A 47489-nucleotide genomic window follows, 5' to 3' on the forward strand; every position below is an offset into this window, starting at 1 on the left:
GGGGTGGACGGGGCGCGTGGGGCGCGACTTCTGCGCGGGAGGCGCGGGTTCCCTGTGGCCGGGACGCACCCATGTGAATGGCTCAGATGCGTGCGAACGCCTGCTCGATGATGTCGAGCCCCTCGCTCAGCAGGTCCTCCCCGATGACCAGCGGGGGCAGGAAGCGGAGCACGTTGCCGTAGGTGCCACAGGTCAGGACCAGCAGCCCTTCCTGGTGGCAGGCCTTGGCGAGCGCGGCGGTCGCCTCCGGGTTCGGCTCCTTGGTCGTACGGTCCTTGACGAGCTCGATGGCGATCATCGCGCCGCGCCCGCGGACATCGCCGATGATGTCGAACTTCTCCGCCATGGCACCGAGCCGGGCCTTCATGACCCCCTCGATGGCCTTGGCCCTGGCGTTGAGGTCCAGCTCCTTCATGGTCTCGATGGAGCCGAGCGCACCGGCGCAGGCGACCGGGTTGCCGCCGTACGTGCCACCCAGCCCACCGGCGTGCGCGGCGTCCATGATCTCGGCGCGGCCGGTCACGGCGGCGAGCGGCAGCCCGCCCGCGATGCCCTTCGCGGTGGTGATCAGGTCCGGGACGACGCCCTCGTCCTCGCACGCGAACCACTGGCCCGTACGGCAGAACCCGGACTGGATCTCGTCCGCGACGAACACGATCCCGTTGTCGGCGGCGAACTTGCTGAGCGCCGGCAGGAAGCCCTTCGCCGGCTCGATGAAACCGCCCTCGCCGAGGACCGGCTCGATGATGATCGCGGCGACGTTGTCGGCCCCGATCTGCTTGTTGATCATGTCGATGGCCTGTGCGGAGGCCTCGGCACCGGCGTTGTCCGGGCCGGTCGGCCAGCGGTAGCCGTAGGCGACGGGCACGCGGTACACCTCGGGCGCGAACGGCCCGAAGCCGTTCTTGTACGGCATGTTCTTCGAGGTCAGCGCCATGGTGAGGTTGGTCCGGCCGTGGTAGCCGTGGTCGAAGACGACGACGGCCTGCCGCTTGGTGTAGGCCCGCGCGATCTTCACGGCGTTCTCGACGGCCTCGGCGCCGGAGTTGAACAGCGCCGACTTCTTGGCGTGGTCGCCCGGGGTCAGCTCGGCGAGCGCCTCGGCGACCTCGACGTAACCCTCGTACGGCGTGACCATGAAACAGGTGTGGGTGAAGTCGGCGAGCTGCGCGGTGGCACGGCGTACGACGGCCTCGGCGGAGGCGCCGACGCTCGTCACGGCGATGCCTGAACCGAAGTCGATGAACCGGTTCCCGTCGACGTCCTCCAGGATCCCGCCGCCCGCGCGCGCGGTGAACACGGGCAGCACGGAGCCCACACCGGCCGCGACCGCGGCGGTACGGCGGGCCTGCAGCTCCTGCGACTTCGGGCCGGGGATGGCGGTGAGGACGCGGCGCTCCTGCGGAAGTGCGGTCATGAGGGGCTCCTGGGGTGGTGCGGACGCTTTTCTTCTGTCTTCCTTTCTCGCAGGCTAGGGCGGGTGACCGGGGGTGGGCATGCTCCATGTGGGCGGTGTCGGCGACGCGGGTTGTCCGTGATGGACAGTGCCGGGTTCGCGGAGCTTGGCGTGGGCCCGGGCGCGTAAACGGTGAACTCCCCTTCTGGGCGCGTTAGATTGACTCGCTGACGGTGTACGGAACGGCTGGTCAAGGGGCGAGGGCGAGACGATGGACAGCGACGGGACGCGGGACGCGCGGGGTACGCATGCGAATCCTGTGCCGCGTCCGGCGGGGCCGGCGGACGTACCGGCCATGCCGCCTCGGCCGCCGCGCACACCGGGTGCGGCACCCGCGCCCGAACAGCCGCCGCGGTTCGCCCCCGCCGTCGCCGACTGGCTGAACGAGCCCCGGCCGGCCGCCGCGCCCGGCATCTGGCGCTACGGGTATCGCCCGCCCAAGGCCGACCGCGCGGCGACGCGGCTCTCCAAGGTCGCGATCCTGGGTCTGCTGATCCCGCTCGTGGTGGCGCTGATCGTGTGGTCCTTCTGGCGCCATGGAGCTGTCCCGTACCAATGGGCCCTGCTCAAGCTGTTCACCCCGAGCGACTGGTGGTGGGCCGGCACGGTGTCTCCCAAGGGGACCGAGGGCGCGGACGCGATCAGCGTCTACGACGGTGCCTTCTTCGCCCTGCTCGTCTATGCCGTCGTCAAGCTCGGCGGTTGGCTGGAGGTGGCTCGCCATGTCGTCGGCGGTCGTCCCCAGCCCGCTCGCGCCCTGCTGGCGCTCGTCGGTGGCCTCATCGCTCTCAGCTTCGTGTTCCCCTCCGCGTTCCCCGGTGTCGGCTGGGCACCCCTCCCGGTCCAGGACCCGCTGTTCTCCCTTGTCGTCCTGATCGACGGTGGCCCCGATCTCTTCCAGTCGGTGCTCTTCACCGACACGCTGTACGCGCTCATCACGGCCGCGGTCCTGTGGCCCTTCGCCCGCCTCGGCGGCTGGTGGGCGCTCGCGAAGGAACGACTCGTCGCGCGCAGCCGTACGGGAGAGGGCGAGACCCGCCCGGCGCCCGCTGTTCTGGTGCCCGCCCAGTGGCCCGAGCTGCGCGAGGCGGGCCAGAACGAAGCGGCCGAGCTCCTCACCGCCGAAGTGCTCACCGGCCGTATGAACGACGTGGACTGCGCCCGGATCGGGTACGCGTGGCAAACCGCCCGCAGGGAGGCGCAGTTGGCGGTCTTCACCGACACGGTGCTGCGCAAGGGGGCGGCGGCCTGGGTCCACCCGTCCGGCGCCCGGGACCTGCCCGGCCGTGCCGCACCGCACGACCTGCTCGAAGGGCAGGTCCGCATCGGGCAGTGGACGGCCGGGGACCGCACTCCATCGGCCTATCGAGGCGCGGGCACGGCCCTCGGCCCCGACACGCTCGGCACCTCGCTCCTCGTCGTGGGGCCGTCCGGCTCCGGCAAGACCAGGCACGTGGTCGCCCCGGTCGTCGAGTCCCTCGCTCTGCGGGCGCTGACCGGACAGTGTGCCGTCGTGGCGGTCTGCGCGGCCGGTACCCCGCTCGGCCCGGACTCCGCGTTCGACGTCGTGGTGCGGATCGGGGACCCCACCTCCGTCTACGACCTGGATCCCTACGCCGACACCACCGACCCCGACGCGGCCGCCGCGTTCCTCGCCGAGGCACTGGCCGGAGACCTCGACACCGTCGGTGCCCAACGGGCCGCGACCGCACTCGCCCAGCTGCTCGGGCCGTACCGTGCGGTGCACGGCACCTTCCCGCCCCTGCCCGTGCTGCGGGAACTCCTGGACGGCGAACCCTCGGCGCTCGACGCCCTGCGCCAGGCGCTGCCGGCGCCGGAGCACGCGGGCCTGCGCCGCGATCTCGACGCCCGTGCCCGGCAGACCGGAAGCGCCGCCGATCCGGGGCCCGTACTCGCCGACCGGCTCGCGCTGCTGGACCGGCCCGTGTTCGCCGAGTTCTTCGGCACCGGCGACGCGGCCGTCCGGCCGTTCTCGCTGCGCGCCGTCGCGCACCACCCCCTGCGGGTCCGCATCGACGTGCCGGCCCACGGGCACGAGGAGGCCTCCCGGCTCATTACCCGGCTGGTCCTGGCCCAGTTCGACCATGTCGTGCACGACACAGGCCGTCGGCACTTCGCGTGTCTCGTCCTCGACGACGCCACCGGGACGGTGACCACCGAGTCGGTACGGCACATGCAGCGGCTGCGCTCGCAGAACGCGGGCGTGCTGCTCGCCCTGCGCACGCTCGGCGATGTCCCCGAGGCGCTGCACGGACCCCTGCACGGGGCGGTCGGCTGCCGGATGGCCTTCTCGGGAGTCACCACCTGGGACGGCAGCCGCTTCGCGCACGCCTGGGGCACGGAGTGGGTGGAGACCCGGGACGTGGCCCAGCACACCGTCTTCGCGGACCAGCCGATGACCCGCGCCATCCACGCCCTGCGCAAGCTGGTGACGGGCCGGGCGGTGACGACGGAGGCGGTGACCGTACGGCAGGTCGAGCGGGAGCGGTGGTCAGCGTCCCAGCTCGCGCACGAGGTCCCGCCGGGGCACGCGGTGCTGTCGCTCACGACGGTCGAGGGCAAGCACACCCCGCCCTCGCTGGTGGACCTACGCCCCCCAACCCCCTGAACCGGACATACAAGGCCCTGACGACCATACGGTGAGGCAGAATCGGAGTGGGCCGTTCATACGTGACGGCCAAAAGCTCGACCCGATCCCCGGTCTCCTCCCCTCTGATCCCGTCTGAAGGCCCCATGCCCCCCACCCTCGCCTCCCTCGCCCACCACTCCGCGCTCAAGCTCACCGTGCGCGCCGGCGAGGACCGGCTGGACGTGCCTGTCCGCTGGGCGCATGTCAGTGAGCTGGCGGATCCGGTGCCGTACATGGAGGGCGGGGAACTGCTGCTGACCACCGCGTTGAAGCTGGACGCGGAGGACGCGAAGGCCATGCGGCGGTATGTGAAGCGGCTGGTGGGGGCCGGAGTCGTGGGGCTGGGGTTCGCCGTCGGGGTCAACTACGACGAGATTCCGAAGGTGCTCGTCGACACGGCCGGGGAAGAGGGGCTGCCGCTGCTGGAGGTGCCCCGGCGCACCCCCTTCATCGCGATCAGCAAAGCCGTCTCCGCCGCGATCGCCGCCGATCAGTACCGGGCCGTGACCGCCGGGTTCGCCGCTCAGCGCGAGCTCACTCGGCAGGCCCTCAGCGACGGCCCGGAGGGGCTGCTCGCCGCACTCGCCGCCCAGGTCGACGGATGGGCCGCGCTCTACGACGCGTCCGGCGCCCTCGTCGCCACCGCACCGGAGTGGGCGGGCCGCCGTGCCGCCCGCCTCACCGCGGACGTGGAACGGCTGCGGGACCGGCCGGCTCCCGCCTCCTCCGTGGTCGGCGGCCCCGACAACGAGGACCGGGTCGAACTGCACACCCTCGGCACCGGCCGCCGCCCGCGCGCCGCGCTCGCCGTAGGAACGGCATCGGCGCTCGGGACGGCGGAGCGGTACGCCGTGCACTCCGCGATCGCGCTCCTCACCCTCACCACGGAACGCTCCCGCTCCCTCCAGGCCGCCCAGGACCGGATCGGCGCCGCGGTGCTGCGGCTGCTGCTCGCCGGGCACCCGGACCATGCGCGGGCGGTCGCCGGGGAACTGTACGGCGGGCTCCTCGACGCGCCGTTCCGGGTCGTCGTGGGCGAGGGCGCGACAGCGGACAGCGATCACCTGGGAGGGCTCGCCGAGGTCGTCGAGTCGGCGGCGGCACGGTCGGGCGAGGCCGTGCTCGTCGTGGTGGAAGGGCCGCGGCGGCTGGTGGTGCTGGCCGTGGACGGCGGTGCGGCGGTCGAGGCGTGCGGGGAGTACGCGGCGACGCTGGAGGCCGAGCGGGCCGCCTCGGACGTACGCGAACAGGGCGGCGAGGACGACGAGTTGGTGGTCGGGCTCTCCGCGCCGTCCGGCCCCATCGCCGCGGCAGGCGCGTACAAGCAGGCCGAGCAGGCGCTGTCCGTGGCCCGGCGGCGCGGCCGGGTGCTCGTCGAGCACGAGCAACTGGCCGCCGGATCCGTGCTGCCGCTGCTCGCCGACGACGCGGTGCGCGCCTTCGCGGACGGGTTGCTACGGCCGCTGTCCGAGCACGACGCGACCGGGCGGGGCGATCTGGTCGCCTCGTTGCGGGCGTGGCTGTCCCGGCACGGTCAGTGGGACGCGGCGGCGGCCGACCTCGGGGTGCATCGGCACACCCTGCGGTACCGGATGCGGCGGGTCGAGGAGATCCTCGGACGGTCGCTCGACGATCCGGACGTCCGGATGGAGCTGTGGCTGGCGCTGAAGGCGACGGCCGCGGCCGAGTGACGGGACCTGCCGATCTGTAGTGTTCCCGTCCGGTACCACTACGACTCGGCTAAACGCACCGCGCTCTCCCCGCACCTACGGTGGACCGAGAAGCCCCAAGACCACCCCCAACGCGGAAGGGCCGGGACATGACCTCCACCCACGCCTTCTGGCTCGCCGGCCGCCAGGCCACCGGCCAGGACACCTTCGACGTCACCTCGCCGTGGGACGGACGCCTCGTCGGCAAGGTCAGCCTGCCGACCGATGCCCAGGTCGAGGAGGCGGTGGCCGCCGCGTACGCCGTACGGGACGAGTTCGCCGCCACCCCCGCCCACGTCCGCGCCGCCGCCCTCGACCACGTCAGCCGGCGTCTCGCCGAGCGGGTCGAGGAGATCGCGCAGCTCATCTCCGCCGAGAACGGCAAGCCGATCAAGTGGGCGCGCGGTGAAGTCGGCCGGGCCGTGTCCGTGTTCCGGTTCGCCGCGGAGGAAGCCCGGCGGTTCAACGGCGGCGAGGCCCAGCGCCTCGACACCGACGCCGGCGGCCAGGGCCGGCTCGCCCTCACCCGGCGCTTCCCGAAGGGCGTCGTCCTCGGCATCGCGCCCTTCAACTTCCCGCTGAACCTCTGCGCCCACAAGATCGCCCCCGCGATCGCGGCCGGCGCCCCGATCATCCTCAAGCCGGCCCCGGCCACCCCGCTCTCCGGCCTGATCATCGGCGACCTCCTCGCCGAGACCGACCTGCCCGCCGGCGCGTGGAGCATCCTGCCGGTCGCCAACGACCACATGCCCGCCCTCGTCCAGGACGAGCGGCTGCCGGTGATCTCCTTCACCGGTTCGGAGAAGGTCGGCTACGCGATCATGGACTCGGTGCCGCGCAAGCACTGCACCCTGGAGCTGGGCGGCAACGGCGCGGCCGTGGTCCTCGGGGACTACGCCTCCGACGCCGACCTCGACTGGGCCGCGACCCGGATCGCCACCTTCTCCAACTACCAGGGCGGCCAGTCCTGCATCTCCGTGCAGCGGGTCATCGCGGACGCCGCCGTCCACGACCGGCTGCTCCCGCGCATCGTCGCGGCAGTGGAGGCCCAGGTCACCGGTGACCCGAGCGACGACAAGACCGACGTCGGGCCGCTGGTCAGCGAGGCCGCCGCGCAGCGCGTCGAGTCCTGGGTCCAGGAGGCCGTGGCGGCGGGCGCCACCCTCCTCACCGGCGGCAAGCGCGACGGCGCCTCGTACGCGCCGACCGTCCTCACCGACGTACCGGCCGACACGACGATCTCCTGCGAGGAGGTCTTCGGACCGGTGCTCACCGTGACGAAGGTGGACGGCGAGGCCGCCGCCTTCGCCGCCGCCAACGACTCCAAGTACGGCCTCCAGGCAGGGGTGTTCACCCATGACGTGCAGGTCGCCTTCCGCGCCCACCGCGCGCTGGAGGTCGGCGGCGTGATCATCGGCGACGTCCCGTCCTACCGCGCCGACCAGATGCCGTACGGCGGTGCCAAGCAGTCCGGTGTCGGCCGCGAGGGCGTGAAGTTCGCGATGGACGACTACACCTACGAGCGGGTGCTGGTGCTGACGGGGCTCGCGCTCTGACCGTCCTCTCACCCAACAGCTCTAGCTAATGGGATCCATTTTCATATAGCCTCTCCGAAGGGGCCCGGCACCGATGCCTTCCGGTGCCGGGCCCCTTCTCTGTCGCCGGTCCCCCGGACCGGCGTCGGCCTTCCCCGGACCCTCAGCCGGAGAAGCCGACGTGCGCGAGCCGCAGCGCCCCGCGCAGCCTGAGGTGTACGTCGTGCACGCCCTCGGCGACGATCCCGGCGCCGAGCGTGGTGTAGTCGTACGGGCCCGATGTCGGTGCGGGCAGGGCGAGTTCGGCGAGTGCCGGGCCACCGTCCAGAGACAGTTCCACGACCCCCTCGCCCGCCACCTCCACGGTCACCTCCGTGACACCGGCGCCGAAGTCGCAGTGCCGGTAGACCAGTTCGGCCGTGCCGCCGCCCGCCGGGGTCACCGCGTCGCCCGTCACCTTCGTCCGGTCGACGATCTCGCCGCCCGACTGCTCGTCGAAGTCGGCCGCGGCCAGGCCCTGTCGGAGGACCGGGCGGGGCGCGGCGGGCTCACCGGCCAGCGTCACCGTCGTCCGCACGCGGATGTCCTCGCTGGAGGCGCCGACGAGGAGGTCGTAGGGACCCGGTTCGAGGCGCCGGCCACCCCGGGCCACGTCCCAGAACTCGAAGGTGGAGAGGGGGAGTTCGAAGGAGAGGTCCGCCGTCTCGCCCGGGGCGAGGGTCACGCGCCGGTGCGCGGCCAGCTCGCGGCGCGGGCGCGGGACCGACGGGTCGACGGCGCGCGTGTACACCTGCGCGACCTCGTCGGCCGTCACGTCCCCGGTGTTGGCGACCGTGAACTCCACCCGCACCGCCCGGAGTTCGACCCAGGCGCTCAGGTCGCCGTAGGAGAAGGACGCGTACGACAGGCCGTGGCCGAACGGGAACAGGGGCGTGCCCTCGAAGTAGAGGTACGTCTGTCGGCCGCCGATCACGTCGTAGTCGAGGAGGCCGGGCAGGTCGGAGTCGGCCGCGTACCAGGTCTGGGGGAGACGGCCGGCGGGGGAGACGTCGCCCGCGAGGACGCGGGCCAGGGCGGTGCCCGCCGCCTGGCCGCCGTGGGCGGTCCACAGGATCGCCGGGAGGTCGGCGGCGTCGACCGTGTACGGGTACGCGGAGACCAGGGCCAGCACCGTGTTCGGGTTCGCGGCGCGGGCCGCGCGCAGCAAGCGCCGCTGGTGGGCGGGGAGTCGGAGCGTCGTACGGTCCTCGGTCTCGCGGCCGTTGATGTGCGGGTCGTTGCCCGCGACCACGAGCACCACGTCCGCCGCCTCCGCGACCCGGGCCACCGCGTCCTCGCCGCGCTCGACGACCAGCAACTCGAAGACCTCCGCGGCCTCCTCGGAAACCTCCCCGCCGTCCTCGGCAACCTTCACGCCGTCGGCGGCGACAGAGACGTGGCGACCCGTACCGATGTGCAGCAGGAGGTGACCGTTCTCATGGGGTTCCAGGCGGAATGTCTCCTGGACGACCCAGCCGCCGGGCTGGTCGGCGGAGGCACGGACGTAGCCGTCCTCGGCGACCGAGAGATAACGGCCGTCCGGGGCACGGAGGGTGAGGACGCCCTCGCCCCAGTCGACGAGGGCGAGTTCGGTGCCGGTGGGGTCGGTGGTGAGCGGCGGGAGGTCGGTGCGGCCCGCGAGGAGGGCGGGGTCCAACGCGCCTTCGGCGCCGCGTACTTCGTCGGCCACGTCCGCCAACGGGACGTGCAGGAAGGCGCCTTGGGAGGTCTTCAGCCGGACCCGGTCCACGCCCTCCGCGAACTCGACGCGCTCCGCGCCGAACCGCTCGTACAGGCCCTCCAGCGGAGTGGAGCGGTGGATCAACGTGCCGCTGTACCAGTCGAGTTTGCACTCGTCGGCGAGCAGTCCGACCACGGCGAGCCGGGTGTCATGGGCGAGGGGCAGCAGGTCGCCGTCGTTCTTGAGGAGGACGATCGCCTGCTCGGCGGCCTCCTGGGCCAGGGCCCGGTGCGCCGGGGTGTCGAAGTCCTCGATGCCGGCGTACGGGTCATGTGCCGGGTCGAACTCGCCGAGCCGGAACCGCACCGAGAGCTGCCGGCGGACCGCCGAATCGAGATCGACCTCCGTCAACAGGCCCTGGTCCAGGGCACCTTGGACCCGCGCCACGATCGTCGAACCGTCCGTGCCGTGATCGGTGAAACTGTCCACGCCGGCCAGCAGAGAGGCCGCCGTCGCCTCCTCGTGGGTGTCGAAGTAGTGCTCGGAGTCCACCAGGTTGGAGGGCGCGCCCGCGTCCGAGCAGACCAGCAGGTCCTCGTCGGTCCAAGTGCGCAACTGCTCGCGCAGATACGGCGAGACGTGGTTGGGGCGGCCGTTGACCAGGTTGTACGCGGGCATCACCCCGGCCACCGCGCCCGCCTCGACCGTCTCGCGGAACGCGCGCAGGTCGTACTCGTGCAGCACGCGCGGGCGGACGGAGGACGACGAGACGTCGCGGCCCGTCTCGTTGTTGTGCGCGAGCCAGTGCTTGAGGACGGGCGCCGTGCGCCAGTACGTCGGGTGGTCGCCGCGCAGGCCGCGCGTGTACGCGGTGGCGATCGCCGAGGTCAGCCTCGGGTCCTCCGAGTAACCCTCCTCGTTACGGCCCCACAGCGGGTGGCGCAGCAGGTTCACCGTGGGGGACCACACGTTGAGCCCGACGCGGTCGTCGCGGGCCCGCATCGCGCGGACCTCCTTGGACACCGCGTCGCCGACCCGTCGTACGAGTTCCTCGTTCCAGCTCGCGCCCAGGCCCACCGCCTGCGGGAAGACCGTCGCTTGGCCCATCCACGCCACCCCGTGCAGGGCCTCCTGGCCGGTGCGGAACGCGGCGACGCCCAGGCACTCCACGGCGGGCGCGTACTGGTGCAGAAATCCGATCTTCTCGTCGAGGGTGAGCCGTGCCAGCAGATCGTCGATGCGCTTCGCGAACGGCAGGTGCGGATCGCGGAAAGGAGGCGTAGGCGGCGTTTGTGCGGTCACGTGGGGTTCCCCTTGCGATGGAGCGGCGCGGCGCTTTCGAAGCGCTTCGATGCTGATTCGACGAGCGGCAGGTGTCAAGAGACCTTCACCGTTATTTCAAGCAGCACATACGGACAGGTCACCCCGCACACCTCGGAGGAATCTTGGGAGCGACCCTTGTGCACCCTCGGGCGTTCACTTAACCTCGCAGCAACATCGAAGCGCTTCGACTAAGTGCTCTGTTCCACTCAAGACACCGCAGCCGACGGCTCCACCGCCGGGTGTCCTGGTGCGCCATGAAGGGTTGACGCAATGACGCCGAACGCCTCCGCCGCCTCCGCTCCCAGCCGGAGAAGTTTCCTCGCCTCCACGGCGGTCGTCGCCGCAGCGGTGGCGGGAGGGGTACCGCTGCTCTCCGCCTGCGGCGCCTCGGACAGCGGTTCGGGCGGGGGCAGTTCGGAGGGCAAGGGCGTCAAGAAGCTGCTGCCCGCGTTCGTGGCCGGCAACGTGGTGACCCCGGACCTCCCCTCCAAGAACGGCTCCGCGATCGGCTTCTCCAGCAAGCTGGACCTCGCCACGCTGAAGACCTCGGTGCCGAAGAAGCTCGGCAAGGGCGGCAAGGTCTCCATCATGTCGCCGTTCTGGGGCTCCCCGCCGAAGAGCGACAACGCCTACTACAAGGCGATGAACAGCCTCATCGGCGTCGACGTGGCCTGGCAGAACCAGGACGGCAACACCTACGACCAGAAGCTCGGCGCGGTCCTAGCCTCCAGCGACATCCCGGACATCGTGGTCGTCCCCGGCTGGAACATGGGCGGCAAGATACCCAGCGCGATCATCGGCAAGTTCGCCGACCTCGGCCCGTACCTCACCGGCGACAAGGTCAAGGAGTACCCGAACCTCGCGGCGATCCCGTCCGACGCCTGGCAACGCTGCGTCTTCGGCGGCAAGTTGCGCGGACTGCCGATGCCGTCCTCGTACGTGCCCAACATCGTGCCGCTCTACCGCAAGGACATCTTCGACAAGGAGGGGTACCAAGTCCCCACCTCCGCCGACGAGTTCATGGCTCTGGCCAAGGAGATCACCAACGCCAAGGCCAAGCGCTGGGCCTGCCTGGACATGAAGTGGACCGCGTTCAACGCCTGGGGCGTGCTCTCCGGCAGCGAGAAGTCGCTCGGCTGGAACCTCGTCGACGGCAAGCTGATCAACCGCATCGAGACCCAGGAGTACCTCGAGGCGCTGGAGTGGACCCGCAAGCTGTTCGCCGCCGGATACGTGCACCCCGACGCCAAGTTGGGCAAGAGCGCGGCCACCGACCCGGGCCCCAAGTTCGCGGCGGGCGAGTTCCTCATCTACGCCCAGGACATCTCGCAGTGGTGGAGCCGCACCGCCGAACAGGCCACCCAGAACCCGGACTACAAGATCTGGGGCATGGACATCTTCGGCCACGACGGCGGCGCCCCGACCCTGTGGGCCGGCGAACCGGCGGGCATCTTCGCCTTCATCAGCAAGAAGGCCTCCGAGTCCGTGATCCGTGACGCGCTCGCCGTCGCCAACGTCACCGCCGCGCCGTACGGCACCAAGGAGTACATGCTCACCAACTACGGAGTGGAGGGCACCCATTACACCGTCAAGAACGGTGTGCCCACCAAGACCGACCAGGGCAACAACGAGGTCATCAACGCCTACGTGATGGTCGCCAGCCCGGCCGCGACGATCGCCCACCCCGACTTCCCCGACGTCGCCAAGGCGCAGGTCGAGTGGCAGCAGCGGATGGGCGCCTTCACAAAGAAGTCGACGTTCTACGGCCAGCAGATCACCGAACCGAGCCGCTACACCAACCTCTCCAACGACTTCGAGCAGTTGGAGGACGACATCACCCGCGGCCGCAAGAAGATCAGCGACATGCAGCAGGCCGTCTCCGACTGGAAGAGCAAGGGCGGCGACCAACTCCGCGCCTGGTACCAGAAGTTGCTCGACGACAACGGCACCGCGACGAGCTGACCCGGTACCGAGGCAAGGAGAACGGCCGTGTCCCACAGCACGGTGCCTCGGAGCAGGACCGAGGCCGACACGACGGGCAGGACCCCGGTGACGTCCGGCGGCGCCACCGGCTCCCGGCACAACCACCCCGAGGCGAAGGTGAGTTGGCGGCTCAGGTTCAGACGCGACCGCGTCCTGCTCCTGATGACCCTGCCGGCCGTCCTGCTCATCCTGGTCTTCAACTACCTGCCGATCCTCGGCAACATCGTCGCCTTCGAGGATTACGACCCCTACGTCAGCGACAACGGCATCGTCTCGATGCTGCACAGCCCCTGGGTCGGCCTGGAGAACTTCCAGCAGATCTTCGCGGACTCCGCGTTCTGGAGCGCCGTACAGAACACGCTCGTCCTGTTCTTCCTCCAACTCATCCTGTTCTTCCCGATCCCGATCCTGCTCGCGCTGCTCATCAACAGCGTGGTCAGGCCCCGGGTCCGGGCGCTCTCCCAGGCCATCCTCTACCTCCCGCACTTCTTCTCCTGGGTGCTGGTCATCGCCGTCTTCCAGCAACTCCTGGGCGGGGCAGGCCTGTTCTCCCAACTCCTGCGGCAGCACGGCTTCGACGGCCTCGACGTCATGACCGACCCCAACACCTTCAAGTTCCTGATCACCGCGCAGAGCGTGTGGAAGGACGCGGGCTGGGGGATCATCGTCTTCCTCGCCGCGCTGTCCTCCGTCAGCCCCGACCTCTACGAGGCCGCCGCGATGGACGGCGCCGGGCGCTATCGCCGCATGTGGCACGTCACGCTGCCCGCGCTGCGACCGGTGATCGCACTGCTGCTGGTCCTGCGCGTCGGCGATGCGCTCACCGTCGGCTTCGAACAGATCCTGCTCCAACGCGACGCCGTGGGACCGGGAGCGGCCGAGGTCCTCGACACCTTCGTCTGGTGGAACGGCGTCCGCAACCAGGACTTCGGCTACGCGGCCGCCGCCGGACTCGTCAAGGGCGTGATCAGCCTCGGTCTGGTCCTCGCCGCGAACAAAGTGGCCCACCTCATGGGCGAGCAGGGGGTGTACAAGAAATGACCGCCGTCATCGACAAGCCTGTGCGACAGCCCAGCAGGTGGGCCGCGCCGCCCCGTCCCACCTGGGAGGAGGAACCCGGCAAGGTCGGTCTCGCGGGCAAGGGACTCGTCCTCACCCTCGCCTGCTTCGCCATCCTCTTCCCGCTGTGGATCGTCCTCGTCACCAGCCTCTCCTCCCGCAGGACCATCGACCAGGCCGGCGGCCTTGTCATGGTGCCCAAGGGCATCACCTTCATCGCCTACAAGGAACTCCTCAGCGGCGGCCAGGTCACCCGCGCGGCGGTCATCAGCGTCCTCATCACCGTCGTCGGCACGGCCTTCTCCATGGCGGTGTCCGTCCTGTGCGCCTACGGCCTCTCGCGTATCGGGTCGCTCGGGCACCGGTGGATCCTGATGATGATGCTCGCCACGATGTTCTTCAGCGCCGGGCTCATCCCGACATATCTGCTGGTGCAGTCGCTCGGTCTCACCGACAGCTATCTCGCGTTGATCCTGCCCAGTGCGCTCAGCGTCTTCAACATCCTTGTGCTGCGCGGGTTCTTCATGGGGATCTCGCAGGAACTCGTCGACAGCGCGCGGATCGACGGCGCCGGCGAATTCCGGATCCTGTGGCAGATCGTGATGCCGCTGTCCCGAGCGGTGCTGGCCGTCATCACGCTCTTCTACGCCGTGGGGTATTGGAGCGCCTGGTTCAACGCCTCGCTGTATCTGAACGACCAGGACATGATGCCGTTGCAGAACGTCATGATCCAGTTGGTGCAGAAGCAGGAGGCTCCGGTGGGGCTCGGTCAGGCGATCAAGACGGGTGAACTGTCCGGGCTGGCCGTGCAGATGGCTGTCATGGTGATGGCTTTGTTGCCGGTGGCCGTGCTGTCGCCGTTCGTGCAGCGGCATTTCAAGAAGGGGATGCTCACGGGGGCCGTGAAGGGCTGACCTCGTCTGTCGCCTGTGGATGCGTTGTGGCTGGTCGCGCCCACCCGGCGGAGCCGCACATCGACACAGCCCCGCGCCCCTTCAAAGCAAGTCCCCTCACCCCATCTCATACAGCGAGGTATGCGCATGCTTGCGTCCCGACTGAGCCGCCGGGCCGTTCTTGCCGGGACCGCGGCCGCCGCCGCGCTCACCACCGTGCCGGGTGTCACCGCGAAAGCACATGCGGCGGAAACCCCCTCCTACCGCTGGCGCAATGCCGTAATGGGAGGCACTGGATTTGTCACCGGTGTGTTGTTCCACCCTTCCGTCCGCGGTCTCGCCTACGCCCGTACCGACATCGGCGGCGCCTACCGCTGGGACGACCGGACCGCCCGCTGGACCCCCCTCACCGACCAACTCGGCTGGGACGACTGGAACTTGCTCGGCGTGGAGGCCCTCGCCGTCGACCCCGCACATCCGGACCGGTTGTATCTCGCCGTCGGCACGTACGCCCAGTCCTGGGCGAGCAACGGCGCGGTCCTCCGCTCCGAGGACCGGGGCGCCACCTGGACCCGCACCGACCTCACCGTGAAGCTCGGCGGCAACGAGGACGGACGTGGTGCCGGAGAGCGGCTCCTCGTCGATCCGCGTGACAGTGACACCCTGTGGCTCGGCACCCGGCACGACGGCCTGCTCAAGTCGACCGACCGGGGCGCCACTTGGGCAGCCGTCGGCGACTTCCCGGCCGCCCCGAGCGCGAGCGGCCGGGGCGTCACCTTCCTCGTCGCCGTCGGCCGCGCCGTCTACGCCGGGTGGGGCGACGGCGACGGGACCGCGACCGCCGTCAACCTCCACCGCACCACCGACGGCACCACCTGGACGGCCGTCCCCGCGCAGCCCACCGGCACCTCCGCCAAGGTCCCGATCCGCGCCGCGTACGACGCCCGCAGCCGCGAGCTGTATGTGACGTACGCCGACGCACCCGGGCCCAACGGCCAGTCCACCGGCAGTGTGCACAAGTTCGCTCCCGCCAGCGGCCGTTGGACGGACGTCACCCCGGTCCAGCCCGGCGGCAGCGACACCTTCGGTTATGGCGGGGTCGCCGTCGACGCCCGCCGTGCAGGCACCGTCGTCGTGTCCACCAACAACCGCTGGGCGGCCGTCGACACCCTGTACCGGACCACCGACGGCGGCCGTACCTGGACGTCCCTCAAGGACTCCGCCGTCTTCGACGTGTCCGAGACTCCTTTCCTCAAGTGGGGTGCGGACCAGCCGAAGTTCGGCTGGTGGATCCAGGCCGTCGCCGTCGACCCGTACGACTCGAAGCACGTCGTCTACGGCACCGGCGCCACGCTCTACGGCACGCGTGACCTCACCCACTGGGCGCCGCGGATCCGTGGCCTGGAGGAGACGTCCGTGATCCAGCTGATCTCGCCCCCGGTCGGGGAGGCGCACCTGATCAGCGCCTCGCGGGACATCGGGGTGATGTACCACGAGCGGCTCACGGCGTCTCCGTCGCGCGGCATGGCGACGAACCCCGTGTTCGGGTCGGCGACCGGGATCGCGCAGGCCGCGGGCAGGCCGTCGTACGTCGTCCGCACGGGCTGGGGCGACAACGGCAACGGTGCCTGGTCGGGCGACGGCGGCCGGACCTGGGCGCCCTTCGCTGCCCAGCCCTCTCTCGCCCACGACGCACCGGGGCCGATCGCCACCGGCGCCGACGGCAGTACGCTGCTGTGGTCCTTCGTGCACTGGGACGGCACGAAGTACGCAGCCCACCGCTCGGCGGACAACGGCGCGACCTGGTCCGAGGTCTCCTCCTTCCCGAAGGGCGCCACGCCGGTCGCCGACCCGGCCGACCCGACGCTCTTCTACGCGTACGACACCGACACAGGAACGCTATACGCCAGCACTGACAGTGGCCTCTCGTTCACCGCGCGTGCGGGTGGGCTGCCCGCCGGGGACAGTCAGTTCCAGCTCGTGGCGGCGCCCGGCAGGTCCGGCGACCTGTGGTTGAGCGTCAAGTGGAACGGGCTCTACCGGTCCGTCGACGGTGGGGCGAGCTTCAGCAAGGTCGCCAGCTGCTGGGCCTCCTACACCCTCGGCTTCGGCAGACCCGCCCCCGGCGCCGACTACCCGGCGATCTACCAGGTCGGCTCCACCGAGACCGTCACCGCCGTCTACCGCTCCGACGACGAGGCGAAGACCTGGGTGCGCATCAACGACGACCGGCATCAGTGGGGTTGGACCGGACAGTGCATCGTCGGTGACCCGCGCGTGTACGGCCGCGTGTACCTCGCCACCAACGGGCGCGGCATCCAGTACGGGGAGCGCGTCTGATGCCTCAGCTCAGCGACACCACTCGCGGACGCATCCTGTTCGGCGGTGACTACAACCCCGAGCAGTGGCCCGAGGAGACCTGGGCCGAGGACGTCCGGCTGATGCGGGACGCCGGCGTCAACTCCGTCACCCTCGGCGTCTTCTCCTGGGCCAAGCTCGAACCCGAGCCGGGAGCAAGGGAGTTCGGCTGGCTCGACCGGCTGATGGACCTGATGCACGGCAGCGGGATCGGGGTCGTGCTCGCCACCCCCACCTCCTCCCCGCCGCCGTGGCTCGGCCGCCTCCACCCGGATACCCTGCCCCGGGACGCCGACGGCCGGATCGAGTGGTGGGGCGGACGCCAGCACTTCTCGCACTCCAGCGCCGTCTACCGCCACCACGCCGCCGCCATCACCGAGGCCCTGGCCGCCCGTTACGCCGGCCATCCCGCCCTCACGATGTGGCACATCAACAACGAGTACTGCACCTTCGACTACGGCGACGAGGCCGCCGTCGCCTTCCGCCGCTGGCTGCGCGCTCGATACGGCACGCTCGACGCCCTCAACTCGGCCTGGGGCACGGCGTTTTGGAGCCAGGGCTACGACACCTGGGACGGCGTCCTGCCGCCGCGTCACGCCCACTACCTCAACAACCCCACCCACGTGCTCGACTTCCGGCGCTTCACCTCCGACATGCTCCTGGAGTGCTACACCGCCGAACGCGACATCGTCCGCCGGCACACCCCGCACCTCCCGGTCACCACCAACTTCATGCCGCTGTGGGTCGGGCAGGACGCCTGGCGCTGGTCCGAGGAGGAGGACGTCGTCTCGGTCGACCTCTATCCCGATCCGCGCGATCCGCTGGCCGCCCAAAGCGCCGCCCTGATCCAGGACTTGACCCGCTCCCAGGCGCGCGGCCCCTGGATGCTCATGGAGCAGGCGGCCGGACCGGTCAACTGGCGCGGAGTGAACCACCCGAAGCCACGCGGACTCAACCGCCTCTGGTCCCTCCAGGCCGTGGCCCGCGGCGCCGACGCCGTCTGCTACTTCCAGTGGCGCCAATCCCGGCAGGGCGCCGAGAAGTTCCACTCCGGGATGCTCAGCCACGCGGGGGAGCGGGGCCGCACCTTCCAGGAGGTGAAGCAGCTCGGCGCCGAACTCGCCCGCATTGGGAGTGAGGTGACAGGTGGTCACATCGCCGCGGACATTGCGATCCTGCACGACTGGGACGCCTGGTGGGCCGGTGCGCAGGACGGTCGCCTCTCCACCGAGGTCGACCACACCGAGGTCCTCCGTGCCTGGCACCGCGCCCTGTGGGAGTCCCACCTCGCCACCGACTTCGCCCACCCCGGACACGACCTGTCCGCCTACACGTTGGTGATCGTTCCGCAGCTCTACCTCCTCACCGACACCGCGATCGACAACCTCCTCTCCTACGTCCGTGGTGGCGGCACCCTTGTCTGCGGCTTCCTGACCGGCATCGCCGACGAGGACGACCGGGTGCGCCCCGGCGGCATGGACGCCCGCCTCCGCGAACTCTTCGGCATCCGCACCCTGCACGAGTGGTGGCCGCTGGACGCGAGGGAGACCGTCGAGTGCGAGGGCTTCCGCGGCACGCTCTGGTCGGAGGAGATCGAGCCCGAGGACGACACCGTCGACGAGGTGATCCCGTACAAGGGCGGCGAGTTGGACGGCCTCCCCGCCGTCCTGCGCACGGGCCGTTCCTGGTACGTCTCGACGCTCCCGGAGCCGCACGCGCTGCGCGCCCTGCTCGCCCGGGTCGCCGACGGCGCGGGCGTCCGTCCGGTCCTCGACGGGGTTCCGGCGGGCGTCGAGGCCGTACGGCGCGGGGAGTCGCTGTTCCTGCTCAACCACGGGCGCGATCCGGTCACCGTCGAACTCCCGGGCACCCGGCGTGATGTGCTCACCGATGTGACCGTCGAGGGCGAGATCACCCTCGGCCGCTACGGAGTGGCGGTGTTGCGACCATGACCGGCGACACGGTGCTCGGCGGTCCCACGCACGGCACCTGGGAACCCCTCCCCGCGACCCGCTGGGAGGACGCCTACCTCAGCGGCAACGGTCACCACGGCGTCCTCGTGTTCGGCGATCCGAAGGACGACCGCGTCATCGTCACCCATCACACCCTCGTCCGCCCGAACGGCGCCGAACACGCCCGGCCTCCCCATCTGGCCGCCGAACTCCCCGCACTCCAGGACCGGTTGCTCGCCGGTGACCTCACCGCCGCCGAGGAGTTCACCGACGGCCGCCCGCTCCAGTGGGTGCAGCCCTTCCACCCGGCCTTCCAGCTACGGCTGCGCAGGCCGGCCGGCGAGGCGGGGAGCGACTACCACCGGTCCGTCGACTTCACCACCGGCGAGGTCACCGCCCGCTGCGACGACTGGCGCAGCTGTGTCTTCGTCTCCCGCGCCGACGACGTGATCGTCCAGCACGTCATGGCCCCCGACCTCACCCTCGACCTCGCCCAGGACCATCAACTCCCGGGCGCACCAACCGGGTTGGGTGTCGGTCACGGCACACTCCTCACCCCCGACGGCGCCGTCCTCACCCTCCGCGTCCGCTATCCCGACAGCGATCGCGCGTACACCGGGGTCACCTTGGCCGTGGTCACCGGCGGCACAACACGGCTCACCTCGCCGGGAGTTCGCATCGCCGGGGCCACCGACGTCCTTCTCCTCACCCGGGTCCGACGCCACACGGGCGAGTTGGACGTCGTGGCGGAGACCAGCGCCCTTCGGGAGCTGCTCGCCGACCGGCAGCCCTACGACACCCTCCTCGACCGGCACCTCGCCCTCCACCGCACGGCCTACACCCGCGTCGCCCTCGATCTGCGCGCAGGCAAAGCCGACGAGGCCGACAACGCCGACGAACGGGCCCTCCCCGGCACCGAGTTGCTGAAGCGCACCCGCAGCCCCGCCCTCCTGGAACGGCTCTTCGCCGCCGGCCGCTATCACCTGCTCTCCGCCAGCGGCCTGCTCCCGCCCCGTCTCACCGGACTGTGGACCGGCGACTGGGACACGGCCTGGTCCGGGGCGTTCACCAACGACGCGAACCTCAACCTCCAGACCGCGTCCGCGGCGAGCGCCGCCCTCCCCGAAGTCACCGACGCCCTCGCTTCTCTGATCCACCGTCAACTCGACGACTGGCGGGAGAACGCCCGTGCCGTCTTCGGTGCCCGGGGTGTCGTCGCGCCCGCGCACACGGACGGCGAGTCGGGGCTGTCGTACCACTTCAGTCGTGAGTACCCGCTGCACCTGTGGACCGCCGGGGCCGACTGGCTGCTCAAGCCGCTCGTCGACCACGACGAGACGCGCGGCGAGCGCGACCCGCGCACCGCCGCCGCCCTCGCCGAAGTCGCCCTGTTCTACGAGGACTTCCTGACCCGTGCGGACCCGGACGGTCACCTGGTCGTCGTCCCCTCCTACTCGCCCGAGAACCGCCCCGCGAACGCCAGTTGGGGCGCGATCGACGCGGCCATGGACCTCTCCGCCGCCCGCCACGCACTCCGCACCGCCGCCGACTACCACCCGGGCCCCGACGCCGACCGCTGGCGCGCGCTCGCCGACCGGCTGCCGCCGCACCGCGTCAACTCCCAGGGCGCACTGGCCGAATGGGCCCGACCGGGCCTCGACGACAGCTACGACCACCGGCACCTCAGCCACCTCTACGGCGTCTGGCCGCTCGACGAGATCACCCCCTACGACACCCCGGACCTCGCGGCGGCCGCCCACCGCGCTCTCCGACTCCGGGGCGCCGAGAACGACTCCGCGCACGGCCACCTCCACCACGCGCTCGTCGCCGCCCGGCTCCGCGACGGCGAACGGGTCGCGCACGCCCTCGGTCAGGTCCTCGACGGCGACTTCTTCCACGCCTCGCTCATGAGCGCGCACTACCCGAACCGCGACGTCTACAACGCGGACGCCGCACACACACTGCCCGGCGTGCTGATCGAGGCGCTCGTGCAGTCCACCCCGGACCGGCTGGTCCTGCTGCCCGCGCTGCCGGCGGCGTATCCGCACGGTCGACTCACCGGCGTACGCACGAGGTTCGGGGCGGAGGTCGACCTGAGCTGGGCGCCCCACTCCGCCACAGCGCTGATCCGGCCGTCCCGAACCCACCGCGTCGAACTCCGGACTTCCTCCGGCACGGAGCCGCTCCACCTCGTCGCCGGAGAAGACCGCGTCCTCACCCTGGGGGCGCGGTAGCCACTCGCACATCCCCCCACCCATGGAAGGGACACCATGGCAACACGCACCCGCAGGCTCACCATGGCGCTGCTCGCCCCCGCACTCGCGCTCGGCGCCACCGTAGGACTCGCCTCGGCCCCCGCCTCCGCCGCCGTCTGGAGCTCCTGCGACCAGTGGGGCACCACGACCCTGAACGGCTACACGCTCTACAACAACATCTGGGGCTCCGGCGCCGGCAGCCAGTGCATCTGGGCCAACTCCGGTACCAACTGGGGCGTCAACGCCAACCACCCCAACACCGGCGGCATCAAGTCCTACCCCAACGCCAAGAAGGTGATCAACAAGTCGATCACCGCGCTCGGTTCGCTCAAGAGCAGCTACAACGTCACGGTGCCGTCGTCCGGTTCGTACAACACGTCGTACGACATCTGGGACACCAACTACGACTACGAGATCATGCTCTGGGTCAACAAGACCGGAGCCGTCGGTGCCCTCGGCACCTCGCAGGGCACCCTCACGCTGGGCGGTTCGACCTGGACCGTCTACAAGGGCAACAACGGCAGCAACGACGTGTTCTCGTTCCTGCGCACCTCCAACTCGACCTCCGGCACGGTCGACATCCTGCCCATCCTCAAGTGGATCAAGGACACCAAGGGCTGGTTCGGCAACGTGACCATCGGGGATCTGCAGTTCGGCTTCGAGATCACGTCCTCGTCCGGCGGGCTCGACTTCACCACCAACAGCGAGAGCGTCACCAGTAGTTGACCCACCCCGGCACTGTGCTCAGCCGCTCAGCCGCCCGGTCCCCGCACTCCGCGAGGGCCGGGCGGCGCCGCGACCAGGCCGGCGACCCAGCAGCCGAGGGCGGTCAGCACGAGGCCGAACACGGCCGGGTTGACGTAGCCGGGAACCGTGCCGGAGACGAAGCTGCCGCCGTCCTTCGTCTTGCAGACGAACCGCAGCGGGACGAAGTCCACCGAGTAGTCGGTGACACTCAACACCCGTTGGTCGTACTGCCGGTTGGCCGTGCGGCAGGGCCGCGGGGGAGCGGAGTCGGTGCCGCCGTCCCCCGCCTCCAGCAGGGCGCCCATGACGTTGAGCAGGCCCCAGAGGTACAGGGCGAAAGCGACCAGGCCCGCCGCGCCGGCGAGCTTGCGTAAGACCATCGGAGGAGTCCAGCAGAACAAGATCGGTACGGCTGTGACGGAGCCCACAGTTCCGCACAACGGAAGCGTCACGGCTGGGGCGCCCACCCCCCGAACCGGGCGCCCCCGTCCCTACTCCGCCACCGGCAACGTCGCCCCGTCCCGCAGGAACAGCGGAATCCGGTCCAGCGGGGCGTCGACCGTGACCGCCGTACCGCCCTCGTACGTCGTGCCCGTCCACGCGTCCGTCCACCACACGCCCGCCGGGAGATAGGCCGTACGGACCGTGGCGCCCGCCGCCAGTACCGGCGCTACCAGCAGGTCGGGGCCGAAGAGATACGCGTCGTCCACCGACCAGGCCGCCGGGTCCTCGGGGAACTCCAGGAACAGCGGCCGCATCACCGGCAGCCCCTCCTCGTGCGCGGCGCGCATCACGTCGAGGATGTACGGCTTGAGGCGCTCGCGCAGCCGCAGGTACTTCTCCAGGATCGGCAGGGCCCGATCGCCGTACGACCAGACCTCGTTGGGGCCGCCGGTCATGTCGGGGCCCAGCGGCATGCCCGGATCGCGGAAGCCGTGCAAACGCATCAACGGTGAAAGCGCGCCGAATTGAAACCAGCGGACCATGACCTCCTGGTACGCCGGGTCGTCCGGGTCGCCGCCGTGGAAGCCGCCGATGTCCGTGTTCCACCAAGGGATGCCGGACAGCGCGGTGTTGAGACCCGCCGCTATCTGGCGGCGCAGGGTCGGGAAGTCGGTGCCGATGTCGCCCGACCAGAGCGCGGCGCCGTGGCGCTGACTGCCCGCCCACGCCGAGCGGTTGAGGGTGATGACCTCAGACTCCCCTTCGGCCAGCAGCCCTTCGTGGAAGGTACGGGAGTTCTCGGCCGGGTAGAGGTTGCCGACCTCCAGGCCCGGGCCCGCCCAGTAGCGCAGGTTCTCCGGGAAGCCCGGCTTCAGCTCCGGCTCGCAGGCGTCCAGCCAGAAGGCCGTGATGCCGTACGGCACAAGGTAGTTGTCGCGGATCTTCGACCACAGGAACGCGCGGGCCTCGGGGTTCGTGGCGTCGTAGAAGGCGACCTGGACGGTCGAGGCGACCCCCTTGTCCGGCCAGTCGGCGTGGGCCATCGGGCCGTACTGGGTGCCGATGAGGTAGCCGCGCTGTTCCAGCACCGAGTGGTTCTCGCTGAGCGGGGACACCGACGGCCAGACGCTCACCACCAACTTCACGCCCATGTCGGCGAGTTCGGCGACCATCGCCGCCGGGTCGGGCCACTCGGCCGGGTCGAACTTCCAGTCGCCCAGATGCGTCCAGTGGAAGAAGTCGCAGACGATCGCCGACAGGGGCAGACCCCGGCGCTTGTACTCCCGTGCCACGGCGAGGAGTTCGGCCTGGGTGCGGTAGCGCAGCTTGCACTGCCAGAAGCCCGCCGCCCACGCCGGCAGCATCGGCGTACGGCCCGTCACCGCGCTGTAGCGGCGCTGGCCGTCGGCCGGGTCGCCCGCGGTGATCCAGTAGTCGAGCTGCCGGGCCGAATCGGCCACCCAGCGCGTGCCGTTGCCGGCCAGCTCCACGCGGCCGATCGCCGGGTTGTTCCACAGCAGGGTGTAGCCGCGGCTGGAGACGAGCACCGGGATGCCGACCTCGGCATTGCGCTGAACCAGGTCGAGGACCAGCCCCTTCTGGTCCAACTTCCCGTGCTGGTGCTGCCCGAGGCCGTACAGCTTCTCGTCCTCGTACGCGGCGAAGCGCTGCTCCAGGCGGTGGTGGCCGTTGCCGACCGCCGTGTAGAGGCGCGAGCCGGGCCACCAGAAGTGGGCGCGGGCTTCGGCGAGGAGCTCGGCGGAGTCCTCCGTGCGCAGGAAGCGGATCAGACCCTCGGCGTCGACGTGGACGGTCAACGCGCCCACGGTCAGGGTCCCTTGACCGTCCTCGATCTTGACCGTCGCCTCGGTGGGCGGTGCCTCGTCCAGGAGTGCGCCGGGCAGCCCGTCGAGCAGCGGACCGCCGAGCCGGGCCCTGACCCGGACCGCGTCGGGCCCCCACGGCTCGATCCGCAAAGTCTCCTGTCGCCCGCTCCACTCCAGGGCGCCGTCCCGCTCGCGGAACGTTCCGACGGTGGGGGAGGACTGCGCGAGACTGACCTCGGACTGGATTACGGCAGGCTGATTCACGAGGAGCGCTCCTGGAGGACATCAGAAGGGGGTAACCGCACAAACACGGGGAGCGTGGCTGGTCAAGAAGCCGACGGCGCCGGTCCCGTACTCGCCCGCACCGTCAACTCCGGTGCGATCAGCACGACTTCGTCACTGCCGCGGCCGTCCAGCTTGGCCACCAGGTGCTCCACGGCGTAACGGCCCATCTCCTGCGCGGGGATGGCGACGGACGTCAGCCGCACCGAGGCCTGGGTGGCGACCTGGTCGGGGCAGACGGCGACCACCGACACGTCCTCCGGCACGGCCCGGCCCTGCTGGCGCAGCAGCGCGAGCAGCGGCTCGACCGCCGACTCGTTCTGCACGACGAAGCCCGTGGTGCCGGGGCGCTCGTCGAAGATCCGGGCCAGGGTCGTCGTCATCGCGTCGTACCCGCCCTCGCACGGACGGTGCAGCACCCGCAGGCCCAACTCCCGTGCGCGGGACCGGAGTCCGTCGAGGGTGCGCTCGGCGAAACCGGTGTGCCGTTCGTAGACCGCGGGTGCCTCGCCGATGACAGCGATGTCGTGGTGACCGAGCTTGGCGAGGTGCTCGACGCACAGCGCGCCGGTCGCCCCGAAGTCCAGGTCGACGCAGGTCAGTCCGGTGGTGTCGGCGGGGAGGCCGATGAGGACGGAGGGCTGGTCGGTGCCGCGCAGCAACGGCAGCCGCTCGTCGGCGAGTTCGACGTCCATCAGGATCATCGCGTCGGCGAGCCCGCTGCCGGTGACCCGGCGCACCGCGTCCGGACCCTCCTCGCCGGTGAGCAGCAGCACGTCGTAGCCGTGCAGCCGGGCGGTGGTCGCCACGGCGATGGCGATCTCCATCATCACCGGGACGTACATGTCCGTGCGCAGCGGCACCATCAGCGCGATGATGTTCGACCGGCTGCTGGCCAGGGCGCGGGCGCCCGCGTTCGGGTGGTAGCCCAGCTCGCGGATGCTCTGCTCGACCCGCTGCCGGGTGGCTCCGGAGATGGACCGCTTGCCGCTGAGGACATAGCTCACCGTGCTCGCCGAGACTCCGGCGTGCTGGGCGACCTCGGCGAGGGTGACCATCCAGCTCTCCAAGCTTTGTGAAGCGCTTCGACAGTGCGCATTGCTGACAAGGGCGAGTGAGGGTGGTTCGACATTAGCTTCAGGCGGTGTGGGTGTCCATAGGTTGTCGAAGCGCTTCGACACTTTCTCGATGCGGTCGGTCCGGTGAGCTTCTTCGCGAGGGCGGAGGCAACCTCCGGGCGGGTCGGCGGCCACTGGGAGGTCGTAGACGAACCGTCCCCCGGAAGGACCCCCGATGCAACACCGCAGACCCCGTCTCTCGAAGAAGGCGAAGGTGCTGGCCGCGGGCGCGGTCGCGCTCGCGGCCCTCGCCGGTGTCACCGTCGCCCAGGCGGGTGAGTCGAGCAAGAAGTGCGGGGCCTTCGACACCGTCACGCTCGGCAAGTACTACGTGAACAACAACCTCTGGGGCCAGGACAAGGCCACCGGCAGCCAGTGCGTCTGGGACAACTCCCAGTCGGGGTCCACCATTTCGTGGGGTACGTCCTTCAGCTGGGCCAACAGCGGCAAGGGCACGGACGCGGACGTGAAGTCGTACGCCAGCACCGTCCTCGGCTGGCACTGGGGCTGGAAGGTCGACAAGGCGACCACCGGACTGCCGATCCGCGTCGGCGACCGCAAGCCGGTGAAGACGAGCTGGGACTTCTCGCTCAGCTCCAACCCCGGCACGCTCGACGTCGCGTACGACCTGTGGCTGCACTCCAAGAACACCGCCGACTGGGCCGACCAGCCCACCGACGAGATCATGATCTGGCTCGACCGGCAGGGCGGCGCGGGCCCGCTCGGCACCAAGTACGGCAGCGTCAGCCTCGACGGCGCCATGTGGGACATCTACCGGGGCAACATCGGCTGGAACGTGTACTCCTTCGTCCGCCGCACCAACACCACCAAGGCGAGCCTGAACATCGACGACTTCACCCAGGCGTTGGTCCGCCGCAAGCTGCTGAGCAACGACAAGTACCTCTCCGGTATCGAGTCCGGCACCGAGGTCTTCAAGGGCTCGGGGCGCCTTGACACCAAGGCGTACTCCGTCGACATCGGCTGAACGGACGCGCGAAGGGTGGCCGCTTCGCGGCGGATCGGGTACATACGAACGGGTAGCACCCATCGGTAACCACACGGCACCGACGGCCCGATTCGCGGCGAGGTGAGCCTCATGTCCGCTCCATCCAGCAAACCCACCGTCACCGAGCGAGAGGCCCGGCAGGTGGCGGAGGCGGCCCGGGAACAGGACTGGCGCAAGCCCAGCTTCGCCAAGGAACTGTTCCTCGGCCGGCTCCGCCTCGATCTGATCCACCCCCATCCCCTCCCGGCCGAGGAGGACGCCCGGCGCGGCGAGGAGTTCCTCGCGAAGCTGCGCGTCTTCTGCGAGACGGAGATCGACGCCGCCCGCATCGAACGCGAGGCCCGCATCCCCGACGAGGTCATCGCCGGCCTCAAGGAGCTCGGCGCCCTCGGCATGAAGATCGACACCAAGTACGGCGGCCTCGGCCTCACCCAGGTGTACTACAACAAGGCGCTGGCCCTGGCGGGCTCGGCCTGCCCGGCGGTCGGTGTGCTGCTCTCGGCGCATCAGTCGATCGGCGTACCGCAGCCGCTGAAACTGTTCGGCACCGACGAGCAGAAGGCGGAGTTCCTGCCCCGCTGCGCCCGCACCGACATCAGCGCCTTCCTGCTCACCGAACCGGACGTCGGCTCCGACCCGGCACGCCTGGCGACCAGCGCGGTGCGGGACGGGGACGCGTACGTCCTCGACGGCGTGAAGCTGTGGACCACCAACGGCGTGGTCGCCGATCTGCTGGTCGTGATGGCCCGGGTACCGAAGACCGAGGACAGCAGGGGCGGCATCACGGCGTTCGTCGTGGAGGCCGACTCGCCCGGCATCACCGTCGAGAACCGCAACGCCTTCATGGGCCTGCGCGGCATCGAGAACGGCGTCACCCGCTTCCACCAGGTCCGGGTCCCGGCCGCCAACCGCATCGGCCCCGAGGGCGCGGGCCTCAAGATCGCCCTCACCACCCTCAACACGGGCCGCCTCTCCCTCCCCGCGTCCTGCGTGGCCGCAGGCAAGTGGTGTCTGAAGATCGCCCGTGAGTGGTCGGCGGCCCGTGAGCAGTGGGGCAGGCCGATCGCCGAGCACGAGGCCGTGGGCAAGAAGATCTCGTTCATCGCGGCGACGACCTTCGCCCTGGAGGCCGTACTCGACCTGTCCAGCCAGATGGCCGACGAGGACCGCAACGACATCCGTATCGAGGGCGCGTTGGCCAAGCTCTTCGCCTCCGAGACGGGCTGGCTGATGGCCGACGAGCTGGTCCAGATCCGCGGCGGCCGCGGCTTCGAGACGGCGGAATCGCTCGCGGCGCGCGGCGAGCGGGCGGTCCCCGCCGAACAGGTTCTGCGCGATCTCCGGATCAACCGCATCTTCGAGGGCTCGACGGAGATCATGCATCTCCTCATCGCCCGCGAGGCCGTCGACGCCCACCTCAAGGTCGCCGGTGACCTCATCGACCCGGACAAGTCCCTCTCCGACAAGGCGAAGGCGGGCGCCAACGCGGGTGTCTTCTACGCCAAGTGGCTCCCGAAGCTGGTCGCGGGCAGCGGCCAACTCCCGGGCACCTACGGCGAGTTCCGCCACGGCATCGACCTCTCCAAGCACCTTCGCTACGTCGAGCGCAACGCCCGCAAGCTCGCCCGCTCGACCTTCTACGCGATGTCCCGCTGGCAGGGCCGGATGGAGACCAAGCAGGGTTTCCTGGGCCGGATCGTCGACATCGGCGCGGAGCTCTTCGCGATGAGCGCGGTCTGCGTGCGGGCCGAACTCCTGCGCACCCAGGGCGATCACGGCCGCGAGGCCTACCAACTCGCCGACGCCTTCTGCCAACAGTCCCGCATCCGCGTCGAGGAACTCTTCGGCCGGCTGTGGACCAACACCGACGACCTCGACCGCAAGGTGGTCAAGGGCGTCATGGGCGGCGCGTACACCTGGCTGGAGGAGGGCATCGTCGACCCGTCGGGCGAGGGCCCGTGGATCGCCGATGCCTCCCCCGGTCCGAGCAAGCTGGACAACGTGCACCGAACCGTCGACTAGCCCCGGATCAGCAGTACTTGTCGCTCGGATCCCGTGTCGTCCACGAACAGGTGTCGACCTTGCTGCCGGTCGCTCTGGTCAGCGTCGCCGTGTCGCTGGTGTTGTTCCAGACGTACGCGGCACGGCCCTGGTACGTGTTCGACGCGGTGTCCGAGCCCTTGCCGGTGTGCACCTTGATGTACTTGCCGGCGCCGATCTTGATGTTCTTGAAGACGTACCGGTGGTTCGAGACGTCCTTGAGGACCCACCCCTTGAGCGAGATCGCCGACCGGCTGGTGTTCTTGATCTGCACCCACTCGCCGTTCAGGCTCGTGTTGGAGCGGTTGTCCGAGCCCGGGCTGTCGAACCAGACGTGGTAGATCGTGACCCCGCCGGCGGCCTCGGCCGGAGTGCTCAGCAGTGTGCCGGTGAGTATCGCGGCGCCCGCGAGCGCGGGCAGGGCAGCGCGTATCCGCATGGAGAATCCCCCCAGGATGTCGTCCACTCGTCGGTCGTCCACCGACGTAGGACAGAAGTGTTATCACAAGACCTTCACGCCTCATTCACAAAGGGGGATTTCCCTTCAATCACCGACGAGAGCCGATATGCCACCCGCCCGAGGGAACCGCTGTCCACGCGGGCACCCGTTGCGGCAACAATGGAGGGATGAGCGACAGCCCAGCACCCCTCGCCGACCCACATCTCGTCTACGACCCCGTCGTGGGCGACGGTCCCAAGGCCCTGGTGATCCTCGGGTCCACCGGGTCCATCGGCACCCAGGCCATCGACCTGGTACTGCGCAACCCGGACCGTTTCCGGGTCACCGCGCTCTCCGCGAACGGCGGCCGGGTCGGGCTCCTCGCCGAGCAGGCGTACCAGCTGAGGGTGCGGACGGTCGCGGTCGCCCGCGAGGACGTCGTACCGGCACTGCGCGAAGCGCTCGCGGCGCAGTACGGCACCGGAGAGCCGCTCCCCGAGATCCTGGCCGGTCCCGACGCGGCCACCCAGGTCGCCGCCTCCGACTGCCACACCGTGCTGAACGGCATCACCGGATCCATCGGCCTCGCGCCCACCCTCGCCGCCCTGGAGGCGGGTCGCGTCCTCGCGCTCGCCAACAAGGAGTCGCTCATCGTCGGCGGCCCGCTGGTGAAGGCGCTCGCCAAGCCCGGCCAGATCATCCCGGTGGACTCCGAGCACGCGGCGCTCTTCCAGGCCCTCGCGGCCGGTACCCGCGCCGATGTCCGCAAGCTGGTCGTCACCGCGTCCGGCGGCCCCTTCCGCGGCCGTAGCAAAGCGGACCTGGCGCGAGTGACCGTCGAAGAGGCCCTCGCGCACCCCACCTGGGCCATGGGCCCGGTGATCACGATCAACTCCGCGACCCTGGTGAACAAGGGTCTGGAAGTGATCGAGGCGCATCTGCTGTACGACATTCCCTTCGATCGCATTGAGGTGGTCGTGCACCCGCAGTCGTATGTCCACTCGATGGTGGAATTCACGGACGGTTCGACACTCGCCCAGGCGACGCCCCCCGACATGCGCGGGCCGATCGCCATCGGGCTCGGCTGGCCCGAGCGGGTGCCCGACGCGGCGCCCGCGTTCGACTGGAGCAAGGCGTCGACGTGGGAGTTCTTCCCGCTCGACACCGACGCGTTTCCGTCGGTCGGCCTCGCCCGGCATGTGGGACAGCTCGCGGGCACGGCTCCGGCGGTGTTCAATGCGGCGAACGAGGAGTGCGTGGAGGCGTTCCGCGCGGGCGCGCTGCCGTTCAACGGAATCATGGAGACGGTGACACAGGTGGTCGAGGAACACGGGACACCGGCCACGGGAACTTCCCTGACCGTGCCGGACGTCCTCGAGGCGGAGACCTGGGCACGCGCCCGGGCCCGTGAACTGACAGCGCAGACGACCACGGCGAACGCGGAGGCGCGTGCATGACAGCCCTGATGATGATCCTCGGCATAGTCGTCTTCGCGGTCGGCCTGCTGGTCTCGATCGCCTGGCACGAGCTGGGGCATCTGTCCACGGCCAAGCTCTTCGGCATCCGGGTGCCCCAGTACATGGTCGGCTTCGGCCCGACCATCTGGTCCCGGAAGAAGGGCGACACCGAGTACGGGTTCAAGGCCATCCCGTTCGGCGGCTACATCCGCATGATCGGTATGTTCCCGCCCGGCGACGACGGGCGGATCACCGCGCGCTCCACCTCGCCCTGGCGCAGCATGATCGAGGACGCCCGCTCGGCGGCCTTCGAAGAGCTGGAGCCCGGCGACGAGACCCGCCTCTTCTACACCCGCAAGCCCTGGAAGCGGGTCATCGTGATGTTCGCGGGCCCCTTCATGAACCTCATCCTCGCGGTGGCGCTCTTCCTCACCGTCCTGATGGGCTTCGGCATCTCGCAGCAGACCAACACGGTCAGCTCGGTCTCCCAGTGCGTGATCGCACAGAGCCAGAACCGCGACACGTGCAGGGCGAGCGACCCCGCCTCCCCGGCCGCCGCGGCGGGCCTCAAGGCGGGTGACAAGATCCTCAGCTTCAACGGCGTCAAGACGACCGACTGGAACAAACTCTCCGACCTGATCCGCGCGGCCCCCGGCAAGACGGTCCCGATCGTCGTCGAGCGCAAGGGCCAGGACGTCACCCTGCACGCGAAGATCGCGTCCAACCAGGTCGCCAAGAAGGACTCCGGCGGCCAGATCGTCCAGGGCCAGTACGTCACCGCCGGCTTCCTCGGCTTCAGCGCGGCCACCGGCATCGTCCGCCAGGACTTCGGCGACTCGCTGACCTGGATGGGAGACCGCATGGGCGAGGCCGTCGACTCCATCGCGGCCCTCCCCGGCAAGATCCCGGCCCTGTGGAACGCGGCCTTCGACGGCGCCCCCCGCCAGGCCGACTCCCCGATGGGTGTGGTCGGCGCGGCCCGCGTGGGCGGCGAGATCTTCACGCTCGACATCCCGCCCACCCAGCAGTTGGCCATGGCCCTGATGCTGGTGGCGGGCTTCAACCTCTCCCTCTTCCTGTTCAACATGCTCCCGCTGCTCCCGCTCGACGGCGGGCATGTCGCGGGCGCGCTGTGGGAGGCGCTGCGGCGGAACCTGGCGAAGGTGCTCAAGCGCCCGGACCCGGGCCCGTTCGACGTGGCGAAGCTGATGCCGGTCGCGTATGTGGTGGCGGGGATCTTCGTCTGCTTCACGATCCTGGTCCTGATCGCGGATGTCGTGAACCCGGTCAAGATCACATAGGCAGTGGATGTGGGTGTTCATCCGCTGTCGCGGTGACCTCGGGGCGCGCTGCCCGCTCGCGTGAAGTACGCGAGTGGGCAGCGCGTCTTTGTCCTGCCGGTGACGACGTGCCTTTGTCCCGCTGGTGGCGATTGGTGGCCTTGGGTAAGCGCTTCACCCTGCTGGTGACGGTCTTTGCGCTTTGGTCGGCTCTTCCGTCATCTATTGGGAAAGTTTCGGGTGCCCTCGTCGCCCAGGCCGCGTCTCGTCGTACCCGGCCGCGCCGAAACGGAAGTGCTCCATGAGGGGCAATTCACTGCACTTGGTGCGGTGGTCGAGAAGGGGAATCACCCAATCCTTGGCCTCGACTTGGGATTGGCTTGGGATCTCGTTCTGCCTCCATGGTCGCGATGTAAGCCCTCTGTGAAGATCGGTTCGTTTTTCCGCGCCTCCAGTCGCGGGGGTGCCAAAACGACGGAGGGGGATTCCGATCGTGCGTCACAGAACCCTGCCCCAGGGCAGATCGAGACCGAGCCGGCGAGACCGGGCCAGGCGGCTGCGGCAGATAGCCGTCGGCATCGTGATGGTGATGGCTCTAGAGACGGCACTGGTGGCCGAGGACAGCGGGCTGGCGTTCGCCGCCCCCGCGACGAGCACCGTTTCCGCGTCCACAAAGGCCGATTCCACGAGCGCGGAGGGTCCGGCGGAGGCGCAGGACGAGGCGTCGGCGGTGTTGATGGCCCGTCTTCAGGGCCGGAAGATCGAGGTGTTGTCGGCGCGGGCCGCCGACTCGACGACGTACGCGCTGCCCAGTGGGGAGCTGGAGACAGCCGCGTACGCCGGACCGATCCGGACCAAGGCCGACGGCACGTGGAAGAACATCGACACCGCGCTGTCCGACACCGGCGCCGACCTCACCCCGGCCGCCGCGGCGGCCGACATCGCCGTGTCGGACGGCGGGGACAAGCAGTTGGCGTCGGTGGCCAAGGGCAAGGAGTCCTTCGGTCTGGGCTGGCAGGACAAGCTGCCCACGCCCAAGGTGGCCAAGAACACGGCCACTTACGACCTGGGCAGCGGCCAGAGCCTGTCCGTCAGCGCGCTCGCGCAGGGCTTCTCCGAGAACATCCGGCTCACCCGGCAGCCGACGGGCGACGCGGTCTCCTACCGCATCCCGCTGAACCTGGACGGGCTGAAGCTCTCGCAGGCCGCCTCCGGGCACCTGCTGCTGAAGGACTCGGCCGGCAAGCTGGTCGCCGAGGCGCCCGCCCCGATGATGTGGGACGCCAGCAAGGACAAGGCGTCCGGCGAGTCGGCGCACCAGAAGCAGGTGGCGACGAAGGTCGAGACCGCCGCGGACGGTACGCAGACGCTCGTCCTCACCCCGGACAGCACGTTCCTGGCGACCGCGACGTATCCGGTGACGGTCGATCCGACCACCACGCTCGCGGTGACCACCGACACGTGGGTGCAGAACCCCGACTACCCCGACTCGCAGATCTCCTCGGAGGAGTTGAAGTCGGGTACGTACGACGGCGGTACGGACACCGCCCGCTCGTACGTCAAGTTCGATGTGTCGAAGTTCGCGGGCAAGCACATCACCTCGTCGGTGATGTCGCTGTACAACTACTACTCGGCGACCTGCGACACCACCGGCTCGCCCACGCTGGCCAAGCGGATCACCTCGACGTGGACGTCCTCGGCGATCACGTGGGGTGTGCAGCCCTCGACGACGACCACGGGTCAGTCGAGCAACACCGGTCACTGGGGCGGCTCGACCTGTGCGGCGAACTGGTCGAACTGGAGCCTCCAGACCGTCACCCAGGCATGGGCGGACGGTTCCGCCAACTACGGCCTCCAGATCCGCGGGGACAGCGAGACCGACTCGACGACCTGGCGGCGGTTCCGTTCGGCGAACTACTCGACCGCCGGGTACGCGCCGAAGCTGGTCGTGACCTACAACTCGTACGCGACGACGAGCGCGTCGGCGATCTCGCCGAGCGCGGTCAACGCCTACAACGGCAAGCGGTACGCGACCTCGCTGACGCCGACGCTGTCGGCGAAGGTGACGGACGCGGACGGTTCCACGGTCAAGGGCCAGTTCGAGGTCACGGCGGACCCCGCGTACGCGGACACCACGTACACGTACACCGCCACCTCCGCCTCCGTGGCCTCCGGCGGGACCGCGAAGCTGGCGATCCCGTCGGCTTCGGCGTTCCCGGCGGGCACGCATCTGCGGTTCCGGGTGCGCGGCTACGACGGCACGGACTACGGGGCCTGGTCGGGCTACACCACGTTCGTGATGAACACGGCCCTGCCGGCCGCACCCACCATCTCCTGTGACCCGTACACGGCCAACGCCTGGACGGCCACCGCTTCCGGCGGTGCGACCTGCACGCTGGACACCACGTCCACGGACGGCATGGGCTTCTACTGGGGCCTGGACGACTCGACGGTTCCCCAGCGGGTCTACGACACCACCGACGGCAACGGCGGCGACGCCCTCACCATCACGATCAACCCGGGTGAGGACTGGCACAAGCTGTACGCCAAGACCGTCGACTCCGGCGGCAACCTCTCCACGGCCACGACGACGTACGCGTTCGGTGTCGGTGGCGGCGCGGGTCTGCTCACCCCGGGCGCCGGCAACAGCGCCGCCCGCCGGGTCAGCCTGACCTCGACCGGCAAGACCACCTATACCGGGGTCACTTACCAGTACCGGCGCGGCGAGACCGACTCCTGGACCAGCGTCCCGGTCGCGGACGTCACCAAGTCCTCGGACGGCTCGGCGGTCTCGGCCTGGCCGGTCACCGTGACCGGCGGCTCGCCCGCGGCCCTGACCTGGAATGTCACCGACTCGCTGTCGCAGGACGGCGCGATCGACATCCGGGCGGCCTTCACGGACGGTACGACGACGGCGTACTCGCAGCCGCACACGATCACCCTGGACCGCAACGCGGGCACCGCTCCGAGTGCGAGTGTCGGCCCGGGTTCGGTGAACACCCTCACCGGTGACTACACCCTGTCCGCGACGGACGCGTCGGGCTTCGACCTGTCGGTGTCCCGTACCGCTTCGTCGCGCCGTCCGACGGCGGGCACGGATGCCGAGGGCCAGGTGGCGATCTTCGGTCCGCAGTGGACCTCGGGCACGACCGCGGAGATCACCGACTCCGACTGGGTGGACGTCCGTCAGACCTCGGCCACCTCGGTGGCCTTGGTGGATGTGGACGGCGACGAGACCGGTTTCACCGCCACCTCCGCCGGTGGCTGGAAGCCCGAGCCCGGCTCCGAGGACCTGACCCTGACCGGGTCACTGACCGGTTCCTTCACGCTGAAGGACGACACCGGCACGACCACCACCTTCGCGAAGGTGGACTCGACGGCGACGACCTGGCAGGTGTCCAGCACCCATCTGCCGACCGACAACTCGACCACCAAGGTGGTCTCGGAGAAGCCCTCCACCACCAGCACCCTGGCCCGTCCGAAGTACGTCATCGCCCCCACGTCCGCCGTGTCGGCCTCGACCTGCCAGACCACGCCGTCCACGAAGGGGTGCCGACTGCTGGAGTTCGTCTACGCGACCTCCACCACCGCCACCTCCAGCGCGCTCGGCGACTACACCGGGCAGGTCCAGCAGATCAAGGAGTGGGCGACCGATCCGGGCGCCTCGGCTGCGACCGCGACCGTGGTCTCGCAGTACGCGTACGACACCACCGGCCATCTGCGCGAGCAGTGGGACCCGCGGATCAGCCCCGCGCTGAAGACCGCCTACACCTACGACAGTGCCGGGCACATCACCACCCTCACCCCGCCCGGCGAGCTGCCCTGGACCTTCACCTACGGCACGGCCGGAAACGCGGCCACCGCCGGTGCGGGCATGCTCCTGTCGGCCTCCCGCCCGAACCTGACGGCGGGTACCAAGAGCACCACCGACGGCACCACGGCAACCACCAGCGTCGTCTACGACGTGCCGCTCACCGGCAGCACGGCCCCCAACGCCATGGGCACCTCGGACGTGGCCACCTGGGCCCAGGACGACGTCCCCACGGACGCCACGGCGGTCTTCCCGGCCGACTCGGTCCCGACCTCGCACACGGGCAGCAGCCTGGCCGCCACCGACTACAAGCGCGCGACCATCACCTACACCGACAACTCCGGTCGGGAGGTCAACACCGCCACACCCGGCAACCACATCACCACCACCGAGTACGACCAGTTCGGCAACACGGTGCGCCGACTGACCGCCTCCAACCGCGAGTTGGCCCTGGCCGCCAGCGGTGACGGGCTGGCCGAGCAGGTGGCGCTCAGCATCGACCAGATGTCGTCCGCCGACCGTGCCGACCTCCTGTCGACCCGCTCGGTGTACTCCTCCGACGGACTGCGCGAGACCGACGAGTACGGGCCCCTGCACCAGGTCACCCTCACCTCGGCCCTCAAGGCCGGTACCGGCGGCACCGACCTGGCCGCCGGCACGGAGGTCCCGGCCCGCGAGCACACCGTCAACGCCTACGACGAGGGCAGGCCGACGGACGGCACGGCCACCGTCGCCAACCAGGTCACCACCACCACGGTGGGCGCCTACGTGGACGGCTACCCCGCCGACGCGGACACCCGCACCACGACCACCCAGTACGACTGGGTCAAGGGTCTGCCCACCACCGTGACCACCGATCCCTCCGGTCTCGCGCTGGCCAAGACCACGTCGTACGACTCCCAGGGCCGCGTCATCAAGACCACCCTGCCCAAGTCGTCCGGCTCGGACGCCGGTGCCACGGTCACCACGTACTACGCGGCCACCGGCACCGGCGCGTGCAACGGCAAGCCGGAGTGGACCGACCTGGTCTGCTCCACCGGCCCGGCCGCCGCCATCACCGGAGGCGGCACCAACCCCACCCAACTCCCCACCAAGACAACCGAGTACGACCGGTGGGGCAACACCGCCAAGACCACCGAGACCGCGAACTCCGTCACCCGCACCACCACCAACACCTACGACGCGGCAGGCCGGCTGAAGACGACCTCGGTCAGCGGCGGAGTGGGCACCGCGGTACCGGACACGACCACGACCTACGACGCCGACAGCGGCGACGTGGCCACGGTCACCTCCAACGGGCAGACCGTCACCCACACCACCGACCAGCTCGGACGGGAGATCTCCTACAACGACGGCGCGGGCAACACCGCCGCCACCCAGTACGACGCCCTCGGCCGGCCGGTGAAGACCACCGACTCCGCGCCGTCGACGACCACGTACACCTACGACACCACCAAGGACCCGCGTGGTGTGGAGACCTCCCGCACCGACTCGGTCGCCGGCTCCTTCGCCGCGACCTACGACGCGGACGGCGACCTCGCCACCGAGTCCCTGCCCGGCGGCTACACCCTGACCGTCGGCCAGGACGAGACCGGCGCCACGACCTCCAAGGTGTACACCCAGGACAGCGACAGCACCGTCGTCGCCTCCGACAGCACCGACGAGAGCGTCCAGGGCCAGGTCGTCGACGACACCGACACCGCCGGCCAGACCCGCAGCCGCGCCTACACCTACGACACGGCCGGACGCCTCACCCGCGCCGACGACACCGACCCGGACGGCGCCTGCACCCGCCGCGACTACACCTTCGACGGCAACACCAACCGCACGGCACTGGCCACTTCGACCAGCGATGTGGGCGTGGCCTGCACGTCCACGGGAGCCACGACCACCTCGTCCTCCTACGACAGCGCGGACCGGCTGACCACCACCGGCACGGTCTACGACGCCTTCGGCCGCACCACCACCCAGGCCTCCGGCGCCACCATCGGCTACTACGCCAACGACCTCGTCCACCAGCAGACCTCCGGCACCAACCGGCAGACCTGGAACCTGGACGCGGCCGGCCGCCTGGCCACCTGGACCACCGAGTCCGACAGCAGCGGCACCTGGACCCAGACCGGATCCAAGACCAACCACTACGGCTCCGATACCGACAGCCCCGACTGGATCCAGGAGACCAGCGGCGTTCTCACTCGCAATGTCCAGGGCAGCGACGGCGGCCTCGACGCGGTCACCAGCGCCACCGGTGGCACCGTCCTCCAACTGACCGACATCCACGGCGACGTGACGGTCCAACTGCCGCTAGACACCTCACAGGCCGTCACCGCACTCGCCTACGACGAGCACGGCAACGCCGAGGGCGACGCCACCGCGGCCCGCTACGGCTGGCTCGGCGGCAAACAGCGCTCCACCGAAACGGTCACCGGCGCCATCCTCATGGGAGTACGCCTCTACGACCCCACCACCGGACGCTTCCTGTCCACCGACCCCGTTCCCGGTGGCAACGCCAACGCCTACGACTACTGCTCCGGTGATCCCATCGGTGGCTACGATCTGGACGGCAAGTGGGGCTGGCACTGGCACCACCATTGGGGCCGGCACCTGCGTTTCGCAGCGCACATCGGAATCATGGTCGGAGCAGGTGCCCTCATGCTGGGCATGTGTGCCGGTACCGGCGGACTCGGATGCATGCTGGCAGGAGCGGCCATCTGGGGATCCGCGGGGATCATGGACTATGGGGTCTCTCATCATGGCTGGCACCATGCGAGCAGGCGTGGCGCCTCGGCCGCTTACTGGAAGGGATACGTAGGCGGGTTCTTCAGCGGACTCATAGGCCGAAACTTCTTCCGTGGCTATGGACGGCACCGCGGAAGATGGCGCTTGTAGCAGGTTCCTGACATGGTCGCCCGGCCCGCGACAGCGGGCCGGGCGACCATGTCCGACGAAAGTCCATGAGCATGCCGAGCGAGAGGGATGATCCATGAACGACGAGTCACGCTCCGCTGACGGGGGACCCGCCTCACAGCCATCGGAGTTCAACGCCATCGCCTGGGCGTGGAGCCCGAGATTCCTTGTCGTGGCCCTGGTCGTTCTCGTGATCTGGGTGACGCTCGTGACGTGGCTGGTACCCGAAGGCATACGCCTGATCTTCTATCCCGTGGGCGTGGTCATCGTCTACGGAATCGCGCACTGGTTCAATCGCGCGGGCCGCGGCGGTCAAGTGGAGTTCGCCCAGGGCGACAGCCCGGGACCGTCCCAAGGCGAATCGGGTGGCACCTCGTAGTCGGCGGTCCGTGGGTGAGCCGGACGCCGTGCCCAACCGGGAATCCTGCCCTCCCGTCGCCCCAGCACGCCTCGCCCGTAGACCACGGACACTATTGAGTGTGCCGTAGGGACGCTGTGCGCTCCCGTTCACGTCGGTGACGTAATCTCGAACCCTGGAGCCCGTTGTTCCGGGACCGGGGCCTTGATCCACGACTTGGGGTTGCACAGCAGATGACTGCGATTTCTCTCGGCATTCCGTCCGTTCCGACCCGGCTCGCCGAGCGTCGCAAGAGCCGGCAGATCCAGGTCGGATCCGTGGCGGTCGGCGGCGACGCGCCGGTGTCGGTGCAGTCCATGACGACGACCCGTACGTCGGACATCGGCGCGACGCTCCAGCAGATCGCGGAACTCACCGCGTCCGGCTGCCAGATCGTCCGGGTGGCCTGCCCGACGCAGGACGACGCGGACGCGTTGGCGACCATCGCGCGCAAGTCGCAGATCCCGGTCATCGCGGACATCCATTTCCAGCCGAAGTACGTGTTCGCCGCGATCGAGGCGGGCTGCGCGGCGGTCCGTGTGAACCCGGGCAACATCAAGCAGTTCGACGACAAGGTCAAGGAGATCGCGCGGGCCGCGAAGGACCACGGCACCCCGATCCGGATCGGTGTGAACGCGGGCTCGCTGGACAGCCGCCTGCTGAAGAAGTACGGCAAGGCGACCCCCGAGGCGCTGGCCGAGTCCGCCCTCTGGGAGGCGTCCCTCTTCGAGGAGCACGGCTTCCAGGACATCAAGATCTCGGTCAAGCACAACGACCCGGTCGTGATGGTCGAGGCGTACCGCCAGCTCGCGGCGCAGTGCGACTACCCGCTGCACCTGGGCGTCACCGAGGCGGGCCCGGCCTTCCAGGGCACGATCAAGTCCGCGGTCGCCTTCGGCGCCCTCCTCTCGCAGGGCATCGGCGACACGATCCGCGTCTCCCTGTCCGCCCCTCCGGTGGAGGAGGTCAAGGTCGGCAACCAGATCCTGGAGTCCCTGAACCTCAAGCCCCGCCGCCTGGAGATCGTCTCCTGCCCCTCCTGCGGCCGCGCCCAGGTCGACGTCTACAAGCTGGCCGAGGAGGTCACGGCGGGCCTGGAGGGCATGGAGGTCCCGCTGCGCGTGGCCGTCATGGGCTGCGTGGTGAACGGCCCCGGCGAGGCCCGAGAGGCCGACCTCGGTGTCGCCTCCGGCAACGGCAAGGGCCAGATCTTCGTCAAGGGCGAGGTCATCAAGACCGTCCCCGAGTCGAAGATCGTGGAGACCCTCATCGAGGAGGCGATGAAGATCGCCGAACAGATGGAGGCGGACGGGGTTGCTTCGGGGGAGCCGACGGTGGCGGTTGCGGGTTGATGGGGCCGGGGTCCGGGGCGGGCCAAAGGTCTGACGCAGGCTGAAGGGGCCGAAGCGAGCTCACAGGCCTTGCCCCCCGTCCGTCGAGGTCTTGGACTCCACTCGCGAAGCGCTGGGGGCTCACTGGTCAGCGCAGGCCCGCACCTTCAGCCCGTCCGGCGTTTGAGGACGAGGCCGTCCAGGCCGACGGCGGGGGTCTGGGGGCGGCAGCCCCCAGAGACGCCCACCGAGACCCCACCCCCACGGAAAAGCCAGCGGCACAGGGCGGCACCGCTCAGCTTCCGCAGGTACAGTGCGGAGATCAGCAGACCCTCAGGGTGAGGCCCCGCACGTGTTGACCCAGACCACCTCTCGGGTGCTCGAACCGAGCGACCTGGACGCCGCGCTCGCCGTGCTCGACCGCGAGCCGGTCACGAACGCCTTCGTGACCTCGCGCGTGCAGGTCGCGGGCCTCGACCCCTGGCGGCTCGGCGGCGAGATGTGGGGCTGGTACGAGGACGGCATGCTGACGTCCCTCTGCTACGCCGGCGCCAACCTCGTCCCGATCTGCGCGACCCCCAGAGCGGTCCGCGCCTTCGCCGACCGCGCCCGCAGGGCAGGCCGCCGCTGCTCCTCGATCGTCGGCCCCGCCGACGCCACCGCCCAGCTCTGGCGCCTCCTCGAACCGAGCTGGGGCCCCGCCCGAGAGGTCCGCGCCCGCCAGCCGCTCATGGTCGCCGACCGCATGCCCACCGACATCGCCCCCGACCCGTACGTCCGCCGGATCCGCAAGGACGAGATGGACACGATCATGCCGGCGTGCGTGGCGATGTTCACCGAGGAGGTCGGGGTCTCCCCGCTGGCCGGCGACGGCGGCCTCCTCTACCAGGCCCGAGTGGCCGAACTCGTAAGCTCCGGCCGCTCGTTCGCCCGCCTCGACGAGTACGGCAAGGTCGTCTTCAAGGCGGAGATCGGCGCGGCAACACCCAGGGCCTGCCAGATCCAGGGCGTCTGGGTGGCCCCCGAGTACCGGGGCATGGGCGTGGCGGCCCCCGCGATGGCATCGGTACTCCGCTACGCCCTGGAGGACGTGGCCCCCATGGTCAGCCTCTACGTGAACGACTTCAACACCCCAGCAAGGCGGGCGTACTTGAGGGTGGGCTTCCAAGAGGTCGGCGCCTTCATGAGCGTCCTGTTCTGAAGCCCTTCAGGGGCGCGAGGCGGTGACACTTGGGCTCCGCCGCGTGGCGCGAGCAACCACGACGCACCCACCCCCGATCCACAACCGAAACTCCCCTGTACTCTCCCCACATGCGATTTCCCGGTCACGGCCACCGCCACCCCGAAGACGTCGTGATCGCCCCCCTGGACCTCTCGGCCCACGTGGACGAAGCCCTCGCCGTACAGGCCCTCGCCTTCGGCCTGGGCGCGGACGAGGTGGCCGTACGCAGGCAGATCGTCCTACGCCACATGACCTACCCCGGCGCCCGCGCCCTCGGCGCCACGACCGAGGGCCGACTCGTCGGGTTCGTCTACGGCATGCCCAACAACCGCACCCACTGGTGGTCCACCGTCGTAGAGCCGTACCTCCGGGCCCGCGACCACGACGAATGGCTGGACCACTCCTTCGTGATCACCGAGCTGCACGTCCACCCGCAGTACCAGAACCGCGGCGCGGGCCGCTCCCTGATCACCACCATCACGGACGCCGCCGCCGAACCCCGCTCGATCCTCTCCGCGATCGACACCGACAGCCCGGCCCGGGGCCTCTACCGCTCCCTCGGCTACGAGGACCTCGCCCGCCAGGTCCTGTTCCCGAGCGCCCCGAAGCCGTACGCGGTCATGGGCGCCCCACTCCCACTCCGCCGCCGTTAGGGCATGTCCGGCGGATCATGCCGCAGACGCGGGGCGTGGCACGCACATCTGCGGCGTTGTCGTCAGTCGCCGACTCCCCCAGTCTCGGCTTCGCTCGACCGGGGGGACCCCCACCGCGTCGCCCACGGCGAAGCCGCTGATGTCACCGCCTCCTCCGCCTTGCGGCTGCACGCGCCACGCCCCGCTCACCGGCGCCGATCAGGCACCGCCGTTTTCCTGCGACCTGCGCCGCCGGACAGGCCCTAACCGATTTCCACCGGCACAGCACGCCCGGCTAACCTCCTAGCCATCACCCTTTCCCGGCAGGAGTACAGGAACCATGGCGAACGTACCGGTCCAGCGCATGTCCCAGTTGATGGCGAAGACGCTGCGCGACGACCCGGCGGACGCCGAGGTCCTCAGTCACAAGCTGCTCGTGCGGGCCGGCTACGTCCGCCGTACCGCGGCCGGTATCTGGTCCTGGCTGCCGCTGGGCAAGAAGGTGCTCTCCAACGTCGAGCGGATCGTGCGTGAGGAGATGGACGCGATCGGTGCCCAGGAGGTGCTGCTCCCCGCGATCCTGCCCCGCGAGCCGTACGAGGCGACCGGCCGCTGGGAGGAGTACGGCCCCGAGCTGTTCCGGCTCCAGGACCGCAAGGGCGGCGACTATCTCCTCGGCCCCACCCACGAGGAGATCTTCACGCTGATCGTGAAGGACCAGGCGTCCTCCTACAAGGACCTGCCGGTCATCCTCTACCAGATCCAGCACAAGTACCGCGACGAGGCCCGCCCCCGCGCCGGCATCCTCCGCGGCCGCGAGTTCCTGATGAAGGACTCGTACTCCTTCGACACGGAGGACGAGGGCCTCGCCCACTCCTACGCCCTGCACCGCCAGGCGTATCAGAAGGTCTTCGCGCGCCTGGGCCTCGACTACCGCATCTGCGCCGCGACCGCGGGCGCGATGGGCGGCTCCAAGTCGGAGGAGTTCCTCGCCCCGGCCGAGGCCGGCGAGGACACCTTCGCGGACTGCCCGAACTGCGACTTCGCCGCCAACACCGAAGCGATCACGTACGAGTTGACGTCCGTGGACGCCACCGACGTGCCCGTGCTCGAAGAGATCCCCACCCCCGACACCCCCACCATCGAGACCCTCGCCGCCCACCTCGGCGTCGAGGCCTCCGCCACCCTGAAGAACCTCCTCGTGAAGGTCGACGGCGAGATCGTGGCCGTAGGAGTCCCCGGTGACCGCGAGGTCGACCTCGGCAAGGTCGAGGCCCATTTCGCCCCCGCGGCGGTCGAGTTGGTGACGGCGGAGGACTTCACCGGCCGTCCCGACCTGGTGCGCGGGTACGTCGGCCCGCAGGGCCTGGGCGACAAGGTCACGTACATCGCCGACCCGCGCGTGGCCCCCGGCACCTCCTGGATCACCGGCGCCAACAAGCCGGGCACGCACGCCAAGTACGTCGTCGCGGGCCGTGACTTCGAGGTCGACACCTACGTCGACGTCGTGGTCGTGCAGGAGGGCGACCCCTGCCCCAAGTGCGGCACCGGCCTCAAGCTGGACCGCGCCATCGAGATCGGCCACATCTTCCAGCTCGGCCGCAAGTACGCCGACGCCCTCAAGCTCGACGTCCTCGGCCAGCACGGCAAGCCGGTCCGCGTCACCATGGGCTCCTACGGCATCGGCGTCTCCCGCGCGGTCGCCGCCCTCGCCGAGCAGACCGCCGACGACAAGGGCCTGTGCTGGCCCGCCGAGGTCGCCCCGGCCGACGTGCACGTGGTCGCCGCCGGCAAGGCCCTTCAGACCGAACTCGCCCTGGACGTCTCGGAGAAGCTGCGCGCGGCCGGCCTGCGTGTCCTGGTCGACGACCGCGCCGGGGTCTCCCCGGGCGTGAAGTTTACCGACTCCGAGCTGATCGGCGTACCGAAGATCCTGGTCGCGGGCCGCCGCTCCGCCGAGGGCGTCCTGGAACTGAAGGACCGCAGGACCGGCGAGCGCGAGGAACTGACGGTCGACGAGGCGATCGCCCGCCTCACCGCACACTGAGTTATTGAAGCCTCAAGCAATTTAAGATTCCTCTCAGAGAGTTCTTGTGGGGCGTATGGGCGCCTCACAGACTTCTCTCAGGCTGGTCCCCGACCGTAGTACGTGACAGAGCGTCACTGCGGAGGGGAACGGTCATGACAGTCAAGGAGCGTGGGGCCGCTACGGCGGTCCGCAGAGGCAAGCGGCGCATCGCGGCCGCCACGGCAGCGGTCACGCTGGCGGCGGCGGCCGGGGTGTTCGCCCTGGTCGGCACGATGCAGTCGGACGCGGAAGCGGACACGGCGACGGGCAGCACGACAACGACCACTTCGTCGTCGCCCTCGCCGTCCGCCTCGTCCTCAAGCTCTTCCACCTCGTCTTCGAGCTCTTCTACGTCGGACAGCTCGACCTCTTCATCCTCCTCATCTTCTTCGTCCTCGTCCTCGTCGGACCTCCAGTCGTCCTCGTCCGGTGTGACGTCCTCCTCCGGCAGCTCCACCGACTCCACGTCGGGAGCGTCGTGATGAGTGCGATGAAGATGAACACGACGCCCCTGCGTACGACTGCCGCCGCCGACTGGCGCGCCCTCGGCACCGGCGTCCGTCTGGTCGTCACCGACCCGGCCCTGCTGGACTCCTGCAACCTGCTCCTCGCCCGGCACCTCGCCGAGGTCGACGCGGCCTGCAGCCGGTTCCGCGCAGACTCCGAACTCGCCGCCCTGGACGCCTCGTTCGGCCGCCCGGTCACCGTCAGTCCGCTGCTCGCCGAAGCCCTGGCCGTCGCCCTGCGCGCCGCCGAGGCGACCGACGGAGCGGTGGACCCGACCGTCGGCTCGGCGATGAACGCCATCGGCTACGACCGCGACTTCACCCTCGTCCGCGAGGACGACCGCCCGGTCCGGCTCACCGTGAAGCGCGCCCCGGGCTGGCGCATGATCGACCTCGACCGTACGACGGGCACGGTCACCGTCCCGGCCGGCGTCCGCCTCGACCTCGGCGCCACGGCGAAGGCCTGGGCCGCCGACAAGGCAGCCGCGATGCTCGCGGAGGTGGCCGGCTGCGGAGTCCTGGTGAGCCTCGGCGGCGACACGGCGGTCGCGGGGGAGCCCCCGGCCGGCGGCTGGAACATCCGCGTCCAAGACGTCACCGGTTCCGTCGACGAGACGCCCGCGCACGGCACGTACGCCACGATCGGCCTGCGCTCCGGCGGCCTCGCCACCTCGGGCACCTCCGCCCGCAACTGGCGCCGCAGCGGCCACGAACTCCACCACATCGTCGACCCGCGCACCGGCCTGCCCGTCCGCAGCCCCTGGCGCACGGTCTCGGTGGCGGCCGCCACCTGCGCCGACGCCAACGCGGCGAGCACGGCGTCCCTGGTCAAGGGCGCGGGCGCCGAGCGCTGGCTGACCCGCCTCGGCCTGCCGGCCCGCCTGGTCGCCCAGGACGGCACGGTCGTCACGACCCCGGGCTGGCCCACCTCCCTGGCGGCCGCCGCATGAGCTCCGAAACCCTCTGGTACGCCAACCGCGCCACCGGTGCCGTCTGCCTGGTCCTGTTCACGGTCGTGGTCCTGCTCGGCATCGCGGTCCGCCTGCGCACCCGGCTTCCCGGCCTGCCCCGCTTCGGCACGGTGAACCTCCACCGCACCCTCTCCCTCTCCGCGGCCGCGTTCCTGGCGCTGCACATCGCGGTGGCGGTGATCGACGGCTACGTGAACATCACCGTCCTCGACGCGGTCGTCCCCTTCGCCTCCGCCTACCAGCCGTTCTGGCTCGGCCTCGGCACGGTCGCCCTCGACCTGCTGCTCGCGGTCCTGGTCACCAGCCTCCTGCGGGAACGCCTCGGCCACCGCACCTGGCGGGCCGTCCACTGGCTGGCCTATGCCTCCTGGCCGATCGCCCTGATCCACGGCATCGGCATCGGCACGGACACCGGCACCGACTGGATGACCTGGCTGACCGTGTCCTGCGTGGCCGCCGTGGTCGCCGCCTTCGGCATCCGCCTGGCCCACTCCTCCCGTGCCTCCCGCCGCACCCCCGCAGCCCTGCTCCGCACCGCCGAAGGAGCCCGCTCATGACCACCACGACCACCACCTTCACCGACGTCTACATGTCCCCCCGCCTCCTCGCCCCCGGCGGCACCGCGGCCGACCTCGCCACCCACGAACTCCGCTACGGTTCCCTGTCGTACGGCGATCCCGACGGCCTGCTGAGAACCGTCGCCGAATCCGGCCTCACCGGCCGCGGAGGCGCCGCGTTCCCGACGTACCGCAAGCTCGTCGCGGTGGCCGACGCGAGCCGCCGTACGGGCCGCGCACCCGTGGTCGTGGCGAACGGCGCGGAGGGCGAACCGGCCAGCCGCAAGGACAAGACCCTCCTGCGCCTGTCACCCCATCTGGTCCTGGACGGGCTGCAGTTGGCGGCCAGAGCGGTCGGCGCGGGGGAGGCCCACCTGGCGGTGGAGGACGGCGCGTCCTACCTGGAGTCGGCCCTGGCGCAACGCGGCAACGACCCCCTCCCGGTACGGGTCGTCCGGCTGCCCAAACGCTTCCTGTCCGGCCAGGCGTCGGCCCTCGCGCAGTACGTCTCCGGAAACGCCCCGCTGCCCCGCCACCAGCGCCCGCCGGTCCGTGAACGCGGGGTGCACAAGGCCCCGACGCTCGTCCAGAACGTCGAGACGCTGGCCCACCTGGCCCTGGTCGCCCGCTACGGCGCCGACTGGTTCCGCAGCGCGGGCACGCCCACCCAGCCCGGCAGCACGCTGTGCACCCTGCACGTGCCGAACCGCGAAGTCCGGGTCGTGGAAGCCCCGTTCGGCCTCCCCCTGAACCGACTCCTGCCCCTGCGGGGAACATCGGCGGTACTGGTCGGCGGCTACCACGGCACCTGGATCCCGACCGCCGAGGCAGCCCAACGCACCCTGGACGCGGGCGACTTGGGAGCAGGCGTCCTGGCCGCACTCCCCACCGACCGCTGCGGAGTCGCCGAAACCGCCCGAGTCCTCCGCTACTTGGCCCTGCAATCGGCCGGCCAGTGCGGTCCCTGCCTCAACGGCCTCCCGCGCATCGCCTCCGCCTTCCAGACCCTGGCCACCCCCGGCCCCCAGGCCGACACCCGCGAGAACGTGGCCCGTTGGTCCGGCCTGGTCGAAGGCCGAGGCGCCTGCCACCACCCCGACGGCACGGTCCGCCTGGTCCGCAGCGCGCTGATCACCTTCGCGGCCGAACTCGACGCCCACGCAAGGGGTTTGTGCACGGCGACCGACCGCACCCCCTTGCTCCCCATCCCGAACGAGGCCCACTGACCATGGAGCAGCAGCAGATCGACATCGACTGGACGGCGTGCCAGGCACACGGCCTGTGCGCGGAACTCCTCCCGGACCACATCACGCTGGACGAGTGGGGCTACCCGCTGGTCGACGGCACCCCGATCCCGCCGCGCGCGGTGAAACGGGCCCGCAGAGCAGCGTCGGACTGCCCGGTCCTGGCCCTGAAACTGACGTCGACTGTCTAGCGGGGACCTACAGCCACCCGGCGAATTCCAGCAACAACTCGGCATCCCGGGGCCGCCCCACCCGAAGCGCCCGAACCCCCGACTCCACCGCCCGGAACAACGTCCACCCCCGCAACCGCT

At 70.2% G+C, this 47489-nt stretch carries 31 protein-coding genes and 1 pseudogene; 24 read left to right on the forward strand and 8 right to left on the reverse strand.

Going from position 1 to position 47489, the window contains the following annotated elements; translation table 11 throughout:
• Window positions 1-82: 82 nt before the first annotated feature.
• Complete coding sequence (gene gabT / locus JHN63_RS07705; RefSeq protein WP_200678208.1) at window positions 83-1417, reverse strand: 4-aminobutyrate--2-oxoglutarate transaminase; 1335 nt, start codon at window positions 1415-1417, stop codon at window positions 83-85.
• 250 nt (window positions 1418-1667) lie between these two features.
• On the opposite strand from gabT, the gene JHN63_RS07710 reads away from it, so the two are divergent.
• The 3 genes from JHN63_RS07710 (at window position 1668) to JHN63_RS07720 (ending at window position 7371) form a co-directional block, all read left to right on the forward strand.
• Window positions 1668-4085: an ATP/GTP-binding protein gene (locus JHN63_RS07710; RefSeq protein WP_200678210.1), complete on the forward strand. Its 2418-nt coding sequence runs from the start codon at window positions 1668-1670 to the stop codon at window positions 4083-4085.
• A gap of 125 nt (window positions 4086-4210) precedes the next feature.
• Entirely contained in the window at window positions 4211-5797 is a 1587-nt protein-coding gene (locus JHN63_RS07715) for a PucR family transcriptional regulator (RefSeq protein ID WP_200678212.1), read from the forward strand.
• Between the two features lie 128 nt (window positions 5798-5925).
• Window positions 5926-7371 (forward strand): aldehyde dehydrogenase family protein, encoded by a 1446-nt coding sequence (locus JHN63_RS07720; RefSeq protein ID WP_200678214.1) that lies wholly within the window; start codon window positions 5926-5928, stop codon window positions 7369-7371.
• Window positions 7372-7513: 142 nt separating this feature from the next.
• Here the strand turns inward: JHN63_RS07720 and JHN63_RS07725 are convergent, their stop codons facing one another.
• Window positions 7514-10372 (reverse strand): glycoside hydrolase family 3 protein, encoded by a 2859-nt coding sequence (locus tag JHN63_RS07725; RefSeq protein WP_200678216.1) that lies wholly within the window; start codon window positions 10370-10372, stop codon window positions 7514-7516.
• A gap of 291 nt (window positions 10373-10663) precedes the next feature.
• Here JHN63_RS07725 and JHN63_RS07730 point away from each other — a divergent pair, with 291 nt between their 5' ends.
• The 7 genes from JHN63_RS07730 (at window position 10664) to JHN63_RS07760 (ending at window position 21619) form a co-directional block, all read left to right on the forward strand.
• Complete coding sequence (locus tag JHN63_RS07730) at window positions 10664-12355, forward strand: extracellular solute-binding protein (protein ID WP_200678218.1); 1692 nt, start codon at window positions 10664-10666, stop codon at window positions 12353-12355.
• Window positions 12356-12382: 27 nt separating this feature from the next.
• On the forward strand, window positions 12383-13417 hold the full coding sequence (locus JHN63_RS07735) for a sugar ABC transporter permease (RefSeq protein WP_200678219.1): 1035 nt from the start codon (window positions 12383-12385) through the stop codon (window positions 13415-13417).
• The gene (locus JHN63_RS07740; protein WP_200678222.1) at window positions 13414-14349 is read left to right on the forward strand and encodes a carbohydrate ABC transporter permease; all 936 of its coding nucleotides are present in this window, start codon (window positions 13414-13416) and stop codon (window positions 14347-14349) included. The genes JHN63_RS07735 and JHN63_RS07740 overlap by 4 nt, the downstream gene beginning before the upstream one ends.
• A gap of 126 nt (window positions 14350-14475) precedes the next feature.
• Complete coding sequence (locus tag JHN63_RS07745; RefSeq protein ID WP_200678223.1) at window positions 14476-16668, forward strand: sialidase family protein; 2193 nt, start codon at window positions 14476-14478, stop codon at window positions 16666-16668.
• Complete coding sequence (locus JHN63_RS07750; protein WP_200678225.1) at window positions 16668-18638, forward strand: beta-galactosidase; 1971 nt, start codon at window positions 16668-16670, stop codon at window positions 18636-18638. Before JHN63_RS07745 ends, JHN63_RS07750 begins: the two co-directional genes overlap by 1 nt.
• Entirely contained in the window at window positions 18635-20872 is a 2238-nt protein-coding gene (locus tag JHN63_RS07755; protein ID WP_200678227.1) for a glycoside hydrolase N-terminal domain-containing protein, read from the forward strand. Before JHN63_RS07750 ends, JHN63_RS07755 begins: the two co-directional genes overlap by 4 nt.
• Before the next feature lie 36 nt (window positions 20873-20908).
• Entirely contained in the window at window positions 20909-21619 is a 711-nt protein-coding gene (locus JHN63_RS07760) for a hypothetical protein (RefSeq protein ID WP_200678229.1), read from the forward strand.
• A 26-nt stretch (window positions 21620-21645) separates the two neighbouring features.
• Here the strand turns inward: JHN63_RS07760 and JHN63_RS07765 are convergent, their stop codons facing one another.
• The 3 genes from JHN63_RS07765 to JHN63_RS07775 form a co-directional block, all read right to left on the reverse strand.
• Window positions 21646-22020, reverse strand: coding sequence for a hypothetical protein (locus JHN63_RS07765; protein ID WP_200678231.1), 375 nt, complete (start codon window positions 22018-22020; stop codon window positions 21646-21648).
• Window positions 22021-22131: 111 nt separating this feature from the next.
• Window positions 22132-24174, reverse strand: coding sequence for a TIM-barrel domain-containing protein (locus JHN63_RS07770; RefSeq protein WP_200678232.1), 2043 nt, complete (start codon window positions 24172-24174; stop codon window positions 22132-22134).
• A gap of 62 nt (window positions 24175-24236) precedes the next feature.
• Window positions 24237-25250, reverse strand: coding sequence for a LacI family DNA-binding transcriptional regulator (locus JHN63_RS07775; protein WP_200678234.1), 1014 nt, complete (start codon window positions 25248-25250; stop codon window positions 24237-24239).
• Between the two features lie 235 nt (window positions 25251-25485).
• On the opposite strand from JHN63_RS07775, the gene JHN63_RS07780 reads away from it, so the two are divergent.
• Entirely contained in the window at window positions 25486-26295 is an 810-nt protein-coding gene (locus JHN63_RS07780) for an endo-1,4-beta-glucanase (protein ID WP_200678236.1), read from the forward strand.
• Between the two features lie 111 nt (window positions 26296-26406).
• Window positions 26407-28338, forward strand: a complete 1932-nt coding sequence (locus JHN63_RS07785; RefSeq protein WP_200678239.1) for an acyl-CoA dehydrogenase family protein — start codon at window positions 26407-26409, stop codon at window positions 28336-28338.
• 7 nt (window positions 28339-28345) lie between these two features.
• Here JHN63_RS07785 and JHN63_RS07790 read toward each other — a convergent pair whose 3' ends face one another.
• The gene (locus tag JHN63_RS07790; protein ID WP_200678272.1) at window positions 28346-28795 is read right to left on the reverse strand and encodes a lamin tail domain-containing protein; all 450 of its coding nucleotides are present in this window, start codon (window positions 28793-28795) and stop codon (window positions 28346-28348) included.
• A gap of 188 nt (window positions 28796-28983) precedes the next feature.
• Here JHN63_RS07790 and dxr point away from each other — a divergent pair, with 188 nt between their 5' ends.
• From dxr to JHN63_RS07830, 8 genes are all read left to right on the forward strand, one after another.
• On the forward strand, window positions 28984-30252 hold the full coding sequence (gene dxr / locus JHN63_RS07795; protein ID WP_200678241.1) for a 1-deoxy-D-xylulose-5-phosphate reductoisomerase: 1269 nt from the start codon (window positions 28984-28986) through the stop codon (window positions 30250-30252).
• An 8-nt stretch (window positions 30253-30260) separates the two neighbouring features.
• Window positions 30261-31553 (forward strand): RIP metalloprotease, encoded by a 1293-nt coding sequence (locus tag JHN63_RS07800; protein WP_200678273.1) that lies wholly within the window; start codon window positions 30261-30263, stop codon window positions 31551-31553.
• Window positions 31554-32121: 568 nt separating this feature from the next.
• Complete coding sequence (locus JHN63_RS07805; RefSeq protein WP_234476274.1) at window positions 32122-38232, forward strand: DNRLRE domain-containing protein; 6111 nt, start codon at window positions 32122-32124, stop codon at window positions 38230-38232.
• A 94-nt stretch (window positions 38233-38326) separates the two neighbouring features.
• Entirely contained in the window at window positions 38327-38629 is a 303-nt protein-coding gene (locus JHN63_RS07810) for a hypothetical protein (RefSeq protein WP_200678243.1), read from the forward strand.
• A gap of 212 nt (window positions 38630-38841) precedes the next feature.
• Window positions 38842-39999 carry a flavodoxin-dependent (E)-4-hydroxy-3-methylbut-2-enyl-diphosphate synthase gene (ispG, locus tag JHN63_RS07815; RefSeq protein WP_200678245.1) on the forward strand — a complete coding sequence of 386 codons (1158 nt, stop codon included), beginning with the start codon at window positions 38842-38844 and terminating at the stop codon, window positions 39997-39999.
• Between the two features lie 331 nt (window positions 40000-40330).
• The gene (locus JHN63_RS07820; RefSeq protein ID WP_200678255.1) at window positions 40331-41179 is read left to right on the forward strand and encodes a GNAT family N-acetyltransferase; all 849 of its coding nucleotides are present in this window, start codon (window positions 40331-40333) and stop codon (window positions 41177-41179) included.
• Between the two features lie 110 nt (window positions 41180-41289).
• On the forward strand, window positions 41290-41853 hold the full coding sequence (locus JHN63_RS07825; protein WP_200678257.1) for a GNAT family N-acetyltransferase: 564 nt from the start codon (window positions 41290-41292) through the stop codon (window positions 41851-41853).
• Window positions 41854-42172: 319 nt separating this feature from the next.
• Window positions 42173-43879, forward strand: a complete 1707-nt coding sequence (locus tag JHN63_RS07830; protein ID WP_200678259.1) for a proline--tRNA ligase — start codon at window positions 42173-42175, stop codon at window positions 43877-43879.
• 64 nt (window positions 43880-43943) lie between these two features.
• Here the strand turns inward: JHN63_RS07830 and JHN63_RS07835 are convergent, their stop codons facing one another.
• Window positions 43944-44366 (reverse strand): hypothetical protein, encoded by a 423-nt coding sequence (locus JHN63_RS07835; protein ID WP_307781843.1) that lies wholly within the window; start codon window positions 44364-44366, stop codon window positions 43944-43946.
• 15 nt (window positions 44367-44381) lie between these two features.
• Between JHN63_RS07835 and JHN63_RS07840 the strand changes: the two genes are divergently transcribed.
• The 4 genes from JHN63_RS07840 to JHN63_RS07855 are packed head-to-tail and all read left to right on the forward strand — an operon-like array spanning window position 44382 to window position 47369.
• Window positions 44382-45356, forward strand: a complete 975-nt coding sequence (locus JHN63_RS07840) for an FAD:protein FMN transferase (RefSeq protein ID WP_234476275.1) — start codon at window positions 44382-44384, stop codon at window positions 45354-45356.
• Window positions 45353-45934: a ferric reductase-like transmembrane domain-containing protein gene (locus JHN63_RS07845; RefSeq protein WP_200678268.1), complete on the forward strand. Its 582-nt coding sequence runs from the start codon at window positions 45353-45355 to the stop codon at window positions 45932-45934. The genes JHN63_RS07840 and JHN63_RS07845 overlap by 4 nt, the downstream gene beginning before the upstream one ends.
• Complete coding sequence (locus JHN63_RS07850) at window positions 45931-47160, forward strand: NADH-ubiquinone oxidoreductase-F iron-sulfur binding region domain-containing protein (protein ID WP_200678270.1); 1230 nt, start codon at window positions 45931-45933, stop codon at window positions 47158-47160. The genes JHN63_RS07845 and JHN63_RS07850 overlap by 4 nt, the downstream gene beginning before the upstream one ends.
• A gap of 2 nt (window positions 47161-47162) precedes the next feature.
• A complete protein-coding gene (locus JHN63_RS07855; RefSeq protein ID WP_200678271.1) occupies window positions 47163-47369 on the forward strand; it encodes a ferredoxin in 207 nt (68 codons plus the stop codon).
• 7 nt (window positions 47370-47376) lie between these two features.
• On the opposite strand, the pseudogene JHN63_RS52480 reads toward JHN63_RS07855, so the two are convergent.
• Window positions 47377-47489: pseudogene (locus tag JHN63_RS52480) on the reverse strand (kinase); the annotation flags it as partial.

The sequence above is a fragment of the Streptomyces sp. MBT65 genome (genome assembly GCF_016612545.1).
Lineage (GTDB): Bacteria > Actinomycetota > Actinomycetes > Streptomycetales > Streptomycetaceae > Streptomyces.

Excerpts from the sequence above, each read along its gene's own strand:
- JHN63_RS07730 (WP_200678218.1), top strand. The coding sequence starts at position 10,664 with ATGACGCCGAACGCCTCCGCCGCCTCCGCTCCCAGCCGGAGAAGTTTC.
- JHN63_RS07810 (WP_200678243.1), top strand. The coding sequence starts at position 38,327 with ATGAACGACGAGTCACGCTCCGCTGACGGGGGACCCGCCTCACAGCCA.
- gabT (WP_200678208.1), bottom strand. The coding sequence starts at position 1,417 with ATGACCGCACTTCCGCAGGAGCGCCGCGTCCTCACCGCCATCCCCGGC.
- JHN63_RS07715 (WP_200678212.1), top strand. The coding sequence starts at position 4,211 with ATGCCCCCCACCCTCGCCTCCCTCGCCCACCACTCCGCGCTCAAGCTC.
- JHN63_RS07825 (WP_200678257.1), top strand. The coding sequence starts at position 41,290 with ATGCGATTTCCCGGTCACGGCCACCGCCACCCCGAAGACGTCGTGATC.
- JHN63_RS07755 (WP_200678227.1), top strand. The coding sequence starts at position 18,635 with ATGACCGGCGACACGGTGCTCGGCGGTCCCACGCACGGCACCTGGGAA.
- JHN63_RS07710 (WP_200678210.1), top strand. The coding sequence starts at position 1,668 with ATGGACAGCGACGGGACGCGGGACGCGCGGGGTACGCATGCGAATCCT.
- JHN63_RS07845 (WP_200678268.1), top strand. The coding sequence starts at position 45,353 with ATGAGCTCCGAAACCCTCTGGTACGCCAACCGCGCCACCGGTGCCGTC.
- JHN63_RS07720 (WP_200678214.1), top strand. The coding sequence starts at position 5,926 with ATGACCTCCACCCACGCCTTCTGGCTCGCCGGCCGCCAGGCCACCGGC.
- JHN63_RS07775 (WP_200678234.1), bottom strand. The coding sequence starts at position 25,250 with ATGGTCACCCTCGCCGAGGTCGCCCAGCACGCCGGAGTCTCGGCGAGC.
- JHN63_RS07830 (WP_200678259.1), top strand. The coding sequence starts at position 42,173 with ATGGCGAACGTACCGGTCCAGCGCATGTCCCAGTTGATGGCGAAGACG.
- dxr (WP_200678241.1), top strand. The coding sequence starts at position 28,984 with ATGAGCGACAGCCCAGCACCCCTCGCCGACCCACATCTCGTCTACGAC.
- JHN63_RS07765 (WP_200678231.1), bottom strand. The coding sequence starts at position 22,020 with ATGGTCTTACGCAAGCTCGCCGGCGCGGCGGGCCTGGTCGCTTTCGCC.
- JHN63_RS07785 (WP_200678239.1), top strand. The coding sequence starts at position 26,407 with ATGTCCGCTCCATCCAGCAAACCCACCGTCACCGAGCGAGAGGCCCGG.
- JHN63_RS07855 (WP_200678271.1), top strand. The coding sequence starts at position 47,163 with ATGGAGCAGCAGCAGATCGACATCGACTGGACGGCGTGCCAGGCACAC.
- JHN63_RS07850 (WP_200678270.1), top strand. The coding sequence starts at position 45,931 with ATGACCACCACGACCACCACCTTCACCGACGTCTACATGTCCCCCCGC.
- JHN63_RS07780 (WP_200678236.1), top strand. The coding sequence starts at position 25,486 with ATGCAACACCGCAGACCCCGTCTCTCGAAGAAGGCGAAGGTGCTGGCC.
- JHN63_RS07790 (WP_200678272.1), bottom strand. The coding sequence starts at position 28,795 with ATGCGGATACGCGCTGCCCTGCCCGCGCTCGCGGGCGCCGCGATACTC.
- JHN63_RS07745 (WP_200678223.1), top strand. The coding sequence starts at position 14,476 with ATGCTTGCGTCCCGACTGAGCCGCCGGGCCGTTCTTGCCGGGACCGCG.
- JHN63_RS07840 (WP_234476275.1), top strand. The coding sequence starts at position 44,382 with ATGAGTGCGATGAAGATGAACACGACGCCCCTGCGTACGACTGCCGCC.
- ispG (WP_200678245.1), top strand. The coding sequence starts at position 38,842 with ATGACTGCGATTTCTCTCGGCATTCCGTCCGTTCCGACCCGGCTCGCC.
- JHN63_RS07750 (WP_200678225.1), top strand. The coding sequence starts at position 16,668 with ATGCCTCAGCTCAGCGACACCACTCGCGGACGCATCCTGTTCGGCGGT.
- JHN63_RS07805 (WP_234476274.1), top strand. The coding sequence starts at position 32,122 with ATGGCTCTAGAGACGGCACTGGTGGCCGAGGACAGCGGGCTGGCGTTC.
- JHN63_RS07760 (WP_200678229.1), top strand. The coding sequence starts at position 20,909 with ATGGCAACACGCACCCGCAGGCTCACCATGGCGCTGCTCGCCCCCGCA.
- JHN63_RS07740 (WP_200678222.1), top strand. The coding sequence starts at position 13,414 with ATGACCGCCGTCATCGACAAGCCTGTGCGACAGCCCAGCAGGTGGGCC.
- JHN63_RS07800 (WP_200678273.1), top strand. The coding sequence starts at position 30,261 with ATGATGATCCTCGGCATAGTCGTCTTCGCGGTCGGCCTGCTGGTCTCG.